The sequence below is a fragment of the Phyllobacterium sp. CCNWLW109 genome, from assembly GCF_037203905.1.
GTDB classification, from domain to species: Bacteria; Pseudomonadota; Alphaproteobacteria; order Rhizobiales; family Rhizobiaceae; genus Phyllobacterium; species Phyllobacterium ifriqiyense.
Map to the genome: position 1 here is coordinate 1 of NZ_JBBCBK010000002.1, position 56,741 is coordinate 56,741.

Genomic DNA, 56,741 nt, shown 5'->3' on the forward strand with positions numbered 1-56,741 from the left:
AGCGCCAGGCAATCATACGCTCAAAGGCTGAGAATGGCTTTGAACCAGAGGGCGCGGTCGCTGTTTTTTCTGTCATAGAATTCAGTCTGATGCTGTTAGATGACGACTACATTGCGGCGATTAGTGAACCCAAATCCTAAAGCAAGAGCGGTTCTTTCTCTATCTTCTTTGTTGCGGTATAACGAACTAAATTGTTGTCGGGCAGCGGCCGTGGCAATTGAAGCGCTTCTTGGTCCGGCTCGTTTCGCGGATCGGTCTAAGCTATCTTCTCGATATCATAGCCAACCAGCATGCGCTTATATCGCGGCACCCAAGTGCCTCTTCTACTCTGTTCTGGCGTTATCCATTCCCCGTCAAGGGCTTTAAGAAGCACTCGGCGTTTCGCTGTTTTGCAAACATATAGACAATGTAGCGATCGGGATGAACATAAACATTCCGGTTCAATCGATAGCAGCCAAGCGTTTTCGACAAGAAACCAACCCTGTCAAAATGCAACCCCACATCCTCACAATGCAGCGCGACCCGAAAAGGATATTCCTTCGATCAAAGTGGGTGGCGGCTCGCCTCTGCTTCGGGCCGCCGCGAAAGCTTTGGCTTCCAACCACGGGCATAACCGAAGCCCATCGCAAGCGAAGCATATTCGAGTTCTTTTATCAGGAAGCTGCGCTCATCCATCAGCTTGGCGATTGCTGCCTGCACGTCACCGCCATGTTCCGCTATAAGCTGGTCGGCTTCGTTCCCATAATCTTGCTCCGGTTCTTCCATGGCTTTTCTCCATTGAGACAAGCCTGTCCGCCCCCCACTACAGGCAGGTTTGATAGTCTTAAATTGTGTTGAAGCAGCCGCAACCTGCTGCGATGTTCCTAAAATGTTCTTGTTGGCGAATAGAGTCAAGGATGAACTTGCCGCATGCCTGCACTCATGCGTTGCCTCGATCGGGTTTAGTGTCCCATTTTATTTGACGGCCCGAACTTGCCTGCTCTTCGATTCTCGAGAAGCGGATCATGAGGTCGGACCTCAACCCTGCGATCACAGCGGTAGGCCTTGCCGAGATCAGATGAGATTTCAACCTCACAAAGAGCATGCGTCGGACCCAACATGGAAAATCTGATCCTGGCATCCGCGAGCCAGCTACGCGGCATCTCATTCGCATCAGCCGCAACACAGCTCCTTGATAATAAGTAGTCGAGGCGCCAAATCTGGAGTGCTCCGACAACGTTGCCTCCCTCTCCAACTGTAGCCGCAACTCCCGTTGACCGGTTTTAGTCAGGAAGGTTGCGTATTGCCCTAGAGCCCAGTAACCATCTAGATCGTTGTACCTGCTGACGAAGCTATCAAGAATATCGTGGCAAATTCCCTTAAATTGCTTTCTTCTCGGCATTGAAAATCCAAAACAGGCGCTGCGCGGCATCCAACATTTGAGTCAAAGCATATCAAAATGTTTCCACGTATCAATCGCCTCAAATCGTGGTTGCGGCGCATGTCGCCATTACGGTCAACGGTTAATGGCACGGATGCCGAGCAACTATATTATCCGAGTATTTTGTGAGGGGCGCATCGCTTGCAATTAAGATGCTCAGCACCTCCATGGTCCGCTTCCATCGGCGCCGCGGCGGTGAAAGGCAGGCGATATTATTGAGGTGGATTGCGGACAATATTGAGTGCCGCTATGCTTCCCAGATGCTCCCGCTTCTCAAACCCACCTCGAGCCTTGGCTTCACCTTCGCACTTCTCGCGTTCAGCTTAACTTGCGCTGATGCTGCGAGCGCTTGCCAGAGCCTCAACCAAGCATCGGAGCGCGGAAAGCTGCAACAGCTTCTGTCATCTTCGGGCTTTTCAAAGGACGAGGGGGCTTATTTGTTGGCTGGTGCAGAACAGCGGCTAAAGCAGGTGCAGTCTGGCGCTCTCAATGCGCGCGGCGTTCAATGTGGAATTAGCACAGTTCGTGCCCACATCCTCGGCTGCATGAACAGCACACTTCCCTCTGTTATCCGAACAACTCCAGCGGATAGAAAGTCAAGCAAAGCTCTTTGGGGACGGGAGGGCCTTTCTGCTCGAGGCGCAGGGTTCATCGGAATGTTTCACGCGTGCCGTGGCAGCGCCATGGAGGCTTTCCTGTCTGACTGACTTAGTAAGAATGTCAGAAATGGATCACTAAGGTGGGCTTACACCAAATCGCGGAATGACATCATTGAAGTTTCAACTTTACTGTTTGGCGCATGACCTCTGTCGAATTTTGTTCCAAGCAGTTATTCCCAGTGTTGTCATCAACAACTCCAAGCTTCCCCTAGTTCGATGGGGGCTTTTTCCCGGTGGCACGGATAGTTTTGAGCATCTGAACGATAGCGACTGGTGGAGAAGTGTCGATTTCTTCTGGTGGCATCTTCTTAAACTCTATGAGCCAGTCAAGATACCTTTCTACAAGCGCCTTGATCTCTTCGAAGTTTATCGCGATTTGCTGAACTTCACTTGCCCGCAGTCCTCACTCTTCGAAGTTCAATAGATATCTGTCGATGACATTCTCCGGAGTCGTATCTGCACGGGCCATATCTCCCATATCTGCAGATTGGTATTTCGGAACCAGCCTTGGCCCATTTTCAAAATGCACGATTTCGAAATGCGCCAGTTTATTCCTAGACTTGCTGGCCGATATGATCTTTTCAGAAATTTTCGACCACAACTTTATCGCTTCGGCATCCGCTATTTTTAACGGCACGATCTGTTCTACAATTCTGAGCTTGGTATTGAGGTTGACGATGTTCGACCAAACAATGCTCGCGGGTTGCGGAGACGGGGCTCCCATACAGCGCCAGAGGACGTTGATGACAGAACCCTCAACACGTGACCAATTGTGAAGCGCTGTTCCTACCCAAAGCAGGATCAGCTTTGTCACTTGGTCTTTATCTACAACGCTCTTCATAGAGCAGGATCATTTGCAGAGGATTCTAGGGCCGTCAATGTGAATTCGAAAACATAATCAGTCGTCAGGAATCGGCCTCTTGCGCCCATAGTGCTTGTTCGGTGGAAATCAGGTCTATCAAGCGCAAGTCCTCAAACATCGGCGCGTCCAACGATCTGGTCTTGAACGTGTCGTACTCTCGATTGTAGGCGGTGATGAAAGGCTTGATGGTCTTTTTGGTTTCGTCGCGTAATTCGTCCCTACGCACTTCGCGAGCCAAGATCGCAACGATTACTGCGTTGATCACTTCTCGTTTTATCATTGGAGGTAGATCTATGTTCCGGGTGAGGAGAGCGATAATTTTCTGGGGTGTCTCTTTTAGTACTCGTTTGGCTCCATTGCGCTGGACTGTTGCCCTCCGGTTGGCAAGGCGAATACCTGTTAGTTCCGAGGTTAAGTAAGTTTTGTTCGGCTTTGTAAGCCACTTTTTCGCCTCCCTCGATCGGATTTTGTCACGTAATTTTTTGGCATGGCCCGCTTCGGTATTATTCTTCCATCCCTTAGCCCAAGCATTGTGGTGGTCGCGGTTCTTTACTAACCAGTTCCATTTTTGTGCGGCGACTTTTTCGGGATTAAGCAGTTGGAACTTTTTGCGATATGCTGCGCGCTTCGCACGCGCATCTTCTACGTGCTTATCCAGACGGTCTATTGCTTCTTCTCTCGGAAGCAATTTCAGTTCGGCAATGAACTTCTGTGACAGATAGAGTTTTACCATAAATCCCCCTCCTGGGGACTTGATAGATCACCGCCGGCGCCAAACAGCAACCAACCTCACGGCGCGTGAGGCAATGATACCGTCAATCCATCTCACGTGTGAGTACTTGGTGAGTTTTGAATTACAAGGGAAAGGGTATTTCCTTAAAACTCCAGAAAGACTGGCGCACCCGACAGGATTCGAACCTGTGACCTCTGCCTTCGGAGGGCAGCGCTCTATCCAGCTGAGCTACGGGTGCATGAGGCTGCGACAGCTCGCATGCGCGAAGCGGTTCTAGCCGATGCGCGTCAAGGCTTCAATGGCGAATTTTGAATATGAACGGTATTAAGGTTCTAGCGCTCTCATTGGCGCTGCGCTGAAGTGGAGGAGAAATTATGATCACACTTGGTCCAGCACTGGCGTTCGTGAAGACTTGGACGGCGCAGAACGTTCACCTTGATAAGCTTGGTGATGCGGAAAAGCGAGGAGAGGAGCTTGCGCGCGCGTTGCTCGCCGATGCAAAGGCTGCTGGCTATAACGAGGCGGAGATCGAAGAGGCAGTAGGGGACGATGTTGTTGATTACATGATCGAGGCTCTTGGCAAGGCGGGCGATCCGAAAGTCGGCGGGTCGTAGACGCCCCGCAGGGCATCCTAGCTTTCAACGCCGCCGTCTTATCCCGTTTGAGACAAAATATCAGCAAGGCGTGCTGCCTGCGGTGTGAGGTCACCGAAGCGACGGGCACAGAGACACAGGCGGCGTGTGGCCCAATCATTGCTAAGAGGAACTATCCTCAATTTGCGCGTGCGAGAGGCCTTGCGTGCCGCCCCTGCTGGGACAATGGCAATTCCAACATTATTAGAAACAAGTTGGATGACAGTTTCCAGCGTTGTCACACGCACCCGAAAGTTCACGTGGCGTCCGAGTTGTGCTGCCCGCCGAATGATGTGCTCCTGCAAGGCATTGCCGATGTTGAGGCCGATGAAGGGTTCGTTTACCGCATCCTCGAAGCGGATTGAGCGGGCACCGGGAGCAAATGGGGAATTATGCGCTGCGATGATTGCGAGGCGGTCGGTGCAAAAGGGCCGTTGTTCGAGATTCGACAGATCGGCCCAACTGGCAGCAATGCCAAGATCCGCATAGCCATTGACAAGCTTTTCAGCAATCAGGTGGCTGGGATGTTCCTCAAGGTCCACATCAATATGAGGATTTGCCATGAGAAAAGTCGATAGAAGTTCAGGAAGAGACTGTGTAGCCGCCGCCGTATTTGCCAGTAGACGAATGCGCGCCCTGAAACCATCGGCGTGCTCGCCAAGATCCCCTGTCATGGCCTCGATCTGATTCTGAATTGTTCGCGCGTGATGAAGGAGTGTATGCCCAGCCGAGGTGAGGGTGACGCCGCGCCGTTTCCGCTCAACCAGCGCTACGCCAAGCATATCCTCCATGCCCTTGATGCGGGCACTTGCCGATGCAAGCGCGAGGCCCGAGCGGTCTGCACCCGCAGTGATGCTGCCGCTTTCAGCGATATGCAAAAACAACCTCAGGTCAACCAGATCAAATCGCAAACCAACACCTCGTGACTTCGGCCATAACGAAGGCTGGCCCGGGCAATTCCAGATTGTGGACTTGATAGGGAAAGGTCAAGAGTCGGCGTGGAATAGCTCAAAAGAACAGGAAGTGCTGCTATGATGGAAGTCGCCGGAAATCTGGTCAATCTCGCAACCGGCCATCTTATCTCCTTTCCGATGATCTGGATTACCGTTGCATCGGTGTTTTTGTTGGCCGGCCTTGTAAAGGGTATCGTGGGAATGGGCTTGCCCACCGTCGCAATGGGCCTTCTGGCAATTACCATGCCTCCCGCACAGGGCGCGGCAATCCTGATTATTCCATCCTTCGTCACCAATATATGGCAGTTGCTGGCAGGCCCATCGTTCAAGCGGCTTTTCAAGCGTCTCTGGACCATGATGGCGGGTGTTGCTGTTGGAACCGTTGCTGGAAGCGGTTGGCTGACAGGCGGTCACACCGGCGTTGCGCTCTCCGGCCTTGGTGCAGCTTTGACGATCTATGCAATGCTGGGATTGCTACAAGTCAGGTTTCAGGTGAGCGTGCGTTATGAAAATCTGCTCTCGCCGCTGGTCGGGCTGATAACGGGGCTCGTGACCGGTGCAACCGGCGTATTCGTTATTCCGGCGGTTCCTTATCTGCAGGCGTTGATGCTGGAAAAAGAAGAGCTGATTCAGGCATTGGGGCTGTCATTCACAGTATCCACGATCGCGCTGGCTCTTGGGCTCGCGCTGCATGCCGATGATCAAATGGCATCTGTGCCGTTGCTTGGTGTCTCGCTGCTTGCGCTGATTCCCGCTTTACTGGGCATGTTCATTGGACAAATGCTTAGAGCGCGAATGAGCGCCGAAGCATTCAGGCGTGTCTTTTTCAGCGGGCTGCTATTGCTCGGCATATATCTGGAGATCACGTCCCTGAGCTAATGCACGCTATGATGGAAAAAACCGGTTTCAAGCATTGAACCGAAGCGAAGAACACCGCACTCTCGCCTGGCAACAAAGGAGGAGATGTGAATGTTTCGAAATTATATGATTGTGCCGTCATTCAGAGCCACGATGTTTAGTACGGTAGCGATTCTTGTAGGGGCGACATCGCCCATGATGGCGGATGAAAGCACATATCCGCATGGCAATGAGCCTATTGGGACTGTCGAACAGGTTTATGATGGCGCACTCTTGCCGGATCTGGCTGTCAGCACCTACCGGAACATTGACCGGCTCTTTCCAACACGCACGATCAAAGCCGGAACGAAGCCTCTCGATCTTCCAAAAGCTGACAAGCAGCTCACGAATGTCAAATTCAAGTATGAGGAAAAGGATTACGATCTCTACGATTTTGTGGCGCTGGACAATATTACAGCCATGCTCGTCATCAAGGACGGCAAGATTGCCTTTGAAACATATCAACGCGGCAATACAGAAAAGACACGTTGGATGTCGATGTCGGTGGCAAAGTCCATCAGTTCTACCCTTGCGGGCATTGCGATAAAGGATGGGCTGATAAAGGGCCTCGATGCGCAAGTCGTGGACTATGTGCCTGAGCTGAAAGGCAGCGCCTATGACGGCGTTTCGGTTCGGGATGTTTTGATGATGTCGTCTGGCGTCAAATGGAATGAAACCTATACCGACCCAAACTCTGACCGGCGCGCCCTGTTGAAGGCACAGATATCGCAAAAGCCGCGCTCTGCCGTAGAGCTTATGGCAAAATTGCCGCGAGCTGCTGAGCCTGGCACATTGAATACCTACAGCACGGGCGAAACACAGATTCTTGGTGAGATAGTACGGGGTGCGGTGAAAAAGCCGCTTGCGGATTATCTGTCGGAGAAAATCTGGGCGCCGTTCGGAATGGAAACCGATGCGACCTGGTGGTTGGATTCGCCCGACGGGGTTGAGATTGGCGGCAGTGGGATTAGCGCGACCTTGCGCGACTACGGGCGTTTCGGCCTCTTCTTCATGAACAATGGCGTTATTGATGGAAAGTCCATATTGCCGGAGGGCTGGGTAAAGGAAGCGACTACGCCAAAGACGCTTAAAGGCGGCAAAAAGCTCGATTACGGCTATATGTGGTGGACCGCATGGACAGAGCCTTCCATCAAGGATGGCGCATTTTCCGCCATCGGGATTCAAGGTCAAAACATCTATATTGACCCGGCTGAAAAGGTCATCATTGTCACTTTTGGCGCGCAACCCAAACCGGTGGGCAAGGAGCCGATCGATCCAAATGTATTCTTTGACGCAGTCGTTGCAGAATTGAAAAAACCATAAACTGAGCTGCACAAGCAGATGTGTACGGTGGAACTCTGGCGCTTTGCAGTCGTTTGCGATGTATCTGGAGATTCACCGAACGCAGGAGAATGAAAAATGAAAATGAACCGCCGTCATATGCTCGCGCTATCCGGCGCGGCAGCCGCCACGACGCTTTTCTCTCCCTCGGTTCGTGCCCAGGCCTCAATGCCTTTCAAGCAATCTGAACTGCCCTATGAAGAAGGGGCATTGAGCCCGGTCATTTCAGCTCGCACTGTCGGCCTACATTTTGGAAAGCATCATGCGGGCTACTACAAAAAGCTCAATACGCTGACCGAGAAAACGCCTTACGCGGAACTGCCTCTGGAGGAGGTTGTCGTGCGCGCCAAAAAGGAAAATGAAACGGCGATTTTCAACAATGCTGCGCAGGCGTGGAATCACAATCTGTATTGGGAACAGTTCAAAGGTGGACCTGCCGCCGCTGAGGGTGCTTTGCTTGATGCGGTGAAAAGTTCATTCGGCGGCATTGACGAATTGCAAAAGCAGATCGTCGCGGAATCGGACAAGGTGTTTGGCACCGGCTGGGTGTGGTTGGTAAAGGATGGCGATAAACTTGCCGTCGTTGGAATGCAGGATGCAGGCAATCCGCTGGCAGATGGCAAGAAGACGCTACTCGGTATCGATGTATGGGAACATGCCTACTATCTCGACTATGAGAACAGGCGAACCGTGCATGTTGCCGCAGTGCTGGCAAAGCTGGTCAACTGGCAATTTGTTGGAGAGAAATTCCAGTCCGCCTAGGCGGGTTTATGGAAGTATCGCTCCCGCCGTTTGAACCGCGGGAGCAACAATATCGCAGTGAAGTTCAATCAATCAATATCGAATGACACGCCTTGAGCGAGTGGCAAAGCCTTGGAATAGTTCACAGTGTTGGTTGCCCGGCGCATATAGGCTTTCCACGCATCCGAGCCGGATTCGCGCCCGCCGCCAGTCTCTTTTTCGCCGCCGAATGCGCCGCCGATTTCAGCGCCGGATGTTCCGATATTGACATTTGCAATGCCGCAATCCGAACCGTCCGGGCTGAGGAAGCGTTCGGCTTCCTGCAAATTAAGCGTGAAAATCGACGATGACAGACCAGCACCGACGGCATTGTGCTCGACAATCGCCTGATCGAAATCGCTATACTTCATCACATAAAGGATTGGAGCGAAGGTCTCTTCAACGACAGGTCCTGTCTGTTTTGGCATTTCAATCAGGGCAGGGCGCACATAATAGGCGTTGGCATGATCTGTGTCGACGCGTGCGCCGCCAGTAACCTTGCCGCCATGCGCAACAGCTTCGCTGATTGATTTTTGCATATGGTCAAATGCCGCCTTGTCGATCAATGGACCGACCAAAGAAGGCGTATCAAGCGGGCTGCCGACGGAAACGCTTTCATAGGCCTTTTTGAGGCGCGGGACGAGCGTGTCATAAACACTCTCATGGACGAACAGACGACGAAGCGTGGTGCAGCGCTGACCGGCTGTTCCCATGGCTCCAAAAGCAATGGCACGCAGCGCCATATCGAGATCAGCCGATGGGCAAACGATACCGGCATTGTTGCCGCCCAGCTCAAGGATTGAACGGGCAAAACGCTTGGCCAGACGCGGCCCGACTTCGCGGCCCATCCGTGTGGAGCCCGTGGCTGAAACCAGTGCCACTTTCGGATGATCGACAAGGGCTTCACCGATCGTGCGGTCACCCATGAGCGTTTGCGCAAGTCCGGCGGGAACGTCGCCGAAACGCTTGGCGGCGCGATCAAAAATTGCCTGACAGGCGAGACCGGTCAGCGGTGTTTTTTCTGAAGGCTTCCAGACAACGGAATCGCCGCATACGAGGGCAAGTGTCGTATTCCACGCCCAGACAGCGACAGGAAAGTTGAAGGCAGAGATAACGCCAACGACGCCGAGCGGATGCCAGGTTTCCATCATGCGATGGCCGGGACGTTCCGTGGCAATGGTGAGACCATAGAGCTGACGCGAAAGACCAACCGCGAAATCGCAGATATCGATCATTTCCTGAACTTCGCCCAGACCCTCTGACGGGATTTTGCCAGCTTCGATGGAAACAAGCCGGCCAAGGTCATTCTTGTGCGCGCGCAGTTCTTCACCAAAAAGGCGTACCAGTTCACCACGTTTCGGCGCTGGAACAAGACGCCATTCGCGGAAGGCGGCGTCAGCAGCTTCGATTGCTTGTGCAGTATCTGCGGCGGAGTGAACTGCAACATCGGCAACTTTTTCACCAGTAACCGGGCTGAATGAAGCCATCGTGCCGCCCGTATAAGCCGCGTCTGCGACGCCGAGCTTGGAAAGGAGTGTCTTTACTTCCTGAGCAATAGTCATCTTGCTTACCTTTTATTATCTGTCGAATGAGCTGACCGGCTTTTATCAGCCGGCGCGGATTATTGAAACGGCCTAGCTGGCAAGCGCGACCGGGCGCAATTGCTGTAAGCAGGCTTCGATGGAAGCGTTCTCAAGATTGGCATAGTGCTCGAATTCATCAAGGACCGGAGCACCGAGATGGAGCTCAAACTCTTGCTGGCTCGGGCTGGCCGCAAAGTTTTGAGCAGTCGTATCGCCAAGGTTTGACTGGAAGATGCCTGCTGCGCTAACGGGCAAGAAATCCTCATAGACAATGGGATCGAACTGCACCGCACCCTTGCGGATAAGCTCTTCAAGATCGCTGCCACGAATAGTCGAGGTAGCAACCGGGGAATAACGGAAATAGCCGAGTTTCTCCGTGCGAATGGTTGCCCAATCATCGGGGAAGCCGGCGAACGCATCCTGCAGGGCGTCAATATAGGCCTGCGCGTTGGAGCCATCCGCCGCCGGTCGAATGACCTCGCGTGACTTCGTCAGCAGCCGGTCATATAGCGCGCGGCCCTTGGGCGTGAGTGCAATCCCGCGCTGTTCGATTTCACCGAAACGTGCAGTGTGGGAGCCTTTCTCCCAAACACCTTCAGCATTGATGAAGGAAACGCTCTCCTCCAATGCCTTGAATGATGTCTGGCGCAAAAGGATGGGGCAATTGCGCGTGGGCGGACCCTCAATGACCGCTTTCGGCGAAATGCCATTGGCGGGCATCAATGCCTGAACAGCATCAATATCGAGAGTGCGGGGTGTCAGATGGTTGATGTGCGGTCCCTTGAAGGACACAACATCGGCAATCAGGCGGTGGGCATCGTGCAGACGCCGATAGAGGTCGTTGCTGACGCTTGCATGATCATGCCAGCGGAAAGTTTCGAGTATCTCCTGGACGAAGGATGCAGCATCAGCTGCGTCAAGCCCGCCATTCATTTCGGCCTTCTCGAGAAGCAAAATAGCCTTTGCCGTAAATATCTGACGGGCATCAAGGGTCTTGCGCGCCTCTTCGCGTAGCGCCGCATCTTCGATAAGATCAAGGCGCAACAAGGAAGTGAAGACCCGGAAAGGATTGATCTTCAAGGCCGCATCGCCAACGGGACGGAATGCGGTGGAATGTACCGGTACACCGGCCTCACTCAGGTCGTAATAACCGACAGGATACATTCCCATGACCGCAAAAACGCGGCGAAGCATGGAAAGCTCGGCTGGGGTTCCAACGCGAATGGCGCCGTGACGCTCTTCCGATATACGTTCAAGCGTATCGGTTTGCTCAAGGCGCTGTGCCATTTCGGGCGAGGCTGCGAGTGTTTTTGCATTCACTTCGGCAACCAGTGACAGCAATGTTCCATAAGCAGGCACCTCAGTGCGATACATGGAAGACATGGCCGAAGAGAAAGACGCCCGGATCGCATCCGGCGAAAGAAACGTCGATGAATTCATAATGATCGATTCCGCATTGAATTTGGACAGCAAATCTTTTCCTGTCATGCTCAATATGGATTATACAGATTATCAGCCCCCACGTATTACGACGATTCAAACTTGGTTGATGCGAGAAGAGAATGAAGTTAACGAGACGCCTGATCCCCGACATCGATATTCTTCAAACATTCGAATGTGCGGCCCGCCATGGCAGTTTCACCCAGGCGGCAAAGGAGTTGAGTCTCACACAAAGCGCCGTGTCGCGGCAATTGAGCGAACTTGAAAACCAGATCGGCGTGCTCTTGTTCGAGCGCATACGTCAGCGGGTTGTACTGTCTGATGCGGGACAGAAGTTTTTGCCAGAGGTCAGGCGTCTGCTTGGTTTGACGGAAGAAACAATGTTGCGCGCCATGGCTGCATCGCAATCCGCATCATCATTGAGCATTGCGACATTGCCGACATTTGGCAGCCGGTGGCTCATGCCAAGACTGCCAAATTTTTTGAATGATCATCCGGAAATGGCGTTAAGCGTCGCATCCCGCTCCCAGCCGTTTGATTTTGATGAAGAACCTTTCGATCTGGCAATCCATTATGGTCAGCCGGTCTGGGCGCATGCCACATGCACCTATCTGTGCAGCGAAATGATTGTCCCTGTTGGCAGCCCGGAATTATGCCGCGCCAATCCTGTTGATACGCCTGCCGGATTGGCAAATTCGGCACCATTGCTGCATTTATCCACGAGACCGAAAGCTTGGGCGTCGTGGTTCGAGACACAGCAAGCCGAAGTCATCAGTCCCTATAAGGGACATCGGTTCGAGCATTTTTCCATGGTCATTGAAGCCGCTCTGGCGGGACTGGGATTTGCGCTGCTTCCGCGCTATCTCATCGAAAAGGAGCTGGAGACGGGCCGCCTGCAGGTGCTCTTTGACCAACCACTGCAAACCGAGAATAATTACTATCTTGTCGTGCCGGAGCACAAAAAAGAGAATCCTCTTGTGCAAAGCTTTATCAGCTGGATTGCGGCGCAGGTTACTGACCAGCAACCAGATATGTCAGTCATTCGCTGAAAGCATCATGTCTTCCAAGAATTTCATTTTCGCAAAATGAAACCCGATCTATAACGGCAATCTATAATACTGGCCAAACGGTGATGCTATGCTGAACGATGAACACTCGCACGGCCTATGGGAAAAAACGGCGCCTCCCGCACCGAAAACAGAACCGTTGCGTGGCGATATTTCCGTCGATGTTGCGGTAATCGGCGCAGGCTTTACCGGCCTTTCGGCGGCATTGCATCTTGCTGAAGCCGGAACGAAGATTGCAGTTGTCGACGCGGTGGACATCGGCTTTGGTGGTTCTGGTCGCAATGTTGGCCTCGTCAATGCGGGCATGTGGGTAATGCCAAATGATTTGCCTGCCGTGCTTGGGCAATTGCATGGCGAGCGCCTGCTTGAACTTCTGGGCAACGCGCCGCAATCCGTTTTCAATCTCGTGGACAAACATCAGATCGAGTGCGAACTGGAGCGCAAGGGCACCTTGCACTGCGCCGTGGGAAAAAGCGGGCTGAAGCAGCTCGAACAGCGTGCAGAACAATGGCAGGCGCGTGGCGCGGCTGTTCGTCTTCTGGATGCGGCGGAAACGGCAGCTAAGGTAGGCTCGAGCGCATATACTGGCTCGCTGCTGGATAATCGGGCAGGTACGATACAGCCGCTTGGTTATGTGCGTGGCTTGGCCAGAGCATCACAGGCAATTGGCGTTGCGATATATACCAGGACAGCCGTGAGCGCGACTGAGCGATCCGGCTCGCGTTGGCTTGTGCGGACGCCTTCGGGTACCATTTCGGCTGACTGGGTAATTGTCGCCACCAACGCCTATACCACATCGCCATGGCCCGCTCTCAGAGCTGAACTTTTGCACTTGCCCTATTTCAATTTCGCCACGACGCCTTTGCCGGAAAATGTGCGCGACACGATTTTGCCTGAACGTCAGGGTGGCTGGGATACGAAGGAAATTCTCAGCTCATTCCGGATGGACCGTGCCGGACGCCTTGTTTTCGGAAGCGTCGGTGCGTTGCGCGGAACAGGAATGGCTGTTCACAAAGCCTGGGCTGCAAGATCGATCCGCAAACTCTTCCCCCAAATCAAGGACGTGACCTTCGAAGCTGGCTGGTACGGCAAGATCGGCATGACAAGTGATAATCTTCCAAGGTTCCACACGCTCGCGCCCAATATTATAAGCTTCAGTGGCTATAACGGCCGCGGCATTGCTCCAGGAACTGTTTTTGGGCGCTTGCTTGCCGAACATATTACCGGCCGCGTCAGTGAAGCCGATCTGCCGCTTCCGGTGTCCCAGCCGAAAGAGGAGGGGATGCGCAGTCTTCGGGAAGGTTATTACGAGGTAGGCGCGCAATTGGCGCATCTGGTTGGTAACAGGCTCTAAAACACCTGCTTGCCATTCGGCGCATACCGACTTATCTCTATTTGATGGATAGCAAGAAACCGGCGCGGCCAATCAAGCCAAGCGTCTCAGCAAGTATTTTGGCAGCTGTCAGAAATCGCAACAAGCGCCCTACAGGCGTGACCCGTGTCGTGCGCAATGATTTGCTGATTGCCTCTTACAATGTTCATAAATGCGTCGGGATAGACAAGAAATTTGATCCGGACCGCATCGCACACGTCATCAGTGAAATCGGCGCGGATGTCATCGCCATTCAAGAGGCTGATAAGCGTTTTGGCGAGCGTACCGGATTGCTTGATCTTGCGCGTTTGCATCGCGAAAACAGCCTTGTGCCTGTGCCTGTCACGTCGCTTCATCCCAAAGGTCATGGATGGCACGGCAACCTTCTTTTGTTCAGGGAAGGGGTTGTGCGTCATGTGCAGCAGCTCGTCCTGCCGGGACTTGAGCCGCGGGGCGCATTGGTCGTTGATATTGATCTCGCCGCCGGACCTTTACGGATAATCGCGGCACATTTCGGATTGTTGAGGCATTCGCGCCAGCAGCAGTCAGAAGCGATTTTACGGGCTGTAAATGCCGATCCTTCGCGGCCAACGCTGCTGATGGGCGATCTGAATGAATGGCGCATTGGCAAGGGTTCTTCCTTGCATTTCTTATCGCCGATCTTTGACCCGGTAAAAAATGCCGTGCCAAGCTTTCCGTCACGCTTTCCGGTATTGGCGTTGGACCGGGTATTGGGGCATCCCCATAGTCTGGTGACAACTATCGAAGTTCACGACACGCCCCTGGCGCGCGTTGCCTCCGATCATCTCCCGATCAAGGCCTATGTTGATTTGAAATCAGCTGTAGCGGATGCCGCCTTTGTCAAAGATAGGGTGAGCCTAGCCAGATAATCCTATCCAGCAAACGTTCCCAGAACGAACGGGCGCGCAGGTCCTGAAGCAGAACAGGTTTTGCATCGTTCAGAGCTTTCTGAACCAATCCCTCTACCTTCGATGCAAACTCTGCATCCATGACCTCAAGATCCACCTCGAAATTCAGGCGCAGCGATCGGGGGTCAAGATTGGATGAGCCCACATAGGCCCAAACGCCATCGACTGAAAGCAACTTTGAATGATTGAAGTTGCCGCTGGCGCGCCATATCCGGCAGTGACTTTTCAAAATCTGGTCGAACTGTGCCGTCATAGCGCGATCCACCAGTTTGAGATTGTTGTTGGATGGAATGACGATATCAACTTCAACGCCACGTCGAGCCGCAGTGACCAGGGCGCTGATAAGCTCCCGGTCCGGCAGAAAATAGGGCGACATGATTCGAATGTGGCTTTGCGCTATGGAGAACGCACCCATGAGCATCTTGTGATTGGCTTCAAGGCTGCGGTCCGGCCCGGAGGGTACAGCACGGATGAATACCGGTTCGCCGGATTGCTTTTCCGGAGGAGCAATGTGCCAGGCCTCACCCGTCAAAGCTTCGTTTGTGGAAAAACGCCAGTCTTCAGCGGCTATATGGAAGAGATCGGTGACGATGGGACCAGTCAAGCAAAAATGCGTATCGCGTGCATTGTCTTCGCCTGCAACCTCGGCCGAGAAACCGGCTCGAATGTTCATGCCGCCGGTGAAGACCACCCTTCCATCAACGACCAATATCTTGCGGTGAGTTCGAAGATTGGCATAGGGCAGGCGGAGGCCAATGATAATATTGCCATTGAACACATCCACCTTGACACCGTGCTTGGAAAGGTAGCCGACAATACTCGGAATGGAATAACGCGCCCCGACCGCATCGATTAAAACCCGAACTTCCACTCCACGCTTTGATGCAGCGATAAGCGCGTCCGCAAGGCGCAAACCAATCTTGTCGCGATCAAATATATATGTCTCGACGAGTACGCTTCGCTCCGCCGAGCCCACCGCTTCCAGCATTGCATGATAGGCATCGTCGCCGGTCTGAAGCATGGTGATAGTGTTGCCGGTGGTCAGGCGGCAGCGGCTTACGCGATCGCCCAATGTCTTCATCGCCGAAAGGCGTTTTTCGAAATGTGCCAGAACATCTTTTTCGGTAGCATCAAAACGCAGGAACTGGCCTTGCCCGATCTCATGCAAGAATGCGCGCTGCGATGAAATGGAAGAGCGCCGTATGCGGTTGATGCCCACCACGGCATAAATGACAGCGCCAATGACCGGCGAGAGGATAATAACGCCAACCCAACCAATTGCTGCGCGCACTTCCTCCTTGGTCATTGTCGCATGGATGGCTGCGGGAACGCCAAGAACAATCGACAGGACGAAGAAAATTTGCGGCCAATAAGCAGGGAGGTATTCAGACATTGCGCTTGAACTTCATGTCAAGAAATTGAACTGCGGCGGGATCGCCATTCAGCAAGCGATACGGGCTGATTAGGAATGCGGACTTCAAAACTGGTTCCAGCGCCCTCATGATCACGCAATTCTATGGTGCCGCCATGAGCCCGAACGAGTTCGTGAACAATTGCAAGGCCAAGGCCGGTGCCGCCTGAACGCGCTGAACCCTTGAACGCGGTAAAGAGATTCTCGCGCGCCTTCGCAGGCAGACCGGGGCCGGTATCGTCTACGCCAATGATTGAGGTCGTGCCGATTTGTCCGGCCGTGACCGTCAGCCGCCGGACCAATGATGGATCGCTACGGGTATCTCCGAGCATGGCCTGGACAGAGTTTCGGCAGAGATTGGAAATAATTCGGAAAAATTGATCGGGGTCGACATCAATTTCGAATGTTTCCGGCACAAGATTCTTGAATTCGATAGTTGGTTTCGTCTCGGCTCCCGCCTTTGCATCAAGATCGAGCATTTCCTCAACGTCATTGACGATGGCGTGGAGCTTGACCCTGCGTCTTTGCGGCGGAGCTTCCTGTGTCCCCCCATAGGCGAGAACAGTTTGTGAATAGTTGATGGCCCGGTCGATTGTCCGTACGAGCTTGGGAACAAAACGCTGTATTGCCGGATCGCTGGAATTGGCAAGGTGATCGGATATCAGCTGGGCGGATGCGAGAATATTGCGCATGTCATGATTGATCTTCGAGACGGCAAGGCCGAGATCAGCCAGATGTTTCTGCTCGGAGAGGGTGCGTTGCAGCCGGTGCTGCATATCGGCAAGCTCACGCTCTGCAATACCCAGCTCATCCTCCCGTTTTCCGGGTACGATGATACGCTGAGGGTCATCGGGCTGCTGCGCAAAGGCAAGCATATTATCGCTCATTCGCTGTATCGGGCGAATAAGCAGGCGGCTGATGGCGAGGAAAACGAGACTGGCTGTAATGACCGAGATGAACAAAGAGATCAGGGCAACGTTGCGGGCATAAAGCAGCATGGCATTGCGCAACGGAGCGTCGGATGTGAGTAGCTCTATGACCTTTCCCGTATCGCCCACAGGGCCGTAGACCCGGATAATGCGGTCGCCGCCATAGATGAGTTCGTCAAATGCACCCCGGATCATTGTCAGAGGGTCGGTTACGGTAATGTCGATGTGTTTGTCGACCTTCGAAGGCATATCGGATACCGCTAGCAAGCGGGAAGCTCCATTTTCCTTCAATGCAATGGCCTTGGTGCCCGTCGCCAGCAAGACATCATCCTGCACAGATTGCGGAACGTCTTTGGCGTCGCTGGCTGCCAGCACCACGCTTGCGGCAGCAACAGTATTGAGCCTGTCAGATAGCCAGCGAATGCGCATATCTGCGATGGTGGGAACGAAAATCATGACCTCGGCCAGCAGGCCAAACAGGAGGGTCAGGCGCAGCAACTTGCCAGAAAGACGCTTCAGCACAGGCAAACGCCTTCCCGCACTCATTTGCGGGCTTTGTTCCGGCTTTTGCTGACTGATGACCATATAAGCTCCATTGACCCTACATTGTGTAGGTCAAATGCCCATGCCATACAATAAATCACTTGTGCGAATTTGCCTATTTTTGAATCACGTCCATCAATTGACTTATAGGCCTCACGCATCTATAAGCCGCGCACGTCCGGGTTGACCGCCCCGCGTGACGTTTTATCAACGGTGTATTTTTAATACGCTAACGGCGGTCCTGATATGCTCCTGTCATAGAACAGACCACAAGAAGGGCCGCACACCGCGGTATTTAACAAATGAAGCGTACTTATCAGCCATCCAAGCTTGTCCGCGCACGTCGTCACGGGTTTCGTGCCCGCATGGCAACGGCAGGCGGCCGCAAGGTTATTGCAGCGCGTCGCGCTCGCGGTCGCAAGCGGTTGTCGGCATAAGTCATTCCGCGCGATTTCGTGCGGATGGCCAAAGTTGGCACTATAGAATGAATGAGCAAAAGCCACTCCGCCTTCGCAAGAGAGCGGAGTTTTTGGCTGTCCGTAACGGGGAAAAGCGCCGCGGTGCTTATTTCCTTGTTGAAGTCAAACAGCGGGACGATCAGGACGGTCCCACCCGCGTAGGCTTTACGGTCACCAAGAAAAACGGAAACGCTGTTGTCCGCAACCGCATAAAACGCCGCCTGCGAGAAGCTGTGCGCGTCAATGTTGCTGATGACATGGCTGCCGGAACCGACTATGTGATCGTTGCCCGCCCCGACGCCCTGAAGGCATCGTTTGCGGATTTGACCCGGGAACTCTCAAAACGGGTTGCCAAGAAATCAATGACCCGGCGTTCATCCAAGCCCTGACAGGCGCAGTTGAACCCGACCCGACTGGATTAGACCAAGGACTGACAATGGAAACCAACCGTAATTTCTTCATCACCATTGCCTTATCCATTGTGATCCTGACGCTGTGGCAAGTGTTCTATATGAACCCCCGCGTTGAACAGCAGCGAGAGCAAGCCCAGATCGAAGCGACCCGCCAGGGGCAAACGCGTGTTGACGGGCAGGCCAGCGCGCCCGCTGGGACAAATCCTGACGGAACGGCCACTCTCCCATCATCGACACCAGCGGCCCCCGGCGCAAATATTCCAGGTCAGTCCCCGGAAGCGGCAGGAACTGTGACCCGTGAGGCAGCGCTGGGTCAGACAAGCCGTATCCAGATCGATACGCCCAGCCTTAGCGGTTCGTTGAGCCTGACGGGCGCGCGTTTGGACGATCTGCGGCTGAAGCAATATCACGAGACTGTCGATGATAGCTCGCCGACTATTCAGCTTCTCAGCCCCTCGCAGATGGTCGATGGCCAGTTTGTCGAAATCGGATTTACCGGCAACGACACCACGGGTGCGGTCCCGGGACCAAGCACGGTCTGGACAGTGGAGGGCAATAATAAGCTGACGCCCGCAACACCTGTCACGCTTGCCTTTACCAACGAAAAGGGCCTGACATTCAAGCGCACAATCAGCGTTGATGACAATTACATGTTCACGGTGAAGGATGCCGTGACCAATGGCACCCAAACACCGATCTCCTTGGCGTCCTATGGCCGTGTAACCCGTTTCTCCAAGCCCCTGCATGCAAGCACCTATGTCATTCAGGAAGGCCCTATTGCCGTAACCAACGGCAAGCTGCTTGAATACAAATTCGCAGCCATTGAAAAAGAAAAAGAAGTTTTGCCGGAAAAGACCAATACCGGTTGGATAGGCATAACCGATAAATATTGGGCTGCGGCACTTGTACCATCTCCGGCAAAGCCGTTCCAGGCGCGCATGTCCTATTTCGACAGTGGCCGTCCCTTGTACCAGAGTGACTACCTTTCGGACGCAACGACGATTGAGCCAGGTCAGTCGACAAGCATCGAAAACATGATTTTCGCGGGTGCCAAGGAAGTTGGCAAGATCAGCGCCTATGAAAAAGAACGTAACATTCCTCAGTTCGATCTTCTGATCGACTGGGGCTGGTTCTACTTCATAACCAAGCCAATGTTCTACCTCATCGACTGGCTTTATAAGGCAATCGGCAATTTTGGCGTCGCCATTCTTGTTGTCACCGTTCTCCTGAAAGCGCTGTTCTTCCCGCTTGCCAACAAGTCCTATGCTTCAATGGCGCGCATGAAACTTGTGCAGCCCAAGATGACTGAAATCCGTGAGAAATATGCGGATGACAAGGTCAAGCAGCAGCAAGCCATGATGGAATTATATAAGACCGAAAAGATCAATCCGATCGCCGGTTGTTGGCCAATTCTTATCCAGATTCCGGTGTTCTTCGCGCTCTACAAGGTACTGTACGTCACCATCGAAATGCGCCATGCGCCATTCTTCGGCTGGATTCAGGACTTGGCAGCGCCCGATCCCACATCGATCTTCAACCTCTTTGGTCTTATCCCCTGGACAGTTCCAGCATTCCTGATGATCGGCATCTGGCCGCTGATCATGGGCGTGACGATGTTCCTGCAGATGCGCATGAACCCGACACCTCCAGACCCAACACAGCAGATGATCTTCAACTGGATGCCCGTTATTTTCACATTCATGCTGGCCAGCTTCCCGGCTGGTCTGGTGATCTACTGGGCCTGGAACAACACGCTATCCATCACACAGCAGGCGATCATCATGAAGCGCCAGGGCGCGAAGGTGGAGCTTTGGGACAATCTTTCGGGGCTGTTCCGTAAAAAGCCAAAACCGGCCGAATAACATCGGCTCGGCAAGAGCTTAGGAGCCCCCGGCATGATCGGGGGCTTTTCTTTTGATGGCTTCCGGTTGATAACAACCCGATCAATATTGAATGCAGTCTAAAGCAAATTTGACATTTGCGTCCCACCGGTCGCAGACCACTGGTACCGACCGCCTAACGAATGGAAAAGACGTGAACGAAGCGCAAAACAATATAAACAGGCTCATCGAAAAGGGCCGGATGCTCTTCGCCAAGGGATGGGTTTTCATCCGCGGGGTTCCTGCGATGAAATTCCTCCCGCCGGAAGGGCCGCTTGAGATCGCGTTTGCCGGACGTTCAAATGTCGGTAAATCCTCATTGATCAACGCGATAATTGGGCAAAAGGGCCTGGCACGTACGTCGAATACACCGGGCCGGACCCAGGAACTGAATTACTTTGTTCCCGAAGGCTATTCAGGCGAAGATGGTGATCTGCCACCACTCGCTGTTGTCGACATGCCGGGCTATGGCTTTGCAGAGGCGCCGAAAGAGCAGGTCGATGCCTGGACGCGACTTGTTTTTGATTATTTGCGTGGACGCACAACGCTTCGACGCGTCTATCTTCTGATAGATGCCCGCCACGGCATTAAGAAGAATGATGCCGAAGTGCTTGATCTGCTCGACAGAGCGGCGGTCTCGTATCAGATCGTCCTGACAAAGATCGACAAGATCAAACCCGCCGGTGTTCCACGGTTGATGGATGAGACGGCATTGGCGATCAAGAAGCGTGCAGCCGCCTATCCGCACATATTAGCAACGTCGTCGGAAAAAAGCTCTGGTCTTGATGAGTTGCGGGCGGCAATTGCCCAGCTGCTGGAAGAACAGGAAAATCGATAAAAAGCCCCGCTGATCCGGGTGTCGGTGGATTCTGCGGGGCAATTATGCGCAGATGCCAGTCTGCGCATGTCTGTTGCTCAGATTACATCTTTGGCAACAATACTTTGTCGATAACGTGGATCACACCATTCGATTGATTGACGTTAGCAATGGTTACATTGGCGACGGTGCCATTCTCATCGGTAAGTGTGAGCTTTTTGCCTTCATATTTTGCAGTCCAGACACATCCGCCAACAGTCTTTACTGGATGCGCGCCCTTGTCATCATCGACCATCTTCATGATTGCCTTTGAAGACGCATTGGCCGCAACAACGTGGCAGGTCAGGATTTTGGCGAGCTTGTCCTTGTTTTCAGGCTTGAGCAAAGTGTCTACGGTGCCTTTTGGCAAAGCGGCAAAGGCCTCATTTGTCGGGGCAAACACGGTAAACGGGCCTTTGCCTGACAAAGTTTCGACCAGTCCGGCAGCTTTGACAGCGGCCACGAGCGTGGTGTGATCCTTGGAGTTAACGGCATTTTCGATGATGTTCTTGTTTTCATACATGGCAGCGCCGCCGACCATAGGGTTCTTTGCATAGGCTACGCCGGCAATCAGCATTGTCGAAAGCGCGATCAGACCAAGTGATTTCTTTAACATGTCTCTCTCCACTGTTTGTTTCCCTCGGTTGAGTTCAGATGGAGATACGGGGCCAGTTTGATTTAAGTTTCAAAACACCTACATTAAATTTCGCGCACGGTACCGGCCGCAACAATTGCGCCAGTTGCTGTCTTGTTAGGTGAGCCGCCGAGAGGCTCCAATGTAATGGCGAGCGTTGTCCCTTCCTGCAGCTTTCCCGCAAGTGATCTGTCGAGAGGAAACTCAGTAAGTTGTGCTGACTTGATGAGGCCAAGCGAGACAGGCGCGTCGGTGCCGGCAATCAGCCATAGTTCAAGTGAACGATCTGCTGGCAACTCGCCTGCCACGAGGCTGACCTTCAATTGCTTGCGATCCTGATTATACACAGCAACCGTGCGGTAGGCGCTACCACTTGCATCCATTGACGCAATGAGCTGCCTATCGGGCGCAGAAGAATTGTTCAGGAAATCGCGGCCGAAGCCGATAGCAGCAAGAACCAGCGCAGCAAAGGCAACGGCGCGCCAGAAGGCAAGATTACCGAAGAATGGAGCAGATTGCTGACTAACCGTTCCAAACAGGCGTTTGTCGATAAGAGCCTTCATATGCGATGGCGGAGTTACCGGATCAAACTCTGCATTCATTCCATCGAACTGCTGCTGCCAGCGGGCCACAAGCCGGGCGAATGACACATCAGTGGCGATACGCCGTTCAACGCTTTGCTTCTCGTCCAGTGCAAGCACGCCCAGCACATACTCAGCGGCGATGAAATCATCGTCCGGCGGTGTGCTATCTGTTGGGGTCGCGCTCATGCTTCGAGACATTCCTTCAATTTGAGAAGACTGCGCCGCAGCCAAGTCCTCATCGTATTCAGTGGTACTTTGTGCCGCGCCGCCAAATCCTCATAGCTGTCGCCATTCAGATAGGCACCTCGCACGGCACTTGCTCTGGCTTGATCCAATTGGCCGAGGCAATCATAGATACGCCGTGACTCACTCGCAGCGATAGAAGATTGTTCCGGGTTGGCTGAAGGTTCTGCGATGTTGGCTGCCTGATCGAGATCGCTGGACGATGGTTTGCGTGCACGCAAGATATCAATGCAATGGTTCCGGGCAATTGCAACCAGCCATGAAATAGGGCTGGTTTCGGCGATCGCAAATCGGTCGGCTTTGTTCCAGATCTTGACGTAGATGTCTTGTAGCGCGTCTTCAGCCTCCGTTCGGTTGCTCAAGATACGCAGGCACACACCAAAAAGTTTCGCGCTCGTTGATGAATAGAGGGCATCGAAAGCATTGCGGTCCCGAAGCGAGACTCGTGTTATGAGCTGGGAGATGCCTTCAGGCGTCATACGACAGCGTTTCCAACTTTCTTCTATTTGAACCAAGTTAAATCTGCCTGACAGACTTGCTGTCAATGGTCATCGGGCAAAAACATTCGCAAATAGCCGAAATCATGTTTGCCCCGTCTCGACTTTAGCGTTAAGAACCCACCGTCCTTGCAAAACTGGAGCTCTCGCATCCATGTCATCCCCTACTGAAGCCGACCGCACTGCTGAAGTTCAGGCCAGCCTGCTTTCTGCAGCGCTTCCCTATATGCAGCGCTATGAAAACAAGACCGTTGTGGTGAAATATGGCGGTCATGCCATGGGGGATGCGGCATTGGGCAAAGCCTTTGCACGCGATATCGCCCTTCTAAAACAGTCGGGAATCAATCCGATTGTCGTCCATGGCGGTGGTCCGCAGATCGCGTCAATGCTCGCAAGAATGGGCATTGAATCAAAGTTCGAAGGCGGATTGCGCGTTACCGATGCAAAGACGCTGGAAATCGTTGAGATGGTGCTGGCAGGATCGATCAATAAGGAGATCGTAGCTCTGATCAATGCCGAGGGCGAATGGGCTATCGGGCTGTGCGGCAAGGACGGAAACATGGTCTTTGCCGAGAAGGCAAAGAAAACCATCATCGATCCGGACTCCAATATCGAGAAGATCGTTGATTTGGGTTTTGTCGGAGAGCCGGTTGAAATAGACCGTACGCTGCTTGATCTGCTGGCCCGGTCCGAAATGATTCCAGTCATCGCTCCCGTTGCGCCGGGGCGGGATGGAAACACCTACAACATCAATGCTGACACCTTTGCTGGCGCGATTGCCGGTGCATTGGCGGCATCACGTCTATTATTCCTCACAGATGTGCCGGGCGTTCTCGATAAGAACAAGGAACTCATCAAGGAGCTTTCCGTCGGACAAGCGCGTGCGCTGATCAAGGATGGCACAATTTCCGGTGGAATGATCCCGAAGGTGGAAACCTGTATTGACGCGATCAATCGCGGCGTTGAAGGCGTTGTCATTCTCAACGGCAAGACACCTCATTCAGTGCTTCTGGAACTGTTCACCGAGCGGGGTGCCGGAACGCTCATCGTCCCCTGATCATTTTTTCAAGTGATCAAGAGGGATTTTCCCGGGACCTTTGATATTCTGTAAAACCAGCTGGGTGTGCACGTCGCGCACACCCTTTAACCGCATGAGCCGATGCATGACGAAGGCGTTGAGATCATCAACGTCTGGAACCATCACATGCAACAGAAAATCATGCGTGCCAGTCATCGTCCAGCAGGATGAAACTTCGTCCAGCCGTTGAATTTCTGCGATGAAACGTTCCGGCGAATCGTCGCTATGCGTATTCAGACGCACTTGAATGAACACTTCCACCATCAAGCCAATGGCTTTTCTGTCGATAATGGCAGCAAAGCCTTTGATTGCTCCGCTTTCCTGCAGCGCTTCAAACCTTCTGGCGCAGGGAGTGGCCGAAAGGCCGACAGATTGCGCGAGGTCCGTAACCGGAATACGACCATTATCCTGCAAGGATCGCAGCATTCTGATTTCAAATTCATCAAATTGAGGTTCTTTCACCCGATTCTCCCAAATTATAGGTGTGATTGCCTCCAAATATTCGCTTAAGGAGATGAATAGGTCAAATTCACCTCAAGCCTCGCTCTAATCTGATTTCGATACAATTGGAGGAGGAGGGTATCATGACCGTTTCGGTAGAAGCATATGCGCGCGAATGTGCCGAGCAGGGATTGCGTGGTAATTATACGGTTTGTCAGCCAGATTTTACCGTGGAGCAAAATTACGATTATTCAAACGAGGATCAGGAGGTTTGGCGCACCCTTTGCGACCGCCAGACCAAACTCACCTCAAAGCTTGCTCATCGCTCCTATCTCGATGGTGTTGAAGCACTAGGCCTATTGGAGCAGATCCCGGATTTTCACGAGGTAAGCGAGCGTCTGCACAAGCTGACAAATTGGGAAATTGTTGCTGTTCCGGGTCTCATCCCGATCGAGCCATTTTTCGATCATCTCGCCAATCGCCGTTTCCCGGTGACGAACTGGCTGCGCAGCAAGAAGGAACTCGATTACATCGTCGAACCGGACATGTTTCACGACTTCTTTGGCCATGTGCCAATCTTGAGTCAGCCGGTCTTTGCGGATTTCATGCAGCTTTACGGACAAAAAGGCGGTGAAGCTGTAAAAATGGGCGGCGATCAGATGGTTTCGCGGCTGTACTGGTATACGGCCGAATTCGGCTTGATCCAGGAAGAAGGCGCACCGCTCAAGGCATTTGGTGCCGGGTTGATGTCGTCCTTCAGCGAACTGCAATTTGCGGTGACAAGCTCTGATGCCCATCATGTGGCATTTGATCTGGAAACAGTCATGCGTACCGGTTACGAGATTGACAAGTTCCAGCGGGCATATTTTGTGCTGCCCACATTTGACACGCTGCGGGATGCGTTCAGCAATGCTGATATGCCGACCTTGATTGCGAAATGGAAGGATGCAGACCCGCTTGACGCGGCTGCTGTGTGAGTTTTCTCAGGCCGCTTCTTTCATCCCGGACTGGATGAATACACAATTGCGGCCATTGCGCTTGGCCTCGTAGAGTTTGCGGTCGGCGGTCTGAAAATGATCGACGACCGCGCCGCTGGATATGTCGACGATCCCGCCAATGCTGACGCTCAGTCTGACGCGCTCGCTATGGGGTGTTCGGTAATCCATGCGGTTTACCTCAGCCCGGATTATCTCGGCAACCGCAGTTACGCGGCTGTTTTCTTTTGTCGCCAGATAGACGCCGAATTCCTCACCGCCGATGCGTCCGATACTATCGTCTGTGCCAACGCAATCCGTTATGCAACGCGCAATAGCCATCAGGGCACCATCGCCCACATAATGGCCGTGAACATCGTTGATCTTCTTGAAATGGTCGACATCAATGATGAGAAGCGAGCAGGGCTGACGTGTCCTTACTTCGTCAAGATGATCGAAAAATGCCTCACGATTAAGCAGGCCCGTCATGCTGTCGCGTGATGATTTCTCAAAGAGCTTTGCATTTGTGACTTCCAGCTCTTCTTTCACGCGCCTGAGCGCTTCCAAAGCGCGGCTTAGCCGCTCGGATTGCCGGATGACGATAAAGGAGAGGATCGGAGAGATCAGCACTGGACAAACCGTCGCGATGACATAACCCATCGCATTATGCATGTCATTGGCATGCATAATGATCCCGGTGATCAACAATGAGCATATCACCGAGACGATCGTTATGGTCAGACATTTGAGAAGAATTCTGGACATTAATGGGTCCTGACCCTAACCTCGGAAGCAACAACACGGTTTACTACGACGAATTCATGAAACAGCAGTTAGCGAAAAACTTAAAAGCGGTCGCAGTTAAGTCGGTTTTCTCCTATTGCTTCAAAAGAATGAGCAGAGTCTCCAATTTTCTATGATGGAAAGCTGAGCGGAAACCCAAGCGAATATGACAAACCAACCAGATCCTTTAAGTTTTGCCCATGTGACAGATTGGGTTTTCGATCTCGACAATACCCTTTACCCGCATCATTCCAACCTGTTTTCACAGATTGATATGAAAATGACGGGTTATGTAGCCGATTTGTTGAAGCTTTCGCGTGCAGATGCGCGCATTGTACAAAAACAATTTTACAAAGAATATGGCACGACCCTCAAGGGATTGATGGATCGTTATGATATTGATTCAGATGACTTTCTGCAGAAAGTGCATGATATCGATTATTCTTGGCTGGTTCCCGATCCATCATTGACCATCGCGCTTCGCCAATTGCCGGGCCGCAAATTTATCTTCACCAATGGTGATCGCGGTCATGCGGAACGCGCCGCCAGACAGCTAGGCGTTCTGGACGAGTTTGACGATATTTTTGATATTGTCGCCGCTCAGTTGATGCCCAAGCCTGAAAGGGCGACCTATGACCGGTTTCTAGACCTGTACAAGATAGACCCCGGCTGCAGCGTCATGTTTGAGGATCTTGCTCGTAATCTCATCGAGCCCAAAGCGCTTGGCATGAAAACAGTATTGATCGTGCCGCACAATTTCGAACCAACTTTTTCAGAAATTTGGGAACGCGATCCTGGTCAAACGGATCATGTTGATTATGTCACCGATAATCTGTCGGCATTTTTGAGCGCGATCCTGCCGGGTCAGGTCGACAGGCAGGTTCCCGCTCAAGTTGAGGAATGAGAGCCGCTTGGAGTTAATGCGCGGCCATCATTGCGTTCAAGGCAAATCGTAGAATTTACGAATGACGTCCCATGCTTCTTCCGCCTCATCCACGAACGTAATCAGTTCGAGATCAGAAGGAGAAACGACACCTTGTTCCGCGAGAAACTCAAAGTTGATCGTCTTTTCCCAGAATGATTTGCCGAAAAGCAGGAATGGTATGCGCTCCATACGACCGGTCTGAATCAAGGTCAGCGCCTCGAATGTTTCGTCCATTGTCCCGAACCCGCCCGGGAAAATGGCCATTGCTTTGGCCCGCATCAGGAAGTGCATCTTGCGGATCGCGAAATAATGGAAATTGAAGCACAAGTCCGGCGTAACATAAGCGTTGGGCGCCTGTTCATGCGGCAGCACGATGTTAAGACCGATCGTCGGCGCGCCAACATCGGCAGCACCGCGATTGCCCGCTTCCATCACGCCGGGGCCACCACCTGTCACAATGACGAATTCACGGTTGTAGGTGGTCGCCGAATAGACGGAGCAGAGCTGCGCAAACTTCCGTGCCTCGGCATAATAGCGTGAGTTTGCTTCAAGGTTTTTCTTCTGAACCTGGTTTTTGGCCGCCCATGCCTCACCGCCGGGCTCCGGAATGCGCGCCCCGCCAAACAGCACGACTGTCGAGCGGATGCCACGCTCGGTCAAAGCCATTTCCGGCTTGAGCAATTCGAGTTGCAGTCGCACGGCACGCAATTCGCGTTTGGTCATGAAATCGGGATCGGCAAAGGCAAGACGATAGGTGTCGGACTCGGTCTGCGGTGTTGAAGGCGCTTCGCCTACACGGCGAACCGCTTCAGAAGAGTGGGAAAATGGCGTCCAGCCGTTTTTTTCGTCAGTATTCAATTTTCACTTCTCCTTCTGCGGCGTAGATGACGCTGGCAGACATCCAATCGGATTCCTTATCCAACATTATGGTGCTGCGATTGACCCTCTCGCAGACTTATCTTACTAGGCCATTGATATTAATTGCCCGTGTAATGGAGTGACCTTAAAATGTCCAAGCCCGATCTGAATGGCCTCGAAAAGACGATTGACAAGGCCTTCGACGAACGCGATGCGATCAGCACTGAAACACGCGGTGAAATCCGCGACGCGGTCGAGACATCGTTGCTTCTCCTTGATAGCGGCGAAGCACGCGTGGCAGAGAAACAGGCCGACGGAAACTGGAAGGTCAATCAGTGGCTTAAAAAGGCTGTACTCCTGTCATTCCGCCTCAACCCAATGGGCATCATCGAAGGTGGACCCGGTGGCGCAACCTGGTGGGACAAGGTGCCATCCAAGTTCGATGGCTGGGGCGCGACTGAATTTGCCAAGGCTGGCATACGCACGGTACCCAATGCGATCGTTCGCCGTTCCGCCTATATTGCGCCAGGCGCAATCCTCATGCCGTCTTTTGTTAATCTCGGTGCTTATGTCGGCGAGGGCACTATGGTCGATGCGTGGGCAACGGTTGGCTCCTGCGCGCAGATCGGCAAGCACGTGCATCTTTCAGGCGGTGTAGGCATTGGCGGCGTTCTTGAACCCATGCAGGCCGGCCCGACGATCATCGAAGATAATTGCTTCATTGGCGCCCGTTCGGAAGTTGTTGAAGGCTGTATCGTTCGCGAAGGTGCCGTTCTCGGTATGGGCGTCTTCATCGGCAAATCGACCAAAATCGTCGACCGTGCCACGGGCGAAATCTTTTATGGGGAAGTGCCGCCATATTCTGTCGTGGTTGCAGGAACACTGCCTGGAAAACCTTTTCCAAATGGTGAGCCGGGGCCAGGTCTCTATTGCGCCGTTATCGTCAAGCGCGTCGATGAAAAGACCCGCTCCAAGACCTCGATAAATGAGCTTCTGCGCGATTAAGACCGGATTTCTTCAATGGAATGGCTGCGGAGGGGTTTCCCCTCCGCTTGCTTGACGCAGGACAGAACTTTACGGGCGAGCGTAGCCGATAGGCCCTTCTCCCTTGCCATTTGGATAATCACTCCTTGCAGATAATCCACTTCCGTTGGCCGGCCACGCGCAAAGTCTTCCCACATGGATGATCGTGCCCTCGGATCAATGGCCAGCATCTTGCGCGCGACGACGCGAAATAAAAAATTTGGCAATCTTAAAATCCAGGGAAGAAGAGCGGGCTTTACGCCCTGGATTTTTGCCGGCTCGATGCCGTGCGCCGTCATGATGTTGAGGGCTTCGCTCATCTGGTCGGCTACAAGCTGCCGCCATTTGCGATCTGCCAGCTGCTCGGCAAGCGGTAAGTTTGACAGCGCATTTGGCGCATTGTTGAGGTTCATCAGCAATTTTCCCCAAAGAACACCCTCTATATCCGGGTGCGCTTGCACCGGCAGGCCGGGCACCGAAAGGACGCGGGGCAGTTCAGCCAAAACCTTGTCGATGAGGACCGTGCCTTGAGTGGTTCGCCTTACCGTGAGCGGTTCTGCGGAATTGTCGGACAGGACGACATTAAATGGCACCATTCCGGCAATGACGACCGTTCCTTCCGGCAGTATGCGGCGTAAAATTTCCGTGTTGCCGACGCCGTTTTGAAGGCTGACGATAATGGCACCAGCAGGCGCATGTTTTGCGGCAAGTCCGGCCATTTCCTCGGTGGCGCCGCTTTTAACTGTGATCAGAACAATGTCGGCATCCGCAAAGGCTACTGCAGGATCGCTGCTCAGTTCGAACTCATGATGTGGAATGAGTTGCTGTGTCCCATCAAGGTCGATGACCTTAAGTCCGGCCTCTCGAAGCTTTGCCTCGGTGCGAGGCCTCGTCAAAAAACAGACCGCGCGTCCAGCTGCTACCAAGCTTCCACCGACATAGCACCCGATTGATCCTGAACCAGCGACAACAATGCGCGACTTGTTGGAGACCATGACACATCCTTCAAGCAAAAAGCGGCACGAAATCAGTCACGTGAAGCGTGACAGGATCGCGCTTTTCCATTATCGCATTACACATGAAATCCTCTGCTGATCCAGTACAAAACCTCGCCCGGCTCATCGCCTGCCCTTCCGTGACGCCTTTGGAAGGCGGAGCATTGACGACAGTCCAATCCCTGCTGGCACCGTTGGGATTCTCGGTCGAACGACCCGTTTTCAGCGAAGATGGGACGCCCGATGTAGAGAACCTTTATGCACGGCGTTCCGGAAACGGACCGCATTTGATGTTCGCGGGACATACGGATGTGGTTCCTGTGGGCGATGAAGCGGCATGGACCTATCCGCCATTCTCTGCGACCATTCATAATGGCGAGATGTATGGGCGCGGGGCTGTGGATATGAAGGGCGGCATCGCCTGTTTCGCCGCAGCTGTTGCCCGCTATCTAGAGAAAAACGGTGAGCTCAAAGGCTCAATCTCATTTCTGATAACCGGGGATGAGGAAGGGCCTTCCATCAACGGTACCGGTAAATTGCTCGAATGGGCAAAAGCCAAGGGAGAAAGCTGGGACGCTGCAATCGTTGGTGAGCCGACCAATCCGGATACGCTCGGTGATATGATCAAGATTGGCCGTCGCGGTTCTCTATCGGGCACGATTATCGTGCGCGGTATACAAGGGCATGCTGCCTATCCGCATCTTGCGGATAATCCGATCCGTGGCCTGACCATGCTCGTCGACAGCCTTCTCTATCCCGCCTTTGACAAGGGCACCAAGAATTTCCAGGCGACCAATCTGGAAGTAACGACGATTGATGTTGGAAACCCAGCAGTCAATGTTATCCCTGCCGAAGCCAGTGCGACCTTCAATGTCAGATTTAACGACACGTGGACCGATGAGACGCTGATGGCCGAGATACATAACAGGCTCGACAAGGCGGCAGGCCGCCGCAAGCTACGTCCGGGTAGGAAGACGCCGGTGAACTACGACCTGGTCTGGCGCGATCGTCCAAGCCACGTATTCCTGACGCATAATGAAAAGCTGATCGGAACTTTGACCTCGTCGGTTGAAAAGGTGACGGGAAAGCGTCCTCAGCTCTCGACATCCGGCGGCACATCAGATGCCCGTTTCATCAAGGACTATTGCCCGGTGGTTGAATTCGGTCTTGTTGGCCAGACCATGCACATGGTCGATGAACGCGTATCGGTTGCCGATCTTGAAACCTTGACGCAGATTTACGAGCGGTTCATTGCGGATTTTTTTGCGTGACGAGTTGATGAACGACATACCCGACTGGAACGAAATACAACGCTATCTTCGCGGCACCTGGCGCATGATGAATGGTCATGCAGACGGTCTTGAAGAGCTTGATTTTTCGGAAGACGGTTTTTGGCAGTCTTTTCACGCCATAACAATATCGCTGCCGCCGCTCATTCTGGGCTGGATTGTTTTTGCCAATGACCTTGTCGCTTTGCGTCCGGGAACTGGAAGCCGCCTTTCCATAATCGGAAGTGCTGCCTTTATCGATCTTGCAAGCTGGGTTCTGCCGTTGGTGATAGTGGCATTGCTTGCCCGACCATTGGGAATCGTAAAGCGTTTCAGCCCTTATGTCGTCGCCACCAATTGGGGATCTGCGATAGGTGCGTGGCTAACGGTGCCAGCCACGCTGGTACGAATGCTTTTTCCTGACTGGCCAACTCTGATTGGCAGCATGAGCATGATGGTTTATGCGCTGATTATCGTTTTTACCTACAGGCTGGTGCATGTGGCATTGAAAAAACCCTATATTTGGTCAGCGACGTTTTTCATCGCATTCATCATCGGTTCGATATTGATGGTGATCACGTTTCAAAATGCTCTGGGAATTGCGATGCCGTCGGTGAGCGGGTAGTCTACGCCGATCAGGTATAAACCGTGGGGTGGTGCTACAGGACCGCACGCCTGCCGATCGCGCGCTTCAAGAGCAGCGCTCACATCATCCGCATCCCATCGCCCACAGCCAACTTCCTGCAGCGTTCCAGCGAAAGAGCGAATTTGATTGTGCAGAAATGACCGCGCGGACGCCCTGATCTCGACAATTTCGCCCTTGCGGCTGACGCTCAAGAAATCGAGCGTTTTAACAGGGCTTTTTGATTGGCACTGCGTTGCACGAAATGTGGTGAAGTCATGTGTTCCGATCAACCTCTGCGCTGCAGCGTGCATGGCTTCTGCATCAAGCGGCTTTTTCACCCACCATGCGCGATAAGCCTCCAGCGGGGCAGGGGGGCGGCGATTGACGATCCGGTAGAGATAGTGGCGGCCCGTTGCTGAAAATCGCGCGTCAAACTGAGAACTGACCAGTTCTACATTTATGATACTGACGGTTTCGCCCGCAAAAACGAGATGGGCGTTGAGCGCTTCGCGAATTTTTGAACTGCTCCAGTCCTTGACGAGATCGACATGGGCAACCTGCGCGCTGGCATGAACGCCCGAGTCTGTGCGTCCGGCTGCGCCAAGAGATATGCTCTCACCGCAAAACTTGAAGATGGCCTGTTCGATGGCGGCCTGGACGGTGTGGCCGTTTTCCTGACGCTGCCAACCTGCATATGGCGTACCATCATACTCGACAGTAAGCTTGTAGCGGGGCATTAGAGTGCTCCAAAAGCTGGAGCATACTGCAGGACGCCGGTCGATGGCGCATCGGCAAAAGCTAAAGCTTGCAGATATTTCCCTTGGTAAGCGCTCTCAAAACCTGCAGCGCGCAGATGCTCATAGCCAAATCTGCCGTAATATGCGGGATCGCCAAGAACGAGCGATAAGGTCTCTCCTGCAGCGACGAGCTTCGTATGGGCCGTTTGAATGAGGAGACTTCCGACACCTTGCTTTTGAAACTCCGGCAATACTGCCAAAGGCGCCAAAGCGACAGCGTCGTGGTTCTTACCGGTGATCTTCACGCGTGAAAACAGGATGTGTCCTGCCAGAATCCCATTTTTCCGGGCAACAAGCTCGAGCAGAACATCGTTATTTTCTCTCAACCGAGAAATCAATTCAACTTCGCCGGTTCCCCCGAAGGCACGCTCGACAAGGTTGGCAACTTCAGGATAATCGTCAGGGCTTGTAGTCTGGACCGTGACATCACTCATGGCAGTCGTGTGCCTTGCGCGATTTTAGCTCCGCGCTGAAACTCCTGCCCATCCATGGCTTTGCCGCCTGCACGCTGCAATGTCCGCAGACGGACAGCTCCTTCGCCGCAGGCAATGCGCAAATCGTCGTCCAATACGGTTCCGGGGGCACCTACGCCTGTGGCGAGCACTGAGCGCAGAAGTTTGACACGCTCCAGATCGTCGCCAATTTCCATTTCACACCAGGTACCGGGAAACGGCGCCAGGCCACGAATACGGTTGTGAACGTCTATGGCTGGCTGGGTCCAGTCGATGCGGGTTTCGACCTTGGTAATCTTGGAGGCGTAGGTTACGCCCTCATCGGATTGCGGCGTGAGGGTCAGGCTGTCGCGTTCCAGAGCGGCAATGGCGCGCACCATCAGATCAGCCCCAGCCATGCTAAGCTGATCATGCAGTTCGCCCGCCGTCATGTCAGCCGTAATGTTGATTTTCTCGACCATGGCGACCGGCCCGGTATCGAGACCTTCATCCATCTTCATGATCATGATGCCGGTTTCAAGGTCACCGGCCATAATGGCACGCTGAATTGGCGCAGCTCCCCGCCAGCGCGGAAGCAATGAGGCATGTCCATTATAGCAACCGAGGCGAGTGCCCTCGAGAATTTCTTTCGGTAAAATCAGGCCATAGGCGACAACAATCGCAACATCTGCCTTGAGATCGATGAAAGCCTGCTGCTCATCCGGATCTTTCAGGCTCTTGGGTGTGCGGACCTCGATGCCGAATTGCTCCGCATTCCGGTGAACAGGCGAAGGGGTCAGCTCAAGTCCACGCCTGCCAGCAGGGCGTGGTGGCTGGCTGTAAACCGCAACAATTTCATGGCCCTGACCGATCAGCGCATTGAGAATAGGCACGGAAAAATCCGGCGTGCCCATAAATATAATTCGCAAACTCATCGCCTAAACCGCCAATCGACTTGTGGGGCGATCCTTGGCGAGTTTCTTGAACTTCTTCACCACCATTTCACGCTTCAACCGCGAAATATAATCGATGAACAAAATACCGTTCAAATGATCGATCTCATGTTGAAGGCATGTGGCCAAAAGTCCGTCCGCTTCGACTTCTTGGGGCTTCCCCTCAATATCGAAATAGGAAACGCGAACCTGTTTGGGCCGCTCGACTTCCGCATAGTAATCAGGGATGGAAAGGCAGCCCTCTTCGTAAATATTCCGCTCGTCGCTGGACCAAAGCACCTGTGGATTAATGTAAACCTGCGGCGCCTTCGGCTCGTCCTCTTTGGCAAGATCAATGACCAGCATCTGGATGGGTGTGCCGACCTGAATGGCCGCCAGACCAATGCCGGGCGCATCATACATTGTGTCCAGCATATCAGCGGAAAATTTGCGCAAATCCACGTCAAAACTTTCGACAGGTTTGGAAACTTGACGAAGCAGCGGATCGGGAAGGATGACGAGCGGTTTGATTGACATGTCCTTCACCTAATATCTCGATTTTCAACCGTCAATGCGGCATCAGACCCAATCATAAAAATGTTCATGTTTTGATCTCACATTTGCCAATCGAATCGGTTACTCTAGGGTTATGGAAACTTCAATTTCTCTCGATCAAACGCTGTTTCAGCTCGGCGCGACCTCAATATCTGTAGGCGCAACACTGTTTACAGTGGCGCTTGTCATGGCTTTGGTGGTGATTTTTGCCATTGTTGCTGTCATGCGGGCAGCACGGATGCGGCTTGTCGCGGAGATACAGGCGGAAGATCGTGCCCGCGACGCGGAAGCGCGAATGGGAGAAATTCTTAAAAGCCAATCTGAAATGCAAGGTCGCATGCAGACAATGGCTGAACTTTTCGGTTCGCGTCAGGCAGAGCTTAATCAATCCATTCGGGAGCGGCTCGACGGCATGACCACCCGGATTGGCCAGACCATGACCGATCAGACCAAGTCCACGCACGAAAATCTCGCCAAACTGCAAGAACGGCTGGCGGTCATCGATACGGCGCAGAATAATATTCAAACGCTTGCGGGTCAGGTCGTCCAATTACAGGCAATTCTTGCCAATAAACAGACGCGTGGGGCCTTCGGTCAGGCGCGGATGGAAGCGATTATCGCCGATGGTCTGCCGCAGGGCGCTTATGAGTTTCAGGCAACCCTGTCGAATGGAAGCAGACCTGATTGCGTGGTTCGCATGCCCAATGGTGCAGCAAATCTGGTCATTGATGCCAAGTTTCCCCTGGAAGCCTGGAACGCCATACGTGAATCCGAAACGCCGGAAGGCAAGAAGATCGCCGCTACTCAGTTCCGGCGCGATATCGAGATTCATATTCGTGATGTTGCAGAAAAATATCTTATCAATGGTGAGACGCAGGATACGGCGTTTCTTTTTGTGCCCTCGGAATCGGTATTTGCTGAAATTCATGAGAATTTCGAAGGCGTGATCCAGAAGGCGCATCGCTCGCGTATCGTGATCGTATCGCCCTCATTGCTGATGCTATCCATTCAGGTCATTCAGGCTGTGCTCAAAGACGTGCGCATGCGGGAACAGGCGCATTTGATACAGGGCGAAGTCATCCGGTTGATGGAAGATGTTGGCCGTCTTGATGATCGTGTGCGGCGTCTGCAAACCCATTTCATTCAGGCAAACAAGGATATTGACGATATTCTGGTATCTTCCAGCAAGGTGACCAAGCGCGGCCAGAAGATCGAAGCGCTGGAATTCGCGGAAGCGCCAGTGGGCGAAACAAAAGCGCCCGATACAACGCGGTCGGCAGCTTCCACGACAGGCCAGTTGCGCTTGCGGGTGGTCGATGGCGAGGAGTAAGGCCAGACTGTATCTGACCTGACGGATAATTCCGATCTTAGCCAGCTTCGATGGTTTTGCGCCGAACCTCCCAGGTTCCGGTCGTCTGCGGCTTGACGAAGAGGCTGATAATATCAGGATTGGCTTTTTTCAGAGCCGCTTCGATGCGTTGAACACAGGCTTCGATTTCTGGCGCGCGCATGTGATCTTCGAATTCCACACTGAGGCTCGCCGCGATCTGTTTTGGACCCATATGGACTGTTAGCACCCCATTGGCGCGTTGAACTGCCGGGTCCTGGTTGGCAATGTCGAGGATTTGCTGATCCACCTCTGGGAGTGCAGCCTCGCCCATCAGCAAGCCCTTGCTCTCTCGCGCCAGAAAAATCGCGGTTCCGCCAAGTATGATCGAAATTCCGATAGAGGCGACACCGTCCAATTCTGGAATATTGAAGAGTTGCGCGGCGGAAATGCCAACAAGAGCAATAACAAGCCCGAGCAGGGCAGCTGTGTCTTCGAACAATACCGTAAAGACGCTTGGATCTTTGCTAATCCGCACCGCCTCGACGTAACCAAGGTCGCCTTTAACAGTGCGAAATTCCTTCAACGCTATGTACCAGGAGGTTCCCTCGAACAACATGGCAAGGCCAAGAACAACATAGTTGATGATTGGGTTTTCAACGGGCTCCGGATCAAGAATATGGATCACGCCTTCATAGAAGGACACTCCGGCACCCACGGCAAAGACCAACAAGGCGACGATGAAACTCCAGAAATATAGCTCGCGGCCATGGCCGAGCGGATGGGTACGGTCGGCAGGTCTGGCCGCTCGACGCAGACCAAAGAGGAGAAGCGCTCCATTTCCGGTATCAACCAGAGAGTGGACACCTTCCGAAAGCATGGCGGAACTGCCGGTAAAGAAAGCCGCGACAAACTTGGTAACGGCAATCAGAAGATTGCCAAGTATTGCTGCGTAAATAACTTTTTTGGATCCGGCATGCGCTTTCGCCGATTGTGTTGCCATGGTCTGCCCCCTGTCCTTCGGAGAACGCCAAATGTTTTGTAAGGTTCCGGCTTGCGGCAGCAAGTGGTCGGTATGATGCTAGTGGTTTTGCATCTCATGCGCTAACTCTTCCACAAACAGTGTAGGGCGACATGACTGATTCCACAGTAGAGCAAGCAATATTTCTAGGGTTGGATACGGGCGGGACCTATACCGACGCCGTACTCTGGTCGGAAGAGCGCGGCGTTATTGCCAAGGCAAAAGCGCTTACGACACGCCATGATTTGAGTGTTGGCATTTCTGGCGCGGTCGATGCCATCATTGCCGAAGCTTCTGTGCTTCCAGCCGACATCCGGCTTGTGTCAATGTCGACGACACTGGCCACCAACGCGTTGGTTGAGGGCCAGGGCGGGCGCATCGCATTGGTGATGATCGGATTTTCCGATGCTGATCTGGAGAAGGCAGGATTGAAAGATGCTCTTGGCAACGATCCTGTCATATTTATCCCGGGTGGTCATGACGTCTATGGTCGTGCTCAACCTTTCGATGCGTCATCCCTTGAAAAGGCATTGCCACATCTGAAATCTGAAGTGACAGGCTTTGCCATTTGCGCCTATTTTGCCGTGCGCAATCCGGAGCATGAGATTGCCGTGCGCGATCTTGTGCATGATAAGACAGGGCTGCCAGTCACATGCAGCCATGAATTGTCGGCCAAATTGAACGGTCCCAAACGGGCATTGACGACAGTACTCAATGCCCGGCTGATTGCGATGATTGACCGGCTTGTCGCGGCCACGGAAGGTTTTCTGGACAAGCGCGGGATTCACGCACCTTTAATGGTAGTTCGCGGTGATGGCGCGCTGGTCTCTGCCGCATTTGCCCGCCACCGGCCCATTGAAACCATTCTTTCGGGGCCAGCAGCAAGTCTCGTTGGCGCGCGTCATATGACCGGCCTCGACAATGCGATTATTTCCGATATTGGCGGCACGACGACTGATGTTGCCGTGCTGGATGATGGCCGCCCCAGGCTTGATCCCAACGGTGCCACAGTTGGTGGGTTTCGCACCATGGTTGAAGCCGTGGCGATGCGTACCTTTGGCCTTGGCGGGGACTCGGAAGTGTCGCTGGACGACAATGCCATGACACCCGGGATCAAGCTTGGACCAAGACGGCTTGTGCCGCTGGCGCTTCTCGCGGCCAATCACGGTTCCATGGTTATCGAACATCTGGCCCGTCAGGTTAAAGCGGTCAATGCAGGACGGCTAGATGGACGTTTCGCCTTGCGCACAGGTGTGCCGGTGCAAATGGCGTCTGGCCTGAGCAAGGGAGAGGCCGAGCTTTACGAGCGTATGACCACAGAGCCACAGCCGCTTGATCGTCTATTGGCCTCGGTTTCGCAGACGGCGGCAATAACACGGCTGGTCTCTCGCGGATTGGTTCATCTTGCGGGGTTCACGCCCTCGGATGCCTGTCATGTTTTGGGTCTTCAGAACAATTGGAATGCCGAAGCAGCGCGGTATGGTGCTATTCTTTATGCAAGGCGCAAGGATGGGGCGGGTCGTCCTTTTTGCGATACGCCGGAAGAGGTTTCACGCCGAACCTATGATGCTCTTGTCAGGCGTTCATCCGAGGTCGTTCTTGAAACAGTCTTTGCGGAGGACGGGCTTGAGGGGCAGGAAACCGTCGCAAGCGCACTCGTTCAGCGAGCATTATCTGGGGTGGGCGGTATTGCCGGTATCAAATTGCATATCGACCGGCCCCTAATCGGACTTGGAGCGTCAGCACCCGTCTATTACCCTGCTGTGGGCGACGAGCTTGGTGTTCAATGTATCGTTCCCGTTGATACGGATGTGGCAAACGCTTTGGGAGCCGTTGTCGGACAAGTCCGGGTGTCACTGGAAGCGCATATAAGCCAGCCTGTTGAAGGTCTTTTCCGGGTAATGGCGGGTGAAGCTGTTCAGGATTTTCAGCTTGAGGAAGATTCAATCGCATTTGCCGAATCAACACTGAAGGATCAGGTGCAGCGACTGGCGCTTGAGGCCGGTACGGACGAGCCTCACATTACAATTATTCGCAATATTAGCGCGGCAACGGTGGAAGATCAGCGAAAATTCATTGAAGCGGTCTTGATCGCTACAGCGTCAGGGCGTCCGCGGATCGCGCACTAATCGATTTCAATCGATACAGATTTCAACACAGACCATCGGAGAATTGACTGCACTGGCCTTGGCGTGTTCAAGGATATGCAATGCAAATCTATAAGGACATGATCATGGGCGAACGTATCGAAATGAATGGTCTGAAAGTGGCTCCAGAGCTTCACGATTTCGTTGTGAATGAAGCCATTCCCGGAACAGGCGTCGATGCGGCACAGTTTTGGTCAGGTTTTGCGCAGATCGTTGATGATCTGGCGCCGAAGAATCGCGCTTTGCTGGCAAAACGCGATGCATTCCAGCTTCAACTCGATAATTTTTATAAGAGCAGGCGTGACAATGGTTACTCACCGGAGGAGTATGAAGCATTCCTGCGAGAGATTGGTTATTTGCTGCCTGAAGGCGACAAATTTGCTGTCTCGACGAGCAATGTAGATCCCGAAATCGCCGTGACAGCGGGTCCGCAGCTTGTCGTTCCCGTCATGAATGCACGCTATGCGCTCAATGCTGCCAATGCGCGTTGGGGTTCGCTCTATGATGCGCTTTACGGTACGGACGCAATTTCGGATGAAGGCGGGGCGGAAAAAGGAAAAGCATTCAACCCGGTACGCGGTGCGAAAGTCATTGCTTGGGCCAAGTCTTTTCTTGATGAGAGTGTGCCATTGCAGGGTGCGCAGTGGGCGGATATTTCCGCTCTTACTGTTAAAGACGGTAGACTTGCGCTCAAATCAGGGAATGAGGCTGTTTCCCTTGCGAATGAAAGCCAGTTCGCGGGCTATCGCGGTGATCCGGCAAGCCCGACGGCAATTCTTTTGATCAAGAACGGGCTGCATGTGGAGATCGTGATTAACGCCGATCATCCAATTGGCACAACAGACAAGGCGCACATTGCCGATGTTCTGTTGGAATCTGCCCTAACAACGATTCAGGATTGCGAAGACTCTGTCGCGGCAGTGGATGCGCAGGATAAGGTCATTGTCTATCGCAATTGGCTCGGTCTGATGAATGGCGATCTTGAAGACAGTTTCGAAAAAGGCGGGAAGACAGTCACCCGCAAGCTCAACCCGGATAGGGAATATACGGGCAAGGACGGCAAGCCGCTAACGGTACCGGGACGCTCCCTCATGCTGGTACGTAATGTCGGGCATCTGATGACCAATCCTGCAATCCTCGACAAGGATGGCAATGAGGTGCCTGAGGGCATTATGGACGCGGCCATCACGGCCTTGGCGGCACTTCACGATATTGGTCCAAATGGCCGGCATATGAACTCCCGTGCCGGATCAATGTATGTGGTGAAGCCAAAGATGCATGGCCCAGAAGAGGTTGCTTTTGCGGCTGAATTGTTTGGGCGCGTAGAAGCACTTTTGGGAATGCAGCCGAATACGATGAAGATGGGCATCATGGATGAGGAACGCCGGACGACGGTCAACCTGAAGGAATCCATCCGTGCTGCAAAAGAACGGGTCGTTTTCATCAACACCGGTTTCCTTGATCGCACTGGCGACGAGATTCATACTTCCATGGAAGCTGGACCGATGATCCGCAAGGGCGACATGAAGCAGGCGTCGTGGATCGGAGCCTATGAGAACTGGAATGTTGATATCGGCCTCGAATGTGGTCTTTCCGGTCATGCCCAGATCGGCAAGGGCATGTGGGCGATGCCTGATCTGATGGCGGCAATGCTTGAGCAAAAGATTGGTCATCCGAAGGCTGGTGCAAATACGGCTTGGGTGCCATCGCCAACAGCCGCAACGCTGCACGCCACGCATTATCACAAGATAAATGTTGCTGAGGTTCAAGGCGCGTTGAAATCGCGGGGGCGTGCAAAGCTCAGTGATATTCTATCTGTGCCTGTCGTATTGCGCCCCAACTGGACGCCGGAGGATATTCAGCGTGAACTCGACAATAATGCGCAAGGCATTTTAGGCTATGTGGTGCGCTGGGTCGATCAAGGGGTTGGTTGTTCCAAGGTGCCCGATATCAACAATGTCGGATTGATGGAAGATCGGGCAACTTTGCGTATTTCTGCCCAGCATATTGCCAACTGGCTGCATCATGGAATCACCAATGAAGCTCAGGTGTTGGAGACGATGAAGCGTATGGCAGCCGTCGTCGACAAGCAAAATGCCAATGATCCTCTTTATCAGCCAATGGCTGGTAATTTTGACAAGTCGGTAGCGTTTCAGGCCGCATGTGATCTCGTTCTCAAGGGCCGCGAACAGCCCAATGGCTATACAGAACCTGTCCTACACCGCAGGCGCCTGGAGTTGAAAGCAAGCCAATAAACCTTTTCGATGCCGGGCGGCGATCAACATGAATAGCTGCCCGTGCCGAGTGTGCTCTTGTTTGCCGACTGATTCTTGTTTAGGCGATAGCACATGAAATTGCTTGCGCTCGACACCGCCGCCAATCTTTGTTCTGTTGCCATCTTCGATGCTGAAAGCGGCACGATGCTGGCACAGATCAGTGAAGATATTGGCAAAGGCCATGCCGAGCGGTTGATGGCAATCATGGAACAAGCCGTTGCCAATGCTGGGATTGCAATCAACGAAATTGGCAAGGTCGTCACCAGTATTGGACCGGGATCCTTTACTGGCGTGCGGGTAGGGGTGGCAACGGCGCGCGGTCTGGCTTTGGCTTTGCGCTGTCCGGCAATAGGCGTTACCACGCTTGAGGCTCTGGCTTATGATGCCGGAAAAGCCCTCTCCGGAAGACCAGTTCTCAGTGTGATCGATGCGCGCCGCGATGAGTTTTATGCGCAGTTTTTCGCAAGCGATGGTACGCCTGCCTCCGAGCCCATGATTGTTACCTTGCCCGGGATCGTGGAACAACTGGCCGGCCATGGGCAAAATCTTGTTCTTGCCGGTTCCGCCTCAGCGCTGATCAATGCAAAGCTGGAACGTCCATTGGACGTGGCGTCGGCAATGGCGACCGGTACGATCGAAGCGTTTGCGCAACTTGGAATACGATCACAAGACACAGCCTTGCCCAGTCCCCTTTATTTGCGTGGTCTCGACGTTAAGCCGCAACAGGGTTTCGTATTGAAGCGGCAGGTCGCAGAATGATGGGCCTGCCTTTCGATAATCTGCGTCAGCGCAGCTTCGTAATCGAAACGCTTGCGCGGGAGGACGCAACTCATCTGGTGCCGATTCATGCCGGTACGTTCCGGCAGCCGTGGAGTGAAGACGATTTTCACGCGCTGCTTGGTGAAGCCAACGTCTTTGGTTTTATCGCGCGCGAAGAGGGAAATCGTGCGGCGCAGCCCGGTGGTTTTGTTCTTGCACGGCTTGTTCTGGATGAGGCCGAGATACTAACCATTGCCGTCGCTCCGCAGTTTCAGCGCAAGGGCGTCGGTCATGCCTTGATGGACGCGGCATTGCGCCATTTGTACAATGCGCGTGCGACCATGCTGTTTCTTGAGGTGGATGAGCTGAACGCACCGGCGCTCGCCCTATATCGCAGACTCGGATTCAAACAGGTGGGAAAACGGCCCGGCTATTATGAAACGCCCTCAGGACGCTCAGCGGCCTTGACGATGCGCCGTGACCTGGGACATCGCGAAACGGGTTCTGGCCGCTAAGATGATCGCATATCTAAGACTTATTCTGGCAGCGGCCGGCTTTGCACTCATCACAATAATCTTGCTGCCGGTCCAACTGCTTTTCGTTAAGACCGGCTGGTCATTACAGAAAAAGCTTCCTGTGCTTTTTCATAAGGTTGTTCGCCATTTGCTTGGAATTCGCATTCATGTGCACGGCAAAATGGCGCAGAATCGGCCATTGCTGCTTGCAGCCAATCATTCCTCATGGGCCGACATAGTCGTTTTATCGGCTATCGCGGAAGTCTCTTTCATAGCCAAGTCTCAGGTGGCTACCTGGCCATTATTCGGTCTCTTCGCCAAGTTGCAGCGCTCTGTCTTCGTTGAGCGTGAAAAACGCGGCAAGACCCATGATCAGGCAAGTGAAATAGCAACGCGTCTTGCCGATGGCGATGTCATGGTGCTTTTTGCGGAAGGCACGACATCAGACGGTAACCGTATATTGCCCTTCAAGACATCGCTGTTCGGTGCTGCGCAGGTAGCAATCCGCGAAACCAGCGTCGAAACAGTCACGATCCAACCTGTTGCCATCGCTTATACGCGGGTGCACGGACTGCCAATGGGCAGGTTTCATCGCCCGATAATCGCATGGCCGGGGGACGTGGAGCTTGGTCCCAGCCTTATCGGGATGCTCAAGGAGGGCGCCTATGATGTTGATGTCCGATTTGGCGAGCCAGTTGTGATTGACAGCAAGTCTGACCGGAAAGCCTTGGCGCGGTTAATGGAAGAGAAAGTGCGGGCGATGATGCAAAGGTCGCTGCAGGACCGTGACTATATCGAGCCGGAGATCGCAACTGCCACGAATCTCACCGATCCGGCTATTTTCAAAGAGGCCAAAAAGCTTTAGAAGCCTCTGCATGGACGATATCATTATTAAACATCAGCTGGACGAGACGTTGGGAGCGCTTGCCCATTCGCCATCACTGGCCAATACCCGCAAGGTCTATGTAAAGACCTATGGCTGCCAGATGAATGTCTATGACAGCCAGCGGATGACTGACAGTCTCGCAGCTGAGGGTTATAGCCCGACAGACACGGCGGATGATGCCGATCTGGTCTTGATCAATACCTGTCATATTCGTGAGAAGGCGTCTGAAAAGCTGTACTCGGCGCTTGGCCGGCTACGCAAAATGAAAGATGCGCGCGCCAAAGAGGGTCGCGAACTCACGGTCGGCGTTGCTGGATGCGTGGCGCAAGCCGAAGGCGATGAAATTACGCGGCGTGCGCCCGTTGTTGATCTGGTTGTCGGCCCCCAAACATATCACCGCCTGCCACAGGCGCTTGCGCGTGTGGCAAAAGGCGAGCGTGTCGTCGAGACTGAATATGCGATTGAAGACAAATTCGAGCACTTGCCCGCTCCCAAAAAGGAGCAGACGAGAAGCCGCGGCGTTACTGCATTTCTCACTGTCCAGGAGGGGTGCGACAAATTCTGTACGTTCTGCGTGGTCCCCTATACACGGGGATCTGAAGTTTCGCGTCCTGTTGCCCAGATTCTGAAAGAAGCCGAAAAACTCGCCGATGCCGGTGTACGTGAGCTGACGCTGCTTGGGCAGAACGTCAATGCGTGGCATGGCGAGGGGCATGATGGCCGCGAGTGGGGGCTGGGCGAATTGCTTTACCGGCTGGCCGAGATACCCGGCATTGCGCGACTACGCTACATTACCAGTCACCCGCGCGACATGGATGACGCTTTGATCAATGCGCATCGTGATCTCGATATGTTGATGCCCTATCTGCATCTGCCGGTTCAGGCTGGTTCGGACCGTATTTTGAAAGCGATGAATCGCAAGCATACGGGCGACGATTATCTGCGTCTGATTGAGCGGATACGAAACGCCCGCTCCGATATAGCGCTGTCAGGTGACTTCATTGTTGGCTTCCCCGGAGAAACGGACGAGGATTTTGAGGCGACGTTGCAGCTGGTTCGGGACGTTACCTACGCCGCAGCCTATTCGTTCAAATATTCGCCGCGACCAGGAACACCCGGTGCCGATCTGCCTGACCATATTGATGAAGCGGTAAAAGACGAGAGATTGCAGCGTTTGCAGGCTTTGCTCAGCGAACAGCAATATGCCTTCCAACGCAGCCTTGTGAATAAAAGCTTTGATGTGCTCATTGAAAAGGCCGGAAGAGTGCCTGGACAGATGGTTGGACGATCTCCTTGGTTACAACCTGTAATTATCGATGTACACGGCGGCAGAATCGGCGACATTATCAATGTACGAATCATTGACACGGGAACCAACAGCCTTATCGGTCTCCGGGAGATGGTTTGAGGAACAAGTAGCGACTATATGAACAGGCGAATACTTTTTTAGGAGAGCCGTTTGAACGCCACCGAAAAACTGAAACCCGCTCCTTCCGGAGCCTCGGACCTGGCGCATATCGTACTGACATTTGATAACAATCGGCTGGCGAGTGCGCTATTCGGCCAGTTTGACGAGAATCTTGCTCGTATCGAAAAGAAGCTGGGCGTTGACGTCCGTTCCAAAGGCAATCAGCTCGCTATTCGTGGCGAGCCAGGAGCAACGGAGCAGGCTCGGCGCGCTCTGGATCAACTCTACGAACATTTGCAAAAAGGCCATGATATATCCGCATCGGATGTTGATGGTGCTTTGCGAATGGCTATCGCTGCCGACGATCAATTGACGCTTCCCACAATGGAAAACAAGAGCAAGATGGCTGTAGCCCAGATATCGACCCGCAAGAAGACGATCTTCGCTCGCACGCCGACGCAAGATGCTTATATGCGCGCGCTTGACCGGTCGGAAATGGTGTTCGGCGTAGGGCCAGCGGGTACGGGTAAGACCTATCTGGCGGTCGCCCATGCGGCGATGCTGCTGGAGCGTGGTCTGGTGGACCGCATCATCCTTTCCCGCCCAGCCGTCGAAGCTGGTGAGCGGCTTGGTTTTCTTCCCGGCGACATGAAAGAGAAGGTCGACCCTTATCTGCGCCCTCTCTATGACGCGCTTTACGACATGATGCCTGCTGATAAGGTTGAGCGTGCCATCGCCGCAGGCGTTATCGAAATCGCACCGCTCGCCTTCATGCGCGGGCGTACACTGGCTCATTCTGCAATTATTCTGGATGAGGCGCAAAATACGACTGCAATGCAGATGAAGATGTTCCTGACCCGCCTTGGCGAAAACGGACGTATGATTATTACTGGCGATCCGAGCCAGATTGATCTACCGCCAGGCCAGAAGTCCGGATTGGTGGAAGCGCTCAATATTTTGAACGATGTTCAGGGTATCGTCACCGTAAAGTTTACGGATGTCGATGTGGTTCGTCATCCGCTGGTTGCGGCGATTGTTCGTGCTTACGATAAGGAAGGCGCCAAGCCTAAAGCTTGACGGAGTATCTTGATCGACATTGACATATTGGTTGAAACCGATGGCTGGCCAGGGGAGGCGGCGCTGTCGGACCTTGCATCAATTGCTATTGCTGCAGTTTGGGACGAGCTGGCTAGCGGAAACCAGCCCGACAGCGAGCTAAGTCTGGTTTTCACCGATGATGCGGCGATCAAGGAACTTAATAATGATTGGCGCGACAAGGACAAGCCTACCAATGTCTTGTCCTTTCCGGCCTTTCCGATCAAACCGGGTCAAGCGCCCGGACCGATGCTCGGCGATATCGTTATTGCCCTCGAAACCGTTGTGCGGGAAGCGGAAGATGAAGAAAAATCCTTCGACCATCACCTCACGCATCTGATCGTTCATGGGGTTTTGCATCTCCTCGGATATGACCACGAAACAGATGATGAAGCCGAAGAGATGGAGCAGCTCGAGCGCAAAATTCTTGCGCGGCTTGCAATTCCTGATCCATATGCGCTATCGGTCATAGACGATTAATTTGATTGAGGACCATGTCTGACACGTCGCACCAAAACGATCCTGCCGCGCCAGCCAAAGGCATGAATGGGCAGGAAAGTGATGCCGAAGGGCAAAGTATCACCAGAGCGCCTGTTTTAGAAAAGCGCTCGCTCCTTTCCACGATCTTTCCATTCTTGCGCGCGCGCCCCGGAACGTCCTTAAGGGACGATCTTGATGCTGCGCTTGCCGAGGATCATCATGGTGACACGGCCTTTTCTCCTGAAGAGCGCGCAATGCTTCATAACATTTTGCGCCTGCGGGAGTTGCGGGTCGAAGATGTGATGATTCCGCGCGCTGATATTGAAGCGGTCGAAATCAGCACGAGCCTTGGCGATCTCCTGGAAATATTCGAGAAGTCCGGTCATTCGCGTATGCCAGTCTTTGCCGAAACGCTGGATGACCCGCGGGGCATGGTTCATATCCGCGACGTGGTTAATCACATTACCAAGACGTCCCGGGTTAAAACGCCACGAAAAACGGCGCGCGCGCCCAAGTCCCCGGTTGCGGCAAAATTTGATCTCTCCAATGTTGATCTCACCAAAACGATTTCAGATTTGAGCTTGATGCGCACGATCCTGTTCGTGCCCCCTTCCATGCTTGCCAGTGATTTGATGGGGCGCATGCAGGCGCAGCGCATCCAGATAGCGCTCGTGATTGACGAGTATGGCGGCACTGATGGCCTGGTTTCGCTGGAAGATATCGTGGAAATGGTTGTCGGTGATATTGAAGACGAACATGACGATGATGAAGTGATGATCGTCGAGGATCCGGAGGGTGTATTCATTACGGATGCACGGGCGGATCTTGACGAAGTGTCTGAAAAGATCGGTTCAGGCTTCGTCGTCGGCGAACATGGTGAGGATGTTGATACGGTCGGTGGCCTGATCTTCTCGATTCTCGGACGCATTCCCGTGCGCGGCGAAATGGTTCAGGCTGTTCCCGGATATGAGTTTCACGTTTTGGAAGCCGATCCACGCCGCATACGTAAGGTTAGAATTGTTCCCCTGCGTCACGCAGAACGCAGGCCGCGTAGCCAGCGCCAAGGTGTTGTCGAGCCATCAGCGGATGACGAATGATCTTGTGTAAATTGGTCAAGGCATGATCCGGGGTCTGATCGATAGGATCGTGCTTCTGTCGGGTTGGCGGCGTTGTGGGCTGGCATTTCTTATGGGCGCTCTGGCGAGCTTTGCCTTGCCGCCCTACGACTTTTTTGCCGTAGCATTTGTTGCTTTTCCTGTTTTGGTCTGGCTGCTTGATGGCGCAGTGGATAATGCCGGAAGCGGCCCGATCCGTCGGCTGGTTCCCGCCGCAATAGTCGGCTGGTGGTTCGGCTTTGGCTATTTTGTTTTCGGGCTGTGGTGGATCGGCAATGCTTTGCTGGTCGATGCTGCAAATTTTGCCTGGGCAATTCCCTTGGCAATTTTTGGCCTTCCTGCATTTCTCGCATTTTTCTATGCTTTTGCAGCAGTAATTGCGCGTCTCATATGGAGCGACGGGATCGGGCGCATATTTGCGCTCGGCCTTGGTTTCGGCCTCGCCGAATGGTTGCGTTCCTTTGTGCTAACCGGTTTTCCCTGGAACGCCATCGGCTATGCCGCAATGCCAATACCGGTTCTGATGCAATCGTCTGTTATTGTGGGCTTGCTCGCAATGAATATTCTGGCGGTAATCGTATTTGCCATGCCTGCGGTTTATAATGCCAAGCAAGGCCGGATAGCTGGACTTGCCGTTGCACTCATCCTGATCATCGCTCATGTCGGCTTCGGCGTTTTCCGGCTCTCCACAGCGGATATCAAACTCGACGGCCCGCATATTCGTATCGTGCAGCCCTCCATTTCGCAGGATCTCAAATGGGATGCAGAGGCGCGGCGCGGTATATTTGACAAGTACCTTGCCATGACCGCTGAAGAGCCAGCAGAGGGGAAAGTTAAGCCGCAGATTATAGTTTGGCCGGAAACAGCAGTTCCCTATATTCTGACGAAAACTCCAGAAGCACTGCAAGCTATCGCCGATAATTTGGCTGACGGGCAGACTCTTTTGGCTGGTGCCATCAGAATGGAAGAGCCTGGCGGGGCGGAGGAACCTCTCTACTACAACACCATCTATGCCATCGACAGCTCGGGAGAAATTACCGGAGCGGCCGATAAAGTTCATCTCGTGCCCTTCGGGGAATATGTGCCGCTTGAGAGCATTCTCCGAAAGATCGGCATTAGCGAAGTGGTGGAACTGCCGGGAGGGTTCAGCGCAGCTTCGGTGCGCCGCTCGCTTGAGGTTATCAGCGGTTTCTCAGTACTGCCGCTCATATGTTATGAGGCCATCTTTCCGGGTGAGATGTTCTACCAAGGCGCAGCCGCCAATGCCATTGTCAACGTCACCAACGATGCATGGTATGGCGATACTCCTGGTCCTTACCAGCATTTCAGACAGGCGCAATTGCGCGCAGTGGAACAGGGGCTGCCGATGGTGCGGGCCGCCAATAACGGTCTTTCAGGAGTCGTTGACCCCTATGGACGAATCATTGATGCGCTTGCACTCAATGGGGTGGGTGTGATTGATGCTAAACTTCCAGGACGCGTAGAACTACCTTGGGGAGAGGGGGTTCATACGGTTCAATTTCTGGTTGTATTAATAATGGTTCTAATTGTGGCGTTGGGGTATTTTTTGCGCGGTAGAAGGCGTGTTGGTTGACATTTCCGATACAGCCCTGTCGAATAAAGTGATATTTGGTACGTTGATACATTGATGGTAAAATTCATTTTCAATTCCATTTCATATGAATGAGATTTTCATGTCTGATAATAGTAAAAAGAGTCCGAACCCCGTTGATATCCATGTTGGCGCAAGAATTAGATTGCGACGCAATATGATAGGCTTGAGCCAGGAAAAACTCGGTGAGAGCCTAGGAATAACGTTTCAGCAGATTCAAAAATATGAAAAAGGCATGAACCGTGTGGGTGCCAGTCGCCTTCAGGCAATAGCCAATATCCTCAACGTGCCGGTTACATTCTTTTTTGACGACATGCCCGGTCAGTCAGACAAACCTCGTGGTTTTGAGGAAGAAAACGAGACAACCTATGTCGTTGGTTTCCTGAACAGTTCAGAGGGTATCCAGTTGGCGCGCGCCTTTGCAAAAATTGGCGACGCGAAAATCCGGCGTAAAGTGCTCGACCTCGTACGCACGCTTGGCCAAGAGGATGATGCGGTCTAGAGGTCTTTCTGCTTAAAGAAAAGCAATTCTGTTCCGCCAAAGGCGTGACAAGGGACACCGAAAGTGGCGGGGGCGACGTCTCTCCGAAGTTGCGTGACAAAGCGGCTGGACGCGCGCTGAAACCCCAAGCTGGTTGGTTTGCAAAAGCAAACCAACCAGCTTTCAAATCCGCCGGTCGCGCTGACTGGATTCGTAACAAATGCAGTTCGATCCGTGGCGCGTGCAATTGGGCCAAATCCTTCCGTTGCACCTACGCATAATGGGGTGAGATCAACCTCGCTAAACCCTTCGATTTTGCCCCCAAGATTCCCTTCATTAGAAGGATTCTCCTTAAGCAAGAAAGGCTCCAACCATAACTTTTCATCTGTTTATGGTGTGAAACGGGAAAAAATCCTCTTGGCGCGATCCTTTTAAAAGTGAAAGCAATTGACGGAACCGCTGCAGCTTGGCAAACACTATGCAGCCAGTCGGCATATGCCTGCTGGCGTTCGTTTGCTTTCAAGAGGGGTTCCCCGTGACGCGCAGTTCTTATCTTTTTACCAGTGAGTCCGTTTCGGAAGGTCACCCGGACAAAGTCTGTGACCGTATTTCCGATGAAATCGTTGACATGATCTACAAAGAAGCGAAGAAAACAGGAGTTGATCCCTGGACTGTTCGTATTGCCTGCGAAACTCTGGCGACAACGAACCGGGTCGTAATAGCTGGCGAAGTCCGGGTTCCGGATACATTGCTGAAGAAAGATAAAAACGGCGCTGTCGTCAAGGATGCCAAAGGCCATCCGGTTATCAATCCTTCCAGATTCCGTGCTGCCGCCCGTCGCGCCATTCGCGACATTGGTTATGAACAGGAAGGCTTCAACTGGAAGACGGCGAAGATTGAAGTTCTGCTGCATCCCCAATCGGCAGATATTGCCCAAGGCGTCGATAATGCAGCCGATCGCCAAGGTGAAGAAGGCGCTGGCGACCAGGGCATCATGTTCGGCTACGCATGCCGCGAAACACCTGATCTCATGCCTGCTCCAATTTATTATTCCCATAAGATTCTGGAATTGCTGGCAGCAGCTCGTCACAAGGGCGAAGGCGATGCTGGCAAGCTTGGACCTGATGCCAAGAGCCAGGTTACTGTCCGCTATGTGGACGGTGTGGCGGCAGAAGCAACCCAAATCGTGCTTTCAACGCAGCATCTGGATGCAAGCTGGGACTCAAAAAAGGTCCGCAGCGTCGTTGAACCCTATATTCGCGAAGCTATGGGTGATCTGAAGATTGCTGACGATTGCGTCTGGTACATCAATCCTACGGGCAAGTTCGTCATTGGTGGTCCAGACGGCGATGCTGGCCTCACTGGCCGCAAAATCATTGTCGATACCTATGGCGGTGCTGCTCCTCATGGCGGCGGCGCTTTCTCGGGCAAGGACACAACCAAGGTTGACCGTTCTGCGGCATATGCAGCACGTTATCTTGCAAAGAACGTTGTAGCCGCGGGTTTTGCTGATCGCTGCACGATCCAGCTTTCCTATGCAATTGGCGTTGCCCAGCCGCTTTCGGTCTATGTTGATCTGCATGGCACGGGCAAAGTAAAGGAAGATGCGGTCGAGGAAGCCCTGCGCAAGGTTATGGACCTGTCGCCCTCCGGCATTCGTAAGCATCTTGACCTTAACAAGCCAATCTATGCCAAGACTTCGGCCTATGGCCATTTCGGACGGAAACCCGGCCGCGATGGGTCTTTCTCATGGGAAAAGACAGATCTTGCCAAGCAATTGAAGACAGCATTGGCCGCCTAAGCGGCCAATGTGGATAAATGGTATGACCGAGCCCAGACGCGAGCGTTCAACAGAAGCATTCTTCGGCAGGAGAAGCGGCAAGGCGCTGCGCCCTTTGCAGCGTTCCATCAGGGATGAACTCCTGCCTGAATTAAAGCTCGATCTTACTTCCCCAGCGCCCGGAGACCTCCGCAGTCTTTTTGCTGCCGAGGTTGACGTGGTGCGTATGGAGATTGGCTTCGGGGGCGGCGAGCATCTTGTGCATGAAGCCGCGCGTCATCCGGAAGCGGGCTTTATCGGCGTTGAGCCATTCGTCAACAGCATGGCGAAGCTGGTTGTTGATCTTCACGACAATCCGCTCGCCAATATCAGGCTTTACGACGACGACGCAACGCAAGTGCTCGATTGGCTGCCGGAAGCATCGCTTGATGGAATAGATCTTTTCTATCCTGATCCCTGGCCCAAGAAGAAGCATTGGAAGCGCCGTTTTATCAGCCAGAAAAATCTCGGTCGCTTTGCTCGTGTGTTGAAATCGGGCGGACGCTTTCGCTTTGCATCCGACATAGATACCTATGTAAATTGGACATTGCAGCACTGTCATGAACATAGTGAGTTCGATTGGCTTGCTGAAACAGCCGCTGATTGGCATACACCTTACGAAGCATGGCCGGGCACCCGCTATGAGCAGAAAGCTCATCGCGAAGGCAGGGTCGGCGCTTATCTGACATTTCTACGACGCTAAGCCTCTTTGCACGCTATTTCGCGTGACAGCTTCCTGACAGTTTTCTAGTATCATTCTAAAGACGAGGAGACCGCTGGGAGGCTGTCCATAGATATGCGCGTTAATCGTGGCAACAATGCCTGCGCAATCCTATGGCGACAACTTTCCAATCTTCGAAAAACTGAAAAAATCGATGGCCGAGGGCCGTTTTGGGAGGACTTCACACAATGCGTAAGATGTTGCTCGCTTTTGTAGCTGCCGGTGCAATGGCTATTTCCGGAAATGCCTTTGCCGCAGATTATAAAATAATGGCGCCGGCCGCACCCGGCGGCGGTTGGGATCAAACCGCCCGCACTCTCCAGACAGTGCTTCAGGAAGAGAAAATCTCGGGCAATGTGCAGGTCGTCAACGTGACCGGCGCGGGCGGTACGATTGGTCTCGCACAATTTGCAAACTCCGCCAAAGGCGATCCGTCGCAGCTGATCGTGGGTGGTTACGTGATGGTTGGTGCAATTCTCACCAATGCATCGCCAGTTACTTTGGAGCAGGTAACGCCAATTGCGCGCCTTACTGGCGAATACGAGGCATTGGTCGTGCCGGCTGCTTCTCCAATCAAGTCGATAGCCGATCTGGTCGAGAAGCTTAAGGCTGATCCCGGCGCAGTATCCTGGGGTGGCGGCTCGGCTGGCGGTACAGATCATATCACTGCAGGTCTTTTGGCCAAGGCAGCGGGTGTCGATCCAACCAAAGTAAACTACATTGCCTTTTCTGGCGGCGGCGAAGCACTTGCAGCCATTCTCGGTAATCAGGTGACGGTTGGTATCTCGGGTTACGGTGAGTTCGAATCGCAGATCAAGTCAGGTACTCTCCGTATTATCGGTATTTCCAGTGAGACCAAGGTTGAGGGCATTGATGCGCCAACCTTCAAGGAAGGTGGCCTCGACGTTTCCATCCAGAATTGGCGCATGGTCGCCGCGGCCCCCGGCATCACTAAGGAGCAGGAAGCGGCTATTGGCGCCGACATCGAAAAATTGGTTAAGTCCAAGGGCTGGCAGGAACAGTTGAAGGCCAAAGGTTGGGCTGACACATATCTTGCAGGCGATGCATTCAAGGCACAGCTGGCCAAGGATACGGAAGCAACGTCCGCTATCCTGAAAGATATCGGCTTGGTAAAATGACGCAGCAGTCATCACCCTCAAAAACGCGCCGCCCTGATCGGGCGGCGTTGGGCATTGCCGCCTTTCTGGCGGTTCTGGCCATCATAATCGGATACAGCACGGCCACCACTCATGGCGGCAGCGTCACACGGATTGGCCCCGCTGTTTTCCCATACGCCATCAGTATTGTTTTATTTATTTTGGCTATCTGGACTGTGTTCGAAGCCTTCCGTGGAGAATTTCCTGAGCGCGAGGCACAGGCGCCGGGCCCGGTCCTGTGGATTGTCGGTGGACTCGCCGCTCAAATGCTCCTTCTTAACGTTGTCGGCTTTTCAATTGCCACGGGCCTGTTATTTGCCGCGACAGCGCGAGGCTTCGGCAAAACGAAGCTTTGGGTAACGATACCTGCGGGCATCGTCCTTTCCTTTGTCGTCTGGGTACTCTTTGCCAAGGGGCTTCAATTGTCTCTGCCGGCAGGGCCGCCAGAACACTTCTTTTTTGGGAGTTAAGGTCAATGGACACGTTTGGATTGCTGTTCCAGGGCTTCGCCGTTGCGATGGACCCGATGAACCTTCTCTACGCCCTGATCGGCGTGACATTGGGCACCGCTGTTGGCGTGCTTCCGGGCATCGGCCCGGCTTTGACGGTGGCGCTTTTGCTACCCGTCACTTACAAACTGGACCCTGCCGGGTCACTCATCATGTTTGCCGGTATTTACTACGGGGGCATGTATGGCGGGTCAACGACATCCATCCTGCTGAACACACCGGGCGAAAGCTCTTCGATCGTCACGGCGCTTGAAGGCAATAAGATGGCCCGCGCGGGACGCGGCGGACCGGCTCTTGCCACGGCAGCAATTGGTTCCTTTGTAGCAGGTTTGATTGCGACCATCGGTCTGGCGCTTGTCGCGCCCTGGATAGTGAAGTTCGCCTTGTCGTTTGGACCTGCGGAGTATTTTGCTCTCATGGTTCTGGCGTTCATGACGGTTTCCGCGGCCTTTGGTGATTCTACTTTACGCGGCCTGACAGCGCTGTTCATCGGACTGGCACTGGGTCTGGTGGGGCAGGACCAATTGACAGGACAAGCAAGGCTTGCCTTCGGCATTCCCGATTTGCTTGACGGGATTGAAGTCACCACCTTGGCAGTCGCGCTTTTTGCGATTGGCGAAACACTTGCCGTTGCGGCCTCACGCTCTTCAATGGACGAAAAAATCGAAGCGGTTAAAGGTTCGATCTGGATGACCAAGGAAGATTGGTCACGTTCGTGGAAGCCATGGCTGCGCGGAACATTTATCGGCTTTCCTATCGGGGCAATGCCTGCCGGCGGTGCTGAAATCGGTACGTTCCTTTCCTACTCCGTGGAAAAGCAACTTGCGAAAAAGCCGGAAGAGTTTGGTCATGGCGCGATTGAGGGTGTGGCAGGACCGGAAGCGGCCAATAATGCCTCTGCCGCAGGTACATTGGTTCCACTGCTGACGCTTGGTTTGCCGACAACTGCAACTGCAGCGATCATGCTTGCGGGTTTCCAGCAATTCGGACTTCAGCCCGGGCCATTGCTGTTTGTAACAAGCCCGCAATTGGTGTGGGGCTTGATTGCCAGCCTTCTGGTAGCCAACCTTATGCTGCTGGTGCTGAATCTGCCACTTATCGGCCTTTGGGTGCGCTTGCTGTCTATTCCCAAGCCATGGCTTTATGCGGGCATTCTTGTTTTCGCGACGTTAGGCACGATAGGAGCAAATTCCGCAGTCTTTCAACTTGGATGGCTCGCCTTCTCGTTCGAATTGGCAATGCTGATACTTTTTGGATTGTTTGGCTACTTCATGCGGCAATTCGGTTATCCGATTGCGCCGGTTGTTGTCGGCCTTATCCTTGGCCCGATGGCTGAAACGCAACTACGTCGCGCCATCCAGATCAGTCAGGGCGACTTCTCCGTATTGGTCGGGTCACCAATCGCGGTAACCTTGCTGGTTCTGGCTGTCTGTGCGGTGGTTATACCGCTCATCATGCGTGCCCGAGGCCAAGGTAAAGTTCTGGCCTCGCTTGCAGCGAACGAAGACTAAGCTTCATTCACCGTCCACCGGACCGATTAGTTCCGGTGGATGGAGCTGAACTGAACCGGATCAATGCCCAGCGTGCGCAGATCAGAAGCAATTGGCTGGTGGCCAGTGCGTGTGGCTGACGCAACTGCGACGGCGCTGCCGAATACGTTCAGCATCCGGCTGATCTTGGAACTTGCGAAATTCTTGCTCATTTTATTCATCCTTTTCGCGTTTATATTGCGATGCAACAAAGATAGGGGTGAGAGGCAAGTTTAGTAAGAGCTTCTTATGCAAGGCAGCTATGCGAATTGACCTATACAGACCACAGGAGGTCTGGGTTCGCAGAAATTTGTCACGGCGCTTGAAAGTCTCCGCCCGTTTCGGTATATAGATCGTATATTCTTGGTCGTTAGAACAGGGGTGGGTCCACACAGGTCCCGCTCTTTTTTGTTTCTTGGGGCCAAAACAAGGAAAATTTGCGTGACAGACGGCACCAATACAGAAGAGCAAGCTATACCGGCAACTGGCCTGGAAGAGCGTATTATTACGGAAACCGGCATTGATGCACGTGTTGCTTCAATTATTGAGCCTGTACTTCAGTCTATAGGTTTCCGGCTTGTTCGGGCGCGCCTTTCAGGTCTTAATGGACTTACGCTACAGATTATGACTGAGCGGAACGATGGCACCATGACCGTTGAAGATTGTGAGCTTGTGAGCCGTACGCTGTCTCCGGTTCTTGATGTTGAAGATCCGATTGACCGGAATTATCATCTGGAAGTGTCCTCCCCGGGGATTGACCGTCCGCTCGTGCGGAAGTCGGATTTTTCGGTCTGGAGTGGGCATATCGTAAAGGTTGATACTTCCGCAGTTCTCGATGGCAGGAAAAAGTTTCGCGGCCGGATCGCCAACGTTACAGATCAATCAATAACGATCGAAAGCGATCAGGCGACCTATGGCGACAAGCCAGCTGTCGAGGTTCCATTCGAAATGATTGCCGATGCCCGTCTTATTTTAACGGATGATCTCATTCGCGATGCATTACGCCGCGACAAGGATCTGCGCGAAGGCCGCATACCAGAAGATAATAGCTCGGACGCTGACGAAGCGAACGCTTCGGACGAA

The 56,741-nt window shown here is 53.3% G+C and carries 55 protein-coding genes, 1 tRNA gene and 1 pseudogene (1 of these 57 running past the window's edge); 35 read left to right on the plus strand and 22 right to left on the minus strand.

Annotated elements, in window-relative coordinates; genetic code table 11:
* Positions 1-543: 543 nt before the first annotated feature.
* The 4 genes from V9K92_RS05290 to V9K92_RS05305 all read right to left on the minus strand — a co-directional run bounded on the left by V9K92_RS05290 (position 544) and on the right by V9K92_RS05305 (position 3,912).
* On the minus strand, positions 544-765 hold the full coding sequence (locus V9K92_RS05290) for a hypothetical protein (RefSeq protein ID WP_337353512.1): 222 nt from the start codon (positions 763-765) through the stop codon (positions 544-546).
* 1,717 nt (positions 766-2,482) lie between these two features.
* The gene (locus V9K92_RS05295) at positions 2,483-2,920 is read right to left on the minus strand and encodes a hypothetical protein (RefSeq protein WP_337353513.1); all 438 of its coding nucleotides are present in this window, start codon (positions 2,918-2,920) and stop codon (positions 2,483-2,485) included.
* A gap of 64 nt (positions 2,921-2,984) precedes the next feature.
* A complete protein-coding gene (locus V9K92_RS05300; RefSeq protein ID WP_337353514.1) occupies positions 2,985-3,674 on the minus strand; it encodes a hypothetical protein in 690 nt (229 codons plus the stop codon).
* 161 nt (positions 3,675-3,835) lie between these two features.
* Positions 3,836-3,912 (minus strand) — tRNA-Arg (locus tag V9K92_RS05305).
* A 136-nt stretch (positions 3,913-4,048) separates the two neighbouring features.
* Between V9K92_RS05305 and V9K92_RS05310 the strand changes: the two genes are divergently transcribed.
* The gene (locus V9K92_RS05310; RefSeq protein ID WP_307282290.1) at positions 4,049-4,288 is read left to right on the plus strand and encodes a hypothetical protein; all 240 of its coding nucleotides are present in this window, start codon (positions 4,049-4,051) and stop codon (positions 4,286-4,288) included.
* A gap of 38 nt (positions 4,289-4,326) precedes the next feature.
* On the opposite strand, the gene V9K92_RS05315 is transcribed toward V9K92_RS05310, so the two are convergent.
* Positions 4,327-5,217 (minus strand): LysR family transcriptional regulator, encoded by an 891-nt coding sequence (locus V9K92_RS05315; RefSeq protein ID WP_337353515.1) that lies wholly within the window; start codon positions 5,215-5,217, stop codon positions 4,327-4,329.
* A gap of 180 nt (positions 5,218-5,397) precedes the next feature.
* On the opposite strand from V9K92_RS05315, the gene V9K92_RS05320 reads away from it, so the two are divergent.
* The 3 genes from V9K92_RS05320 (at position 5,398) to V9K92_RS05330 (ending at position 8,259) form a co-directional block, all read left to right on the plus strand.
* Positions 5,398-6,138, plus strand: a complete 741-nt coding sequence (locus V9K92_RS05320; protein ID WP_337353923.1) for a sulfite exporter TauE/SafE family protein — start codon at positions 5,398-5,400, stop codon at positions 6,136-6,138.
* 90 nt (positions 6,139-6,228) lie between these two features.
* Positions 6,229-7,479, plus strand: coding sequence for a serine hydrolase domain-containing protein (locus V9K92_RS05325; protein WP_337353516.1), 1,251 nt, complete (start codon positions 6,229-6,231; stop codon positions 7,477-7,479).
* A 96-nt stretch (positions 7,480-7,575) separates the two neighbouring features.
* Complete coding sequence (locus V9K92_RS05330; protein ID WP_337353517.1) at positions 7,576-8,259, plus strand: superoxide dismutase; 684 nt, start codon at positions 7,576-7,578, stop codon at positions 8,257-8,259.
* 68 nt (positions 8,260-8,327) lie between these two features.
* Here V9K92_RS05330 and amaB read toward each other — a convergent pair whose 3' ends face one another.
* Both amaB and hglS read right to left on the minus strand, forming a co-directional pair.
* Positions 8,328-9,839 carry an L-piperidine-6-carboxylate dehydrogenase gene (gene amaB, locus V9K92_RS05335; protein ID WP_307282302.1) on the minus strand — a complete coding sequence of 504 codons (1,512 nt, stop codon included), beginning with the start codon at positions 9,837-9,839 and terminating at the stop codon, positions 8,328-8,330.
* A 72-nt stretch (positions 9,840-9,911) separates the two neighbouring features.
* Positions 9,912-11,300, minus strand: a complete 1,389-nt coding sequence (gene hglS / locus V9K92_RS05340) for a 2-oxoadipate dioxygenase/decarboxylase HglS (RefSeq protein WP_337353518.1) — start codon at positions 11,298-11,300, stop codon at positions 9,912-9,914.
* Between the two features lie 122 nt (positions 11,301-11,422).
* Here hglS and V9K92_RS05345 point away from each other — a divergent pair, with 122 nt between their 5' ends.
* From V9K92_RS05345 to V9K92_RS05355, 3 genes are all read left to right on the plus strand, one after another.
* Entirely contained in the window at positions 11,423-12,349 is a 927-nt protein-coding gene (locus tag V9K92_RS05345; protein ID WP_115051458.1) for a LysR substrate-binding domain-containing protein, read from the plus strand.
* Positions 12,350-12,437: 88 nt separating this feature from the next.
* Positions 12,438-13,721, plus strand: a complete 1,284-nt coding sequence (locus tag V9K92_RS05350; protein WP_337353519.1) for an NAD(P)/FAD-dependent oxidoreductase — start codon at positions 12,438-12,440, stop codon at positions 13,719-13,721.
* Positions 13,722-13,762: 41 nt separating this feature from the next.
* Positions 13,763-14,629: an endonuclease/exonuclease/phosphatase family protein gene (locus V9K92_RS05355; protein WP_435530081.1), complete on the plus strand. Its 867-nt coding sequence runs from the start codon at positions 13,763-13,765 to the stop codon at positions 14,627-14,629.
* Here the strand turns inward: V9K92_RS05355 and V9K92_RS05360 are convergent.
* Positions 14,601-16,061, minus strand: coding sequence for a phospholipase D-like domain-containing protein (locus V9K92_RS05360; RefSeq protein WP_115051455.1), 1,461 nt, complete (start codon positions 16,059-16,061; stop codon positions 14,601-14,603). The genes V9K92_RS05355 and V9K92_RS05360 overlap by 29 nt on opposite strands.
* Before the next feature lie 17 nt (positions 16,062-16,078).
* The gene (locus tag V9K92_RS05365; protein ID WP_370878777.1) at positions 16,079-17,593 is read right to left on the minus strand and encodes a sensor histidine kinase; all 1,515 of its coding nucleotides are present in this window, start codon (positions 17,591-17,593) and stop codon (positions 16,079-16,081) included.
* Positions 17,594-17,853: 260 nt separating this feature from the next.
* Here V9K92_RS05365 and rpmH point away from each other — a divergent pair, with 260 nt between their 5' ends.
* The 4 genes from rpmH (at position 17,854) to yihA (ending at position 21,140) form a co-directional block, all read left to right on the plus strand.
* Positions 17,854-17,988: a 50S ribosomal protein L34 gene (gene rpmH, locus V9K92_RS05370; RefSeq protein WP_040853797.1), complete on the plus strand. Its 135-nt coding sequence runs from the start codon at positions 17,854-17,856 to the stop codon at positions 17,986-17,988.
* A gap of 47 nt (positions 17,989-18,035) precedes the next feature.
* On the plus strand, positions 18,036-18,398 hold the full coding sequence (gene rnpA / locus V9K92_RS05375; RefSeq protein WP_307282321.1) for a ribonuclease P protein component: 363 nt from the start codon (positions 18,036-18,038) through the stop codon (positions 18,396-18,398).
* Between the two features lie 47 nt (positions 18,399-18,445).
* A complete protein-coding gene (gene yidC / locus V9K92_RS05380) occupies positions 18,446-20,284 on the plus strand; it encodes a membrane protein insertase YidC (protein ID WP_115051452.1) in 1,839 nt (612 codons plus the stop codon).
* A 220-nt stretch (positions 20,285-20,504) separates the two neighbouring features.
* Positions 20,505-21,140: a ribosome biogenesis GTP-binding protein YihA/YsxC gene (gene yihA / locus V9K92_RS05385; RefSeq protein WP_307286340.1), complete on the plus strand. Its 636-nt coding sequence runs from the start codon at positions 20,505-20,507 to the stop codon at positions 21,138-21,140.
* A gap of 82 nt (positions 21,141-21,222) precedes the next feature.
* On the opposite strand, the gene V9K92_RS05390 is transcribed toward yihA, so the two are convergent.
* The 3 genes from V9K92_RS05390 to V9K92_RS05400 all read right to left on the minus strand — a co-directional run bounded on the left by V9K92_RS05390 (position 21,223) and on the right by V9K92_RS05400 (position 23,098).
* Positions 21,223-21,774, minus strand: coding sequence for a fasciclin domain-containing protein (locus tag V9K92_RS05390; protein WP_115051451.1), 552 nt, complete (start codon positions 21,772-21,774; stop codon positions 21,223-21,225).
* An 83-nt stretch (positions 21,775-21,857) separates the two neighbouring features.
* Entirely contained in the window at positions 21,858-22,562 is a 705-nt protein-coding gene (locus V9K92_RS05395; RefSeq protein ID WP_307282325.1) for an anti-sigma factor, read from the minus strand.
* Entirely contained in the window at positions 22,559-23,098 is a 540-nt protein-coding gene (locus tag V9K92_RS05400) for a sigma-70 family RNA polymerase sigma factor (protein ID WP_115051449.1), read from the minus strand. Before V9K92_RS05400 ends, V9K92_RS05395 begins: the two co-directional genes overlap by 4 nt.
* Before the next feature lie 172 nt (positions 23,099-23,270).
* On the opposite strand from V9K92_RS05400, the gene argB reads away from it, so the two are divergent.
* On the plus strand, positions 23,271-24,173 hold the full coding sequence (gene argB / locus V9K92_RS05405) for an acetylglutamate kinase (RefSeq protein ID WP_115051448.1): 903 nt from the start codon (positions 23,271-23,273) through the stop codon (positions 24,171-24,173).
* Here argB and V9K92_RS05410 read toward each other — a convergent pair whose 3' ends face one another.
* Complete coding sequence (locus V9K92_RS05410) at positions 24,174-24,656, minus strand: Lrp/AsnC family transcriptional regulator (RefSeq protein ID WP_307282328.1); 483 nt, start codon at positions 24,654-24,656, stop codon at positions 24,174-24,176. It abuts the gene before it with no gap.
* Positions 24,657-24,778: 122 nt separating this feature from the next.
* Here V9K92_RS05410 and phhA point away from each other — a divergent pair, with 122 nt between their 5' ends.
* Complete coding sequence (gene phhA / locus V9K92_RS05415) at positions 24,779-25,612, plus strand: phenylalanine 4-monooxygenase (RefSeq protein ID WP_336440695.1); 834 nt, start codon at positions 24,779-24,781, stop codon at positions 25,610-25,612.
* A gap of 6 nt (positions 25,613-25,618) precedes the next feature.
* On the opposite strand, the gene V9K92_RS05420 is transcribed toward phhA, so the two are convergent.
* A complete protein-coding gene (locus V9K92_RS05420; RefSeq protein WP_307282332.1) occupies positions 25,619-26,374 on the minus strand; it encodes a GGDEF domain-containing protein in 756 nt (251 codons plus the stop codon).
* 184 nt (positions 26,375-26,558) lie between these two features.
* On the opposite strand from V9K92_RS05420, the gene V9K92_RS05425 reads away from it, so the two are divergent.
* The gene (locus V9K92_RS05425) at positions 26,559-27,296 is read left to right on the plus strand and encodes a pyrimidine 5'-nucleotidase (RefSeq protein ID WP_307282334.1); all 738 of its coding nucleotides are present in this window, start codon (positions 26,559-26,561) and stop codon (positions 27,294-27,296) included.
* Positions 27,297-27,332: 36 nt separating this feature from the next.
* On the opposite strand, the gene V9K92_RS05430 is transcribed toward V9K92_RS05425, so the two are convergent.
* A complete protein-coding gene (locus V9K92_RS05430; protein WP_115051444.1) occupies positions 27,333-28,175 on the minus strand; it encodes an LOG family protein in 843 nt (280 codons plus the stop codon).
* 150 nt (positions 28,176-28,325) lie between these two features.
* On the opposite strand from V9K92_RS05430, the gene dapD reads away from it, so the two are divergent.
* The gene (gene dapD, locus V9K92_RS05435; protein ID WP_307282338.1) at positions 28,326-29,180 is read left to right on the plus strand and encodes a 2,3,4,5-tetrahydropyridine-2,6-dicarboxylate N-succinyltransferase; all 855 of its coding nucleotides are present in this window, start codon (positions 28,326-28,328) and stop codon (positions 29,178-29,180) included.
* On the opposite strand, the gene V9K92_RS05440 is transcribed toward dapD, so the two are convergent.
* The gene (locus V9K92_RS05440) at positions 29,177-30,193 is read right to left on the minus strand and encodes a 2-dehydropantoate 2-reductase (RefSeq protein ID WP_307282340.1); all 1,017 of its coding nucleotides are present in this window, start codon (positions 30,191-30,193) and stop codon (positions 29,177-29,179) included. The genes dapD and V9K92_RS05440 overlap by 4 nt on opposite strands.
* Positions 30,194-30,276: 83 nt before the next feature.
* On the opposite strand from V9K92_RS05440, the gene dapE reads away from it, so the two are divergent.
* Positions 30,277-31,464: a succinyl-diaminopimelate desuccinylase gene (gene dapE / locus V9K92_RS05445; protein ID WP_115051441.1), complete on the plus strand. Its 1,188-nt coding sequence runs from the start codon at positions 30,277-30,279 to the stop codon at positions 31,462-31,464.
* Between the two features lie 7 nt (positions 31,465-31,471).
* Positions 31,472-32,086, plus strand: a complete 615-nt coding sequence (locus V9K92_RS05450; RefSeq protein WP_307282344.1) for a hypothetical protein — start codon at positions 31,472-31,474, stop codon at positions 32,084-32,086.
* Here V9K92_RS05450 and truA read toward each other — a convergent pair.
* The 4 genes from truA to def are packed head-to-tail and all read right to left on the minus strand — an operon-like array spanning position 32,044 to position 34,783.
* A complete protein-coding gene (gene truA / locus V9K92_RS05455) occupies positions 32,044-32,823 on the minus strand; it encodes a tRNA pseudouridine(38-40) synthase TruA (protein ID WP_115051439.1) in 780 nt (259 codons plus the stop codon). The two genes, V9K92_RS05450 and truA, sit on opposite strands and share 43 nt — an antisense overlap.
* Positions 32,823-33,317, minus strand: a complete 495-nt coding sequence (locus tag V9K92_RS05460; protein WP_337353520.1) for a GNAT family N-acetyltransferase — start codon at positions 33,315-33,317, stop codon at positions 32,823-32,825. Before V9K92_RS05460 ends, truA begins: the two co-directional genes overlap by 1 nt.
* The gene (gene fmt, locus V9K92_RS05465) at positions 33,314-34,243 is read right to left on the minus strand and encodes a methionyl-tRNA formyltransferase (protein WP_337353924.1); all 930 of its coding nucleotides are present in this window, start codon (positions 34,241-34,243) and stop codon (positions 33,314-33,316) included. Before fmt ends, V9K92_RS05460 begins: the two co-directional genes overlap by 4 nt.
* A 9-nt stretch (positions 34,244-34,252) precedes the next feature.
* Entirely contained in the window at positions 34,253-34,783 is a 531-nt protein-coding gene (def, locus tag V9K92_RS05470; RefSeq protein ID WP_115051437.1) for a peptide deformylase, read from the minus strand.
* Positions 34,784-35,024: 241 nt separating this feature from the next.
* Between def and V9K92_RS05475 the strand changes: the two are divergent.
* A pseudogene (locus V9K92_RS05475) lies at positions 35,025-36,131 on the plus strand (DNA recombination protein RmuC); the annotation flags it as partial.
* Between the two features lie 37 nt (positions 36,132-36,168).
* Here V9K92_RS05475 and V9K92_RS05480 read toward each other — a convergent pair.
* Positions 36,169-37,131 carry a cation diffusion facilitator family transporter gene (locus V9K92_RS05480; protein WP_337353522.1) on the minus strand — a complete coding sequence of 321 codons (963 nt, stop codon included), beginning with the start codon at positions 37,129-37,131 and terminating at the stop codon, positions 36,169-36,171.
* 131 nt (positions 37,132-37,262) lie between these two features.
* On the opposite strand from V9K92_RS05480, the gene V9K92_RS05485 reads away from it, so the two are divergent.
* The 16 genes from V9K92_RS05485 (at position 37,263) to V9K92_RS05560 (ending at position 55,640) form a co-directional block, all read left to right on the plus strand.
* Complete coding sequence (locus tag V9K92_RS05485; protein WP_337353523.1) at positions 37,263-39,278, plus strand: hydantoinase/oxoprolinase family protein; 2,016 nt, start codon at positions 37,263-37,265, stop codon at positions 39,276-39,278.
* Positions 39,279-39,382: 104 nt separating this feature from the next.
* Complete coding sequence (locus V9K92_RS05490) at positions 39,383-41,551, plus strand: malate synthase G (RefSeq protein WP_337353925.1); 2,169 nt, start codon at positions 39,383-39,385, stop codon at positions 41,549-41,551.
* Positions 41,552-41,644: 93 nt separating this feature from the next.
* Complete coding sequence (gene tsaB, locus V9K92_RS05495) at positions 41,645-42,331, plus strand: tRNA (adenosine(37)-N6)-threonylcarbamoyltransferase complex dimerization subunit type 1 TsaB (RefSeq protein WP_336440685.1); 687 nt, start codon at positions 41,645-41,647, stop codon at positions 42,329-42,331.
* Positions 42,328-42,846, plus strand: coding sequence for a ribosomal protein S18-alanine N-acetyltransferase (gene rimI / locus V9K92_RS05500; protein ID WP_115051432.1), 519 nt, complete (start codon positions 42,328-42,330; stop codon positions 42,844-42,846). Before tsaB ends, rimI begins: the two co-directional genes overlap by 4 nt.
* Position 42,847: 1 nt before the next feature.
* Complete coding sequence (locus V9K92_RS05505; RefSeq protein WP_336440741.1) at positions 42,848-43,711, plus strand: lysophospholipid acyltransferase family protein; 864 nt, start codon at positions 42,848-42,850, stop codon at positions 43,709-43,711.
* Positions 43,712-43,721: 10 nt separating this feature from the next.
* The gene (gene miaB / locus V9K92_RS05510; RefSeq protein ID WP_336440684.1) at positions 43,722-45,140 is read left to right on the plus strand and encodes a tRNA (N6-isopentenyl adenosine(37)-C2)-methylthiotransferase MiaB; all 1,419 of its coding nucleotides are present in this window, start codon (positions 43,722-43,724) and stop codon (positions 45,138-45,140) included.
* 51 nt (positions 45,141-45,191) lie between these two features.
* Positions 45,192-46,217 carry a PhoH family protein gene (locus V9K92_RS05515; protein ID WP_307282363.1) on the plus strand — a complete coding sequence of 342 codons (1,026 nt, stop codon included), beginning with the start codon at positions 45,192-45,194 and terminating at the stop codon, positions 46,215-46,217.
* A gap of 9 nt (positions 46,218-46,226) precedes the next feature.
* On the plus strand, positions 46,227-46,715 hold the full coding sequence (ybeY, locus tag V9K92_RS05520; protein ID WP_162802387.1) for an rRNA maturation RNase YbeY: 489 nt from the start codon (positions 46,227-46,229) through the stop codon (positions 46,713-46,715).
* 14 nt (positions 46,716-46,729) lie between these two features.
* On the plus strand, positions 46,730-47,812 hold the full coding sequence (locus V9K92_RS05525; protein ID WP_115051430.1) for a hemolysin family protein: 1,083 nt from the start codon (positions 46,730-46,732) through the stop codon (positions 47,810-47,812).
* A gap of 22 nt (positions 47,813-47,834) precedes the next feature.
* Positions 47,835-49,424 (plus strand): apolipoprotein N-acyltransferase, encoded by a 1,590-nt coding sequence (gene lnt, locus V9K92_RS05530; RefSeq protein ID WP_337353524.1) that lies wholly within the window; start codon positions 47,835-47,837, stop codon positions 49,422-49,424.
* A 100-nt stretch (positions 49,425-49,524) separates the two neighbouring features.
* Positions 49,525-49,944, plus strand: a complete 420-nt coding sequence (locus tag V9K92_RS05535; RefSeq protein WP_115051428.1) for a helix-turn-helix domain-containing protein — start codon at positions 49,525-49,527, stop codon at positions 49,942-49,944.
* A 514-nt stretch (positions 49,945-50,458) separates the two neighbouring features.
* Entirely contained in the window at positions 50,459-51,724 is a 1,266-nt protein-coding gene (gene metK / locus V9K92_RS05540; RefSeq protein WP_115051615.1) for a methionine adenosyltransferase, read from the plus strand.
* 22 nt (positions 51,725-51,746) lie between these two features.
* Positions 51,747-52,445 carry a tRNA (guanosine(46)-N7)-methyltransferase TrmB gene (gene trmB, locus V9K92_RS05545; protein ID WP_115051427.1) on the plus strand — a complete coding sequence of 233 codons (699 nt, stop codon included), beginning with the start codon at positions 51,747-51,749 and terminating at the stop codon, positions 52,443-52,445.
* A gap of 206 nt (positions 52,446-52,651) precedes the next feature.
* Positions 52,652-53,602 (plus strand): Bug family tripartite tricarboxylate transporter substrate binding protein, encoded by a 951-nt coding sequence (locus V9K92_RS05550; protein ID WP_115051426.1) that lies wholly within the window; start codon positions 52,652-52,654, stop codon positions 53,600-53,602.
* On the plus strand, positions 53,599-54,090 hold the full coding sequence (locus tag V9K92_RS05555) for a tripartite tricarboxylate transporter TctB family protein (protein ID WP_337353525.1): 492 nt from the start codon (positions 53,599-53,601) through the stop codon (positions 54,088-54,090). The genes V9K92_RS05550 and V9K92_RS05555 overlap by 4 nt, the downstream gene beginning before the upstream one ends.
* Positions 54,091-54,095: 5 nt before the next feature.
* On the plus strand, positions 54,096-55,640 hold the full coding sequence (locus V9K92_RS05560; RefSeq protein ID WP_115051424.1) for a tripartite tricarboxylate transporter permease: 1,545 nt from the start codon (positions 54,096-54,098) through the stop codon (positions 55,638-55,640).
* 26 nt (positions 55,641-55,666) lie between these two features.
* Here V9K92_RS05560 and V9K92_RS05565 read toward each other — a convergent pair whose 3' ends face one another.
* Positions 55,667-55,831, minus strand: coding sequence for a hypothetical protein (locus V9K92_RS05565; RefSeq protein ID WP_337353526.1), 165 nt, complete (start codon positions 55,829-55,831; stop codon positions 55,667-55,669).
* 268 nt (positions 55,832-56,099) lie between these two features.
* On the opposite strand from V9K92_RS05565, the gene rimP reads away from it, so the two are divergent.
* Positions 56,100-56,741, plus strand: the 5' portion of a protein-coding gene (gene rimP, locus V9K92_RS05570; RefSeq protein ID WP_115051423.1) for a ribosome maturation factor RimP. It continues 12 nt past the right edge of the window; only the first 642 of its 654 coding nucleotides appear in the window; it begins with the start codon at positions 56,100-56,102; its stop codon lies beyond the right edge, outside the window.

Excerpts from the sequence above, each read along its gene's own strand:
- V9K92_RS05295 (WP_337353513.1), bottom strand. The coding sequence starts at position 2,920 with ATGAAGAGCGTTGTAGATAAAGACCAAGTGACAAAGCTGATCCTGCTT.
- rnpA (WP_307282321.1), top strand. The coding sequence starts at position 18,036 with ATGAATGAGCAAAAGCCACTCCGCCTTCGCAAGAGAGCGGAGTTTTTG.
- V9K92_RS05395 (WP_307282325.1), bottom strand. The coding sequence starts at position 22,562 with ATGAGCGCGACCCCAACAGATAGCACACCGCCGGACGATGATTTCATC.
- V9K92_RS05565 (WP_337353526.1), bottom strand. The coding sequence starts at position 55,831 with ATGAGCAAGAATTTCGCAAGTTCCAAGATCAGCCGGATGCTGAACGTA.
- truA (WP_115051439.1), bottom strand. The coding sequence starts at position 32,823 with ATGCCCCGCTACAAGCTTACTGTCGAGTATGATGGTACGCCATATGCA.
- rimI (WP_115051432.1), top strand. The coding sequence starts at position 42,328 with ATGATGGGCCTGCCTTTCGATAATCTGCGTCAGCGCAGCTTCGTAATC.
- rpmH (WP_040853797.1), top strand. The coding sequence starts at position 17,854 with ATGAAGCGTACTTATCAGCCATCCAAGCTTGTCCGCGCACGTCGTCAC.
- V9K92_RS05325 (WP_337353516.1), top strand. The coding sequence starts at position 6,229 with ATGTTTCGAAATTATATGATTGTGCCGTCATTCAGAGCCACGATGTTT.
- V9K92_RS05425 (WP_307282334.1), top strand. The coding sequence starts at position 26,559 with ATGACAAACCAACCAGATCCTTTAAGTTTTGCCCATGTGACAGATTGG.
- V9K92_RS05550 (WP_115051426.1), top strand. The coding sequence starts at position 52,652 with ATGCGTAAGATGTTGCTCGCTTTTGTAGCTGCCGGTGCAATGGCTATT.
- V9K92_RS05555 (WP_337353525.1), top strand. The coding sequence starts at position 53,599 with ATGACGCAGCAGTCATCACCCTCAAAAACGCGCCGCCCTGATCGGGCG.
- V9K92_RS05360 (WP_115051455.1), bottom strand. The coding sequence starts at position 16,061 with ATGTCTGAATACCTCCCTGCTTATTGGCCGCAAATTTTCTTCGTCCTG.
- V9K92_RS05480 (WP_337353522.1), bottom strand. The coding sequence starts at position 37,131 with ATGGCAACACAATCGGCGAAAGCGCATGCCGGATCCAAAAAAGTTATT.
- V9K92_RS05390 (WP_115051451.1), bottom strand. The coding sequence starts at position 21,774 with ATGTTAAAGAAATCACTTGGTCTGATCGCGCTTTCGACAATGCTGATT.
- tsaB (WP_336440685.1), top strand. The coding sequence starts at position 41,645 with ATGAAATTGCTTGCGCTCGACACCGCCGCCAATCTTTGTTCTGTTGCC.
- yidC (WP_115051452.1), top strand. The coding sequence starts at position 18,446 with ATGGAAACCAACCGTAATTTCTTCATCACCATTGCCTTATCCATTGTG.
- V9K92_RS05560 (WP_115051424.1), top strand. The coding sequence starts at position 54,096 with ATGGACACGTTTGGATTGCTGTTCCAGGGCTTCGCCGTTGCGATGGAC.
- V9K92_RS05460 (WP_337353520.1), bottom strand. The coding sequence starts at position 33,317 with ATGAGTGATGTCACGGTCCAGACTACAAGCCCTGACGATTATCCTGAA.
- argB (WP_115051448.1), top strand. The coding sequence starts at position 23,271 with ATGTCATCCCCTACTGAAGCCGACCGCACTGCTGAAGTTCAGGCCAGC.
- V9K92_RS05400 (WP_115051449.1), bottom strand. The coding sequence starts at position 23,098 with ATGACGCCTGAAGGCATCTCCCAGCTCATAACACGAGTCTCGCTTCGG.
- yihA (WP_307286340.1), top strand. The coding sequence starts at position 20,505 with ATGCTCTTCGCCAAGGGATGGGTTTTCATCCGCGGGGTTCCTGCGATG.
- def (WP_115051437.1), bottom strand. The coding sequence starts at position 34,783 with ATGTCAATCAAACCGCTCGTCATCCTTCCCGATCCGCTGCTTCGTCAA.
- V9K92_RS05420 (WP_307282332.1), bottom strand. The coding sequence starts at position 26,374 with ATGTCCAGAATTCTTCTCAAATGTCTGACCATAACGATCGTCTCGGTG.
- V9K92_RS05490 (WP_337353925.1), top strand. The coding sequence starts at position 39,383 with ATGGGCGAACGTATCGAAATGAATGGTCTGAAAGTGGCTCCAGAGCTT.
- dapD (WP_307282338.1), top strand. The coding sequence starts at position 28,326 with ATGTCCAAGCCCGATCTGAATGGCCTCGAAAAGACGATTGACAAGGCC.
- miaB (WP_336440684.1), top strand. The coding sequence starts at position 43,722 with ATGGACGATATCATTATTAAACATCAGCTGGACGAGACGTTGGGAGCG.
- V9K92_RS05485 (WP_337353523.1), top strand. The coding sequence starts at position 37,263 with ATGACTGATTCCACAGTAGAGCAAGCAATATTTCTAGGGTTGGATACG.
- phhA (WP_336440695.1), top strand. The coding sequence starts at position 24,779 with ATGACCGTTTCGGTAGAAGCATATGCGCGCGAATGTGCCGAGCAGGGA.
- V9K92_RS05450 (WP_307282344.1), top strand. The coding sequence starts at position 31,472 with ATGAACGACATACCCGACTGGAACGAAATACAACGCTATCTTCGCGGC.
- V9K92_RS05440 (WP_307282340.1), bottom strand. The coding sequence starts at position 30,193 with ATGGTCTCCAACAAGTCGCGCATTGTTGTCGCTGGTTCAGGATCAATC.
- amaB (WP_307282302.1), bottom strand. The coding sequence starts at position 9,839 with ATGACTATTGCTCAGGAAGTAAAGACACTCCTTTCCAAGCTCGGCGTC.
- V9K92_RS05320 (WP_337353923.1), top strand. The coding sequence starts at position 5,398 with ATGATCTGGATTACCGTTGCATCGGTGTTTTTGTTGGCCGGCCTTGTA.
- hglS (WP_337353518.1), bottom strand. The coding sequence starts at position 11,300 with ATGAATTCATCGACGTTTCTTTCGCCGGATGCGATCCGGGCGTCTTTC.
- V9K92_RS05525 (WP_115051430.1), top strand. The coding sequence starts at position 46,730 with ATGTCTGACACGTCGCACCAAAACGATCCTGCCGCGCCAGCCAAAGGC.
- V9K92_RS05365 (WP_370878777.1), bottom strand. The coding sequence starts at position 17,593 with ATGGTCATCAGTCAGCAAAAGCCGGAACAAAGCCCGCAAATGAGTGCG.
- dapE (WP_115051441.1), top strand. The coding sequence starts at position 30,277 with ATGAAATCCTCTGCTGATCCAGTACAAAACCTCGCCCGGCTCATCGCC.
- trmB (WP_115051427.1), top strand. The coding sequence starts at position 51,747 with ATGACCGAGCCCAGACGCGAGCGTTCAACAGAAGCATTCTTCGGCAGG.
- V9K92_RS05535 (WP_115051428.1), top strand. The coding sequence starts at position 49,525 with ATGTCTGATAATAGTAAAAAGAGTCCGAACCCCGTTGATATCCATGTT.
- lnt (WP_337353524.1), top strand. The coding sequence starts at position 47,835 with ATGATCCGGGGTCTGATCGATAGGATCGTGCTTCTGTCGGGTTGGCGG.
- V9K92_RS05505 (WP_336440741.1), top strand. The coding sequence starts at position 42,848 with ATGATCGCATATCTAAGACTTATTCTGGCAGCGGCCGGCTTTGCACTC.
- V9K92_RS05350 (WP_337353519.1), top strand. The coding sequence starts at position 12,438 with ATGCTGAACGATGAACACTCGCACGGCCTATGGGAAAAAACGGCGCCT.
- V9K92_RS05300 (WP_337353514.1), bottom strand. The coding sequence starts at position 3,674 with ATGGTAAAACTCTATCTGTCACAGAAGTTCATTGCCGAACTGAAATTG.
- V9K92_RS05290 (WP_337353512.1), bottom strand. The coding sequence starts at position 765 with ATGGAAGAACCGGAGCAAGATTATGGGAACGAAGCCGACCAGCTTATA.
- V9K92_RS05310 (WP_307282290.1), top strand. The coding sequence starts at position 4,049 with ATGATCACACTTGGTCCAGCACTGGCGTTCGTGAAGACTTGGACGGCG.
- V9K92_RS05345 (WP_115051458.1), top strand. The coding sequence starts at position 11,423 with ATGAAGTTAACGAGACGCCTGATCCCCGACATCGATATTCTTCAAACA.
- V9K92_RS05330 (WP_337353517.1), top strand. The coding sequence starts at position 7,576 with ATGAAAATGAACCGCCGTCATATGCTCGCGCTATCCGGCGCGGCAGCC.